The 43,561-nt window shown below is 71.9% G+C and carries 36 protein-coding genes and 1 pseudogene; 16 read left to right on the top strand and 21 right to left on the bottom strand.

What is annotated here, in order from left to right; genetic code table 11:
• Positions 1-120: 120 nt before the first annotated feature.
• The 4 genes from ACFV1W_RS10800 to bioB form a co-directional block, all read right to left on the bottom strand.
• Positions 121-567: a hypothetical protein gene (locus tag ACFV1W_RS10800; protein ID WP_380415103.1), complete on the bottom strand. Its 447-nt coding sequence runs from the start codon at positions 565-567 to the stop codon at positions 121-123.
• A 53-nt stretch (positions 568-620) separates the two neighbouring features.
• The gene (bioD, locus tag ACFV1W_RS10795) at positions 621-1,379 is read right to left on the bottom strand and encodes a dethiobiotin synthase (RefSeq protein WP_380415102.1); all 759 of its coding nucleotides are present in this window, start codon (positions 1,377-1,379) and stop codon (positions 621-623) included.
• Complete coding sequence (locus tag ACFV1W_RS10790) at positions 1,376-2,680, bottom strand: adenosylmethionine--8-amino-7-oxononanoate transaminase (protein ID WP_380415100.1); 1,305 nt, start codon at positions 2,678-2,680, stop codon at positions 1,376-1,378. Before ACFV1W_RS10790 ends, bioD begins: the two co-directional genes overlap by 4 nt.
• 63 nt (positions 2,681-2,743) lie before the next feature.
• A complete protein-coding gene (gene bioB, locus ACFV1W_RS10785) occupies positions 2,744-3,949 on the bottom strand; it encodes a biotin synthase BioB (protein WP_380415098.1) in 1,206 nt (401 codons plus the stop codon).
• A gap of 248 nt (positions 3,950-4,197) precedes the next feature.
• Here bioB and ACFV1W_RS10780 point away from each other — a divergent pair, with 248 nt between their 5' ends.
• Positions 4,198-5,061, top strand: coding sequence for a hypothetical protein (locus ACFV1W_RS10780; protein ID WP_380415096.1), 864 nt, complete (start codon positions 4,198-4,200; stop codon positions 5,059-5,061).
• A gap of 74 nt (positions 5,062-5,135) precedes the next feature.
• On the opposite strand, the gene ACFV1W_RS10775 is transcribed toward ACFV1W_RS10780, so the two are convergent.
• The 4 genes from ACFV1W_RS10775 to ACFV1W_RS10760 form a co-directional block, all read right to left on the bottom strand.
• Positions 5,136-7,628 (bottom strand): DEAD/DEAH box helicase, encoded by a 2,493-nt coding sequence (locus ACFV1W_RS10775; RefSeq protein WP_380415124.1) that lies wholly within the window; start codon positions 7,626-7,628, stop codon positions 5,136-5,138.
• 111 nt (positions 7,629-7,739) lie between these two features.
• Complete coding sequence (locus tag ACFV1W_RS10770; protein ID WP_380415094.1) at positions 7,740-8,465, bottom strand: hypothetical protein; 726 nt, start codon at positions 8,463-8,465, stop codon at positions 7,740-7,742.
• 6 nt (positions 8,466-8,471) lie between these two features.
• Positions 8,472-10,748: a hypothetical protein gene (locus tag ACFV1W_RS10765; RefSeq protein ID WP_380415092.1), complete on the bottom strand. Its 2,277-nt coding sequence runs from the start codon at positions 10,746-10,748 to the stop codon at positions 8,472-8,474.
• A 32-nt stretch (positions 10,749-10,780) separates the two neighbouring features.
• Positions 10,781-11,203 carry a hypothetical protein gene (locus ACFV1W_RS10760; RefSeq protein ID WP_380415090.1) on the bottom strand — a complete coding sequence of 141 codons (423 nt, stop codon included), beginning with the start codon at positions 11,201-11,203 and terminating at the stop codon, positions 10,781-10,783.
• Positions 11,204-11,465: 262 nt separating this feature from the next.
• Here ACFV1W_RS10760 and ACFV1W_RS10755 point away from each other — a divergent pair, with 262 nt between their 5' ends.
• The 3 genes from ACFV1W_RS10755 to ACFV1W_RS10745 all read left to right on the top strand — a co-directional run bounded on the left by ACFV1W_RS10755 (position 11,466) and on the right by ACFV1W_RS10745 (position 13,756).
• On the top strand, positions 11,466-12,665 hold the full coding sequence (locus ACFV1W_RS10755; RefSeq protein WP_380415089.1) for an 8-amino-7-oxononanoate synthase: 1,200 nt from the start codon (positions 11,466-11,468) through the stop codon (positions 12,663-12,665).
• 127 nt (positions 12,666-12,792) lie between these two features.
• Complete coding sequence (locus ACFV1W_RS10750) at positions 12,793-13,296, top strand: hypothetical protein (RefSeq protein WP_380415087.1); 504 nt, start codon at positions 12,793-12,795, stop codon at positions 13,294-13,296.
• A complete protein-coding gene (locus ACFV1W_RS10745; protein ID WP_380415086.1) occupies positions 13,289-13,756 on the top strand; it encodes a hypothetical protein in 468 nt (155 codons plus the stop codon). The genes ACFV1W_RS10750 and ACFV1W_RS10745 overlap by 8 nt, the downstream gene beginning before the upstream one ends.
• Positions 13,757-13,760: 4 nt before the next feature.
• Here ACFV1W_RS10745 and ACFV1W_RS10740 read toward each other — a convergent pair whose 3' ends face one another.
• The gene (locus ACFV1W_RS10740) at positions 13,761-14,411 is read right to left on the bottom strand and encodes a GNAT family N-acetyltransferase (protein ID WP_033347980.1); all 651 of its coding nucleotides are present in this window, start codon (positions 14,409-14,411) and stop codon (positions 13,761-13,763) included.
• A 902-nt stretch (positions 14,412-15,313) separates the two neighbouring features.
• Between ACFV1W_RS10740 and ACFV1W_RS10735 the strand changes: the two genes are divergently transcribed.
• Both ACFV1W_RS10735 and ACFV1W_RS10730 read left to right on the top strand, forming a co-directional pair.
• Positions 15,314-16,246 (top strand): aminoglycoside phosphotransferase family protein, encoded by a 933-nt coding sequence (locus ACFV1W_RS10735; protein ID WP_380415084.1) that lies wholly within the window; start codon positions 15,314-15,316, stop codon positions 16,244-16,246.
• A gap of 93 nt (positions 16,247-16,339) precedes the next feature.
• Positions 16,340-16,573, top strand: coding sequence for a group II intron maturase-specific domain-containing protein (locus ACFV1W_RS10730; protein WP_078656370.1), 234 nt, complete (start codon positions 16,340-16,342; stop codon positions 16,571-16,573).
• 304 nt (positions 16,574-16,877) lie between these two features.
• Here ACFV1W_RS10730 and ligD read toward each other — a convergent pair whose 3' ends face one another.
• Positions 16,878-17,891, bottom strand: coding sequence for a non-homologous end-joining DNA ligase (gene ligD, locus ACFV1W_RS10725; RefSeq protein ID WP_380415082.1), 1,014 nt, complete (start codon positions 17,889-17,891; stop codon positions 16,878-16,880).
• Positions 17,892-17,956: 65 nt separating this feature from the next.
• On the opposite strand from ligD, the gene ACFV1W_RS10720 reads away from it, so the two are divergent.
• Complete coding sequence (locus ACFV1W_RS10720; protein ID WP_380415080.1) at positions 17,957-19,018, top strand: ATP-dependent DNA ligase; 1,062 nt, start codon at positions 17,957-17,959, stop codon at positions 19,016-19,018.
• 67 nt (positions 19,019-19,085) lie between these two features.
• On the opposite strand, the gene ACFV1W_RS10715 is transcribed toward ACFV1W_RS10720, so the two are convergent.
• Complete coding sequence (locus tag ACFV1W_RS10715) at positions 19,086-20,483, bottom strand: serine hydrolase domain-containing protein (RefSeq protein ID WP_380415078.1); 1,398 nt, start codon at positions 20,481-20,483, stop codon at positions 19,086-19,088.
• Between the two features lie 450 nt (positions 20,484-20,933).
• Here ACFV1W_RS10715 and tdh point away from each other — a divergent pair, with 450 nt between their 5' ends.
• From tdh to ACFV1W_RS10695, 4 genes are all read left to right on the top strand, one after another.
• Complete coding sequence (gene tdh / locus ACFV1W_RS10710; protein ID WP_380415076.1) at positions 20,934-21,962, top strand: L-threonine 3-dehydrogenase; 1,029 nt, start codon at positions 20,934-20,936, stop codon at positions 21,960-21,962.
• A gap of 29 nt (positions 21,963-21,991) precedes the next feature.
• Positions 21,992-23,185 (top strand): glycine C-acetyltransferase, encoded by a 1,194-nt coding sequence (locus tag ACFV1W_RS10705; RefSeq protein WP_380415074.1) that lies wholly within the window; start codon positions 21,992-21,994, stop codon positions 23,183-23,185.
• 319 nt (positions 23,186-23,504) lie between these two features.
• A complete protein-coding gene (locus tag ACFV1W_RS10700) occupies positions 23,505-25,079 on the top strand; it encodes a CocE/NonD family hydrolase (RefSeq protein ID WP_380415072.1) in 1,575 nt (524 codons plus the stop codon).
• 197 nt (positions 25,080-25,276) lie between these two features.
• Positions 25,277-26,188 carry a LysR family transcriptional regulator gene (locus ACFV1W_RS10695; RefSeq protein ID WP_380415070.1) on the top strand — a complete coding sequence of 304 codons (912 nt, stop codon included), beginning with the start codon at positions 25,277-25,279 and terminating at the stop codon, positions 26,186-26,188.
• A gap of 59 nt (positions 26,189-26,247) precedes the next feature.
• On the opposite strand, the gene ACFV1W_RS10690 is transcribed toward ACFV1W_RS10695, so the two are convergent.
• The 3 genes from ACFV1W_RS10690 to ACFV1W_RS10680 are packed head-to-tail and all read right to left on the bottom strand — an operon-like array spanning position 26,248 to position 29,097.
• Positions 26,248-27,468, bottom strand: a complete 1,221-nt coding sequence (locus ACFV1W_RS10690) for a cytochrome P450 (protein WP_380415068.1) — start codon at positions 27,466-27,468, stop codon at positions 26,248-26,250.
• Positions 27,469-27,481: 13 nt separating this feature from the next.
• Positions 27,482-28,873, bottom strand: a complete 1,392-nt coding sequence (locus ACFV1W_RS10685) for an NAD(P)/FAD-dependent oxidoreductase (RefSeq protein ID WP_380415066.1) — start codon at positions 28,871-28,873, stop codon at positions 27,482-27,484.
• Positions 28,870-29,097 carry a ferredoxin gene (locus ACFV1W_RS10680; RefSeq protein WP_380415064.1) on the bottom strand — a complete coding sequence of 76 codons (228 nt, stop codon included), beginning with the start codon at positions 29,095-29,097 and terminating at the stop codon, positions 28,870-28,872. Before ACFV1W_RS10680 ends, ACFV1W_RS10685 begins: the two co-directional genes overlap by 4 nt.
• Before the next feature lie 435 nt (positions 29,098-29,532).
• Here ACFV1W_RS10680 and ACFV1W_RS10675 point away from each other — a divergent pair, with 435 nt between their 5' ends.
• Positions 29,533-30,372 (top strand): SDR family oxidoreductase, encoded by an 840-nt coding sequence (locus ACFV1W_RS10675; protein ID WP_380415062.1) that lies wholly within the window; start codon positions 29,533-29,535, stop codon positions 30,370-30,372.
• 43 nt (positions 30,373-30,415) lie between these two features.
• Here the strand turns inward: ACFV1W_RS10675 and ACFV1W_RS10670 are convergent, their stop codons facing one another.
• From ACFV1W_RS10670 to ACFV1W_RS10660, 3 genes are all read right to left on the bottom strand, one after another.
• Positions 30,416-32,233: a glycoside hydrolase family 15 protein gene (locus ACFV1W_RS10670; protein ID WP_380415123.1), complete on the bottom strand. Its 1,818-nt coding sequence runs from the start codon at positions 32,231-32,233 to the stop codon at positions 30,416-30,418.
• Positions 32,234-32,357: 124 nt separating this feature from the next.
• Positions 32,358-33,359 (bottom strand): hypothetical protein, encoded by a 1,002-nt coding sequence (locus ACFV1W_RS10665; RefSeq protein WP_380415061.1) that lies wholly within the window; start codon positions 33,357-33,359, stop codon positions 32,358-32,360.
• Positions 33,356-33,541 (bottom strand): DUF1775 domain-containing protein, encoded by a 186-nt coding sequence (locus ACFV1W_RS10660; RefSeq protein ID WP_380415059.1) that lies wholly within the window; start codon positions 33,539-33,541, stop codon positions 33,356-33,358. Before ACFV1W_RS10660 ends, ACFV1W_RS10665 begins: the two co-directional genes overlap by 4 nt.
• Positions 33,542-33,684: 143 nt before the next feature.
• Here ACFV1W_RS10660 and ACFV1W_RS10655 point away from each other — a divergent pair, with 143 nt between their 5' ends.
• The 4 genes from ACFV1W_RS10655 (at position 33,685) to ACFV1W_RS10640 (ending at position 39,212) form a co-directional block, all read left to right on the top strand.
• Positions 33,685-34,617 (top strand): Gfo/Idh/MocA family protein, encoded by a 933-nt coding sequence (locus ACFV1W_RS10655; RefSeq protein ID WP_380415057.1) that lies wholly within the window; start codon positions 33,685-33,687, stop codon positions 34,615-34,617.
• Positions 34,618-34,743: 126 nt separating this feature from the next.
• Positions 34,744-35,418, top strand: a complete 675-nt coding sequence (locus ACFV1W_RS10650) for a cutinase family protein (protein WP_380415055.1) — start codon at positions 34,744-34,746, stop codon at positions 35,416-35,418.
• A gap of 242 nt (positions 35,419-35,660) precedes the next feature.
• Complete coding sequence (locus ACFV1W_RS10645; protein ID WP_380415054.1) at positions 35,661-38,087, top strand: penicillin acylase family protein; 2,427 nt, start codon at positions 35,661-35,663, stop codon at positions 38,085-38,087.
• 39 nt (positions 38,088-38,126) lie between these two features.
• Positions 38,127-39,212 carry an alpha/beta hydrolase gene (locus ACFV1W_RS10640; RefSeq protein ID WP_380415052.1) on the top strand — a complete coding sequence of 362 codons (1,086 nt, stop codon included), beginning with the start codon at positions 38,127-38,129 and terminating at the stop codon, positions 39,210-39,212.
• A 91-nt stretch (positions 39,213-39,303) separates the two neighbouring features.
• Here the strand turns inward: ACFV1W_RS10640 and ACFV1W_RS10635 are convergent, their stop codons facing one another.
• The 4 genes and pseudogenes from ACFV1W_RS10635 to ACFV1W_RS10620 all read right to left on the bottom strand — a co-directional run.
• Positions 39,304-40,410: a BTAD domain-containing putative transcriptional regulator gene (locus ACFV1W_RS10635; protein WP_380415050.1), complete on the bottom strand. Its 1,107-nt coding sequence runs from the start codon at positions 40,408-40,410 to the stop codon at positions 39,304-39,306.
• A 167-nt stretch (positions 40,411-40,577) separates the two neighbouring features.
• Positions 40,578-41,939, bottom strand: a complete 1,362-nt coding sequence (locus tag ACFV1W_RS10630; protein ID WP_380415048.1) for a serine/threonine-protein kinase — start codon at positions 41,937-41,939, stop codon at positions 40,578-40,580.
• 12 nt (positions 41,940-41,951) lie between these two features.
• Positions 41,952-42,716 carry a serine/threonine protein kinase gene (locus ACFV1W_RS10625; protein ID WP_380415046.1) on the bottom strand — a complete coding sequence of 255 codons (765 nt, stop codon included), beginning with the start codon at positions 42,714-42,716 and terminating at the stop codon, positions 41,952-41,954.
• A 231-nt stretch (positions 42,717-42,947) separates the two neighbouring features.
• Positions 42,948-43,561, bottom strand: a pseudogene (locus tag ACFV1W_RS10620) (M23 family peptidase); the annotation flags it as partial.

Below are 43,561 nucleotides of genomic sequence, written 5' to 3'. Positions count from 1 at the left end.
CTCTTATACTTTCGTCGGCTGCGTATGTTGTGTATTTTATACCCCAGATGGGGGGTGGGGGCGCACACTGCGGGGGGGTGTTCGAGAGGTCTCGAAGCCCGCGCCGGAACCGCAGGTGTCTCAGACGCCGTTGAGGGCGTAGTTGCGGAAGGTGGCGAGCAGGGGCAGGACTTCGGTCTTGCTGGGGTCCTCCGTGACGGCGCGCATGGCGTCGATGACCGTGTGGGCGATGATCTTGGTGACGGAGAGGTCGTCCGGGGCGGAGACCGTGCCCCAGGCCTTGAGGGTCTGGGTGAGCAGGGCGCTCATCCGGGCGCCGATGTTGGCGCTGACGGCGTCCGAGAGTTCGGCGATCTCCTCGTCGCTCATGCTGGACCGCAGGCCGAAGGCCAGCGCCATCAGGGTGTCCATCGCGTGCTCGCCGTACGCGGCGACCAGCGCCGGCAGCGGCCGCTCGTCGGCCCCGCCCGCCGCAAGGGCGGACAGGGCCTCGTCGTCGTCCTTCCACGCCGCCTCAAGGGCGGCCAAGGCCCGCAGGGCCTCGTCCACGGTCAGCCCGTCTGTCATACCTGGAACGGTATTGAGCCGGTACCGCACCCCGCACGGTTCGGGCGCCGGGATCACACCTTCGGGGGACGCGGGCCCGGTTCCGGCCGGTGGACGTGTGCGAAGTGCTCCGCGTCCCAGGTGCCGCCCAGTTCGGGAGCCAGGGAAGCGCGGGCCAGGCCGGCGAAGCCCTCTGCCGCGCCCGCCCGTTCCGGCAGGACGCCGAGCAGCGGGGCACCGGCCGAGCGCGGCAGGTCGGCGAGGTTGCAGCGTTCGGCGAGGCCGGGGTCGGCCGGCCAGGAGCCGACCAGGACGCCGGCGAGCGGGAGGTCCCGGGCCGCGAGGGCCTCCGCCGTGAGCGCGACGATGTTCAGGGTGCCGAGCCCGGCGGAGGCGACCAGCAGCACCTCGGCCGGGAGGCCGGCGTCCAGGACGGCCCGGGCCTGGTCGGCGAGCGTACGGCCCCGGTCGTCGTAGCGGACCAGCAGTCCGCCCGCGCCCTCGACCAGGACCAGGTCGTGGCCGGCGGCGAGGTCGGCGACGGCCGTGACCACCTCGGCGGGGGAGAGGCAGGGCAGGCCCGACCGCCGCGCGGCGGTGTCGGGGGCCAGCGGCTCGGGGTAGCGGGCGAGCTCACGTACCGTCAGCTCACCGGCCAACCGGGAGACTTCGGCCGCATCGCCCGGCTCGCCGGGGGCCACGCCGGTCTGCCCGGGCTTGAGCACGGCGACCTTCCGCCCGGCCCGGAGCGCCGCCGAGGCGACGGCCGCGGTGGCGACGGTCTTGCCGACGTCCGTGTTGGTGCCCGTCACGAACAGGATGCGCGCGCTCATCCCGCCACCGCCGCGGCGGTCACGGCGGCAGCGATCCGTGCCACGTCCTCGTCCTCCGTCACGTAGGGGGGCATGGTGTAGACGAGGTCCCGGAACGGGCGCAGCCAGACGCCCTCGCGGGCCGCCGCCTCGGTCGCCGCCGGGACGTCCACCGGGTGGTCCAACTGCACCACGCCGATGGCGCCCTGGACCCGCACGTCACGAACGCCCGGCACGTCCGCGGCCGCGGCCAGGCCCTCGGCCAGCCCGGTTCCGATGCGCTTGACCTGCACCGCCCAGTCCTGTCCGAGCAGCAGGTCCAGCGAGGCGTTGGCGGCCGCGCAGGCCAGCGGGTTGCCCATGAAGGTCGGCCCGTGGGCCAGTACCGGCACCTCGCCGCGGCTGATCCCGTCGGCGATCTCGCCGGTGCACAGGGCGGCCGCGAGCGTCAGGTACCCGCCGGTGAGGGCCTTGCCCAGGCACATCACGTCGGGGGAGACGCCCGCGTGGCCGGCGGCGAACAGCGCGCCGCTGCGGCCGAAGCCGGTGGCGATCTCGTCGAAGACCAGCAACACGCCGTAGCGGTCGCAGAGTTCGCGCAGCATCCGCAGGTAGGCGGGGGAGTGGAACTGCATCCCGCCCGCGCCCTGGACCACCGGTTCGACGATGACGGCCGCCAGCCCGTCGGCGTGACGTGCCATCAACTCTTCGAAGCGTGCGGCGTATTCGGGGTCGAGCGGGGCGTCGAAGCCGGCCGGCGGCTGGGGCGCGAAGAGCTGCCCGGGCAGCACCCCGCCCCACAGGTGGTGCATCCCGCCGTCGGGGTCGCAGACCGACATCGGGTGGAAGGTGTCGCCGTGGTAGCCGCCGCGCCAGGTGAGCAGTCGGCGCTTCTCCGGCCGTCCGGTCGACTGCCAGTACTGCAGGCACATCTTCATGGCGACCTCGACCGCCACCGAGCCGGAGTCGGCGAGGAAGACGTGCTGCAGCGGCTCCGGGGTGATCTCGACCAGCCGGGCGGCCAGCCGGACGGCGGGCTCGTGGGTGAGCCCGCCGAACATCACGTGGCTCATCCGTCCCAGCTGCTCGCGCACGGCCTCGTCCAGCACCGGGTGCCGGTAGCCGTGGATCGCGGCCCACCAGGACGACATCCCGTCGACGAGCTCGCGCCGCCCGTCCGCGACGGGCTCCGCGAGGCGCAGCCGGACGCCCGAGGCGGATTCGACCACGTACGGGGTGACGGTCCCGGGCATCGGCCCGTACGGGTGCCAGACGTGCGCCCGGTCGAGGGCGAGCAGCGTGTCCGCGGACAGCTGGGGCATGGTGAGGTCTCTCCGAAGTGTTCCGACGGCGGCTGCCTGAGGGCGCCGAACGGTGCCGAACGGTCAGGCGTTGGGGGCGAGTTCGGTGCCGGCGCCGCGACGGCGGACCTTGACCAGGTCGCTGCGCAGCTCCTCGTCCGTGCCCTCCTCGACCGGCGCGGGCTCCGGGTGGGAGTGCCCGCCGCACGGGCCGCAGCCGCCGCCGCTGCCGCAGGCCGAAGCGGCCGTCCCGCAGGAGCCGGCCGCGGCCGCCTCGGCGACGTCGGCGCGGTGGCGCGGCAGGGTGGCCTCGCCGGCGCCCTCGACCTCGAAGCCGGCGTCCTTGATCATGTCGAGGTCGGTCTGACCGGCCTGGCCCTCGCTGGTCAGGTAGTCGCCGAGGAAGATCGAGTTGGCGATGTGCAGGCCGAGCGGCTGCATCGAGCGCAGGTGCACCTCGCGGCCGCCGGCGATCCGCACCTCGGTGTCGGGGTTGACGAAGCGGACCATCGCCAGGATGCGCAGGCAGCGCTGCGGGGTGAGGTTCCACTCCTTGGCGAGCGGGGTGCCCTCGAACGGGATCAGGAAGTTGACCGGGACGGAGTCCGAGCCGAGCTCGCGCAGCGCGAACACCACGTCGACCAGGTCCTCGTCACTCTCGCCCATGCCGGCGATCAGACCGGAGCAGGCGGACAGGCCGGCGCCGTGGGCCTTCTGCACGGTGTCGACCCGGTCCGCGTAGGTGTGGGTCTTGGTGATGGTCCCGTAGGTGTTCTCGGAGGTGTTGAGGTTGTGGTTGTACGCGTCGGCGCCGGCCGCCTTGAGCCGCTCCGCCTGGTTGTCGGACAGCAGGCCGAGGCAGACGCAGATCTCGACCTCGGGGTCGGCGTCCTTGATGGCGGCCATGGTGTCGGTGACCCGGTCGATGTCACGGTCCGTCGGGCCGCGGCCGCTGGCGACCAGGCAGACCCGCTTGGCGCCGCCGGCCACCCCGGCGCGGGCGGCGTCGGCGGCCTGCTCCGGCTTGAGCCAGGTGTACTTGAGGATCTCGGCCTTGGAGCCCAGCCGCTGCGAGCAGTAGGAGCAGTCCTCGGGGCAGAGCCCGCTCTTCAGGTTCACCAGGTAGTTGAGCTTGACCCGGCGGCCGAACCAGCGGCGGCGCACCTTGCCGGCCGCGGCGACCACGTCGAGCAGCTCGTCGTCGGTGGTGGCGAGGACGGCGAGGGCTTCCTCGCGGGTCGGGACTTCGCCGCGCAGGCCCTTGGCGGTGAGGGTATCGAGCAGATCCATGGGGCGATCCTGCCTGCTGGCGTCGGAACGGCGCCAGAGCAAACCCACCAGAAGATCCCCGGAAGGATGTGCCGATTGCCACAGTGTCGAAGCTCACGGCGTCGGCGCTGGTCACGCGCTTGACGGGGGGCCGGAAGCCTGGTTACTGGCGGGTAGCAGAGGGGTGTGCGGAGTGGCGTGCGGGGCGGAGATCCACAACCCCCGACCCCGTGACCCAGGCCACCCGGAGGGTGCTTAGAATCTGCGCCATGACCACGCAGGGGGAGCGCACCTCGACTCCGGGAGAGGGCCAGGACGGCCAGGCAGGACAGTGGACCGGCGGGGGCGCCGAGGGGATCTCAGCCGCGGGAACTTCGGCCGACGGTACTGAGCGCAGCAGGCGCGGCCGACGGCTGACCGGCCGCCGGGCGGTCGGCTGGGTCGTCATGGTGGGCGTGGTCGCGGCCGGTGGATGGATCATCACCCGCCCGATGCCCGGCGACTACATACCCGGCCTCGGCCCCTCCACCAAGGACTCCGCCCGCACGCCCCCGGTGGTGGGCAACCCGCCGCCGACCACCGACCCCGAGGCTCTCAACGCCGGCAACCTGTTCCCCGCCCAGCGCCCGGTCGAGGTCGCCGGCTACAAGGCCCGGCGCGGCGGCATCCGGCAGGGCGAGAAGTGCGACGAGGTGCTCCAGGACCGTACCCAGGAGCTGCTCAAGGACAGCGGCTGCCAGGCCTACCTGATCGTCAGCTTCACCGGCGTCGACCACCCGGTGCGCAGCAGCGTCACCCTGCTGCGCTTCGCCGATCAGGCCGCTGCCGCCAGGGCCGCCGACACCCTGCGCGGCAAGCCCGGCGCGGTCGCCTTCATCCTCGCCGACACCAACTTCGCGGCCGCCCCGTCCGCCGGCAGCGCCAAGCCGGGCAGCGAGGCCCGGGTCGAGGCGGTCGGCCACTACGTGACCGTCACCAGCTCCCGCCCCGGCGACGCCCGCCCGGCCGACACCGCCTCCTCGAACCCGGCGCCGTCCACCCCGACGCCGACCGCCTCCGGCGGCGAGCCGAACCTGGACGAGGCCACCCGGGCGCTGTCTTACGCGGCGGGTCAGCCGTTTGTCTGGATGTGACAAACGCCAAGGGGTCCGGCGCGCTAGCGCCGGGCCTCTTTTGACGGTCACTCAACCGCGTTCCCGACGGGAGGTCAGCCGCCGAGCCGGTCCACCGCCGTCACCCGCAGCACCGCCCGGCCCTCCTCGTCCGAGCCGTACAGGTCGACCTCGGCGCTGATGCCCCAGTCGTGGTCGCCCTCCGGGTCGTCGAAGATCTGCCGGACCTTCCAGGCGGAGTCCTCCTCCTCGATGATCAGCATCTTGGGGCCGCGCGCGTCCGGGCCGGTGCCCAGGTCGTCGTACTCGTCCCAGTAGCCGTCCATGGCGTCCGCCCAGCGGTCCGCGTCCCAGCCGTACTCGCCGTCCAGCTCGCCGAGTTCGTCCCAGTGCTCCAGCGCGCACAGCTCGACCCGGCGGAACATCTCGTTGCGCACCAGCACCCGGAAGGCGCGGGCGTTGGCGGTGACCGGGGCCGGCTTGTCGTCCAGGGTGACCTCGGCGGTGGCCGCCTCGGTCGGGTTGGCCAGCTGCTCCCACTCGTCCAGCAGGCTGGAGTCGACCTGGCGGACCAGCTCGCCGAGCCAGGCGATGACGTCCTTCAGGTCGTCGGTCTTCACGTCTTCGGGGACGGTCTGCTCCAGCGCCTTGTACGCACCGGCCAGGTAGCGCAGCACGATGCCCTCGGTGCGCGCCAGCTCGTAGAAGCCGACGTAGTCCGAGAAGGTCATCGCGCGCTCGTACAGGTCGCGGACCACGGACTTCGGCTGGAGCTGGTGGTCGCCGATCCACGGGTGCGCCCGGCGGTACACGTCGTACGCGTGGGTGAGCAGCTCCTCCAGCGGCTTCGGGTAGGTGATCTCCTGCAGCCGCTCCATCCGCTCCTCGTACTCGATGCCGTCCCGCTTCATCTCGCCGACGGCCTCGCCGCGCGCCTTGTTCTGCTGGGCGGCGAGGATCTGGCGCGGGTCGTCGAGGGTCGCCTCGACCACCGAGATCACGTCCATCGCGTACGAGGGCGAGGTCGGGTCGAGCAGCTCGAAGGAGGCCAGCGCGAAGGTGGACAGCGGCTGGTTGAGCGCGAAGTTCTCCTGGAGGTCCAGGGTCAGCCGGACGATCCGGCCCTCGGCGTCCGGCTCCGGCAGCCGCTCCACCACGCCGCCCTCCAACAGCGAGCGGTAGATCGCGATCGCGGTGCGGATGTGGCGGCGCTGGGCCGCCCTGTCCTCGTGGTTGTCGGTCAGCAGCTTGCGCATCGCCTCGAAGGCGTTGCCCGGGCGGCCGATCACCGACAGCAGCATCGCGTGGCTCACCTTGAAGCGGGAGACCAGCGGCTCGGGGTCGGCGGCGATCAGCTTGTCGAAGGTCTCCTCGGTCCAGCCGACGAAGCCCTCCGGCGCCTTCTTCCGCACCACCTTGCGCTTCTTCTTGGGGTCGTCCCCGGCCTTGGCGATCGCCTTGTCGTTCTCGATCACGTGCTCCGGCGCCTGGGCGACCACCTGGCCGACGGTGTCGAAGCCGGCCCGGCCCGCGCGCCCGGCGATCTGGTGGAACTCCCGGGCGCGCAGGATCCGCACCCGCTGGCCGTCGTACTTCGACAGGGCGGTGAACAGCACCGTGCGGATCGGCACGTTGACGCCGACACCGAGCGTGTCGGTGCCGCAGATCACCTTCAACAGGCCCGCCTGGGCGAGGCGTTCGACCAGCCGGCGGTACTTCGGCAGCATGCCCGCGTGGTGCACGCCGATGCCGTGGCGGACGTAACGGGACAGGTTGCGGCCGAACTTGGTGGTGAAGCGGAAGTTGCCGATCAGGTCGGCGATGGCGTCCTTCTCCGCCTTCGAGCACATGTTGATGCTCATCAGCGACTGCGCCCGCTCCACCGCCTCCTTCTGCGTGAAGTGCACGACGTAGACCGGCGCCTGGCCGGTCTGCAGCAACTCCTCCAGGGTGTCGTGCATGGTGGTGCGGCGGTACTCGTAGAACAGCGGCACCGGGCGGGTCGCGTTGCGCACCACGGTGGTCGGGCGGCCGGTGCGGCGGGTCAGGTCCTCCTCGAAGCGGCGGACGTCGCCCAGCGTCGCCGACATCAGCAGGAACTGCGCCTGCGGCAGCTCCAGCAGCGGGATCTGCCAGGCCCAGCCGCGGTCCGGCTCGGCGTAGAAGTGGAACTCGTCCATCACCACCTGGCCGATGTCGGCCCTGGCGCCGTCCCGCAGCGCGATCTGGGCCAGCACCTCGGCGGTGCAGCAGATGATCGGCGCGGTCGGGTTGACGCTCGCGTCGCCGGTCATCATGCCGACCTGCTCGGTGCCGAACATCTTCACCAGGTCGAAGAACTTCTCCGACACCAGCGCCTTGATCGGCGCGGTGTAGAAGGTCCGCTGCCCCTCCGCCAGCGCCGCGAAGTGTGCGCCGGCCGCCACCAGGGACTTCCCCGACCCGGTCGGCGTCGCCAGGATCACGTTGTTCCCGGAGACCAGCTCGATCAACGCCTCCTCCTGCGCCGGGTACAGCGTGATCCCGCGCTCCTCCGCCCAGGCTGCGAACGTCTCGTACAGCGCGTCGGGGGTGGCGGGCTTCGGCATCAGATCAAGGAGGGTCACCCGGCTATCTTGCCTGCTCGCCGCCACCCCGGGCAAAGCCCGGAGGCCCGGACAGGGCTCGGGGCGGCGATCGGCCGCGCGGAAGAGCGCGGCTCAGCTCTTGGAGAGCTCCGGGACGGCGGGCGCGGTGGCGGGCAGCTGCACCTGGTTGCCGCACTTGTACTCCGTGGCGGCGACCCGCGCGATCTTCAGCGCGATGTCGGCGTACGCCTGGCGGGCCTTCGCCGGCGAGGCGCCGTCCATCAGGTTGCCGCCGACGTCGATCCGGACGTACGGCGTGGCCTTGAGGCCCTGGGGCGCCTGGAAGTCGCAGCGCACGTACAGCTGAACGCGCTGGCTCGTCTCGGTGGTGGCCAGTCCCGCCGCGCCGGATCCGAAGTCCAACGTGGCGACGGGGCGGCCCCCCGCGGAGGCCTTGGCGCGATCGGCGTCGATCCCGTCCAGGGCGGGGTCGACCTGTACGGAGAGGAAGGTGCGGCTGCCGTCGCCCCCGTCCGGGTACCAGTCGAGGAAGCAGGTGTCGCTGCGGTTCGCCGGATCATCCGGTACGGCGGGCGTCTGGAGCCGCGCCGCGCCTTGCTGGGTCGCCTTTCCGTACTTCCCGGCAAGCGGCTTCAGGTCGTCCTTGGAGAGCGCCGACCAGCAGGCGCTCTGCGGGAGTTCCTGCGACCGCCACGGCTTCCAGACCCACAGCCCGCCGCCCACGACGACGGTCAGGGCGAGGACGCCCCCCAGCCAGGGCAGGGCCCGCCGCCACCGCGAGGGTGACGGCGGCGGGTCATCGGGCGAGCGCGGAATGAGATGGGCGGTGTCGACCATGGTTCATCACACCTTCGAGGCCATCGTCGGGTCGTAGAGGTCGTGGCCGGCGGACCAGCCCTGGGTGATGGTCTGCTTGGCGCGCGTGGCCAGGTCGTCCACTCGGTTCTGGTCGAGTCCGGCGTCACGGCCCGCGTTCTCGACGGCGTTGACGACCGCCTGCTGCGAGCCCTGGACCGTCGCGCCGGTGGTCTTGTGCGCCTCGTCCCGCCCCTGGTTGGTGGTGTCAACGTGGTAGCTGTCGGCGACCTGGGTCATGATGTTGCCGACCTCGTCGTTGATCATGCTGCCGACCTTGGGGACCTTGTCCACCAGGATGCCGCCGCTGTTGTCCCAGACCGTCTTGGCGATGTCCTTCTTGGAGTCGATCGCGTCGTTGATCGCCTTGTCGGATATCGCGTGGTTCTGCTGGATCTCGTCCGACATGGCGTGGGTGATCAGGCCGGCGACCTGTCCGCCCGGCATGGTCACGTTCTCGATCGCCGTGGCCATGTCCGGGTGGAGCTCCGGGTGGAGCATGACCTGCTGGATCTGGGCCGACTGGTACGCCTGCTGCGCGGTGGCGATCGTGGCGTACGCGTCCGTGTTCCGGCCGACCGTGGAGAGCAGCACGGCGGTGTTGTCGTGGTTGAGGAAGGCGGGGACGCCGTTCACGGACAGCCGCGCGTTCGGGCCGCCGCTGTTCGGGCCGGGCCCGTCGAGGGAGTTCTCGACGTCCCCGATGTGGTTGGCGACCATGTTGCCGATGCTGCTGTTGAGGTTGGCGAGCGGCCCGCCGCGCAGCATGTTCGGCCCGTCGCCGGTACCGAAGCGATCGACGACCTTCCCCATCACGTCGTTCATCTCCGCCGTGTGCGGCGGGTACTTGCCGGTGGTGTCGTCCCAGGCCCGGCCGGTGGTGGCGGCCTCCAGGGCGTGCCCGAGCGATGTGACCTGGCCCGGGTCGGGCTTGGTCTCCAGCGGGCGCAGTGGGTAACTGATGTCGTTGAGAAGGGAGTTCTCCCCACCGGTGGTGAACAGCTTGACGTAGTTGTTGTCGCCGCCGGTGCTCTTGACCGTGCCGTCCGGGTTGTACATGGTCACCGGGTCGTGGAAGAACTTGGTGGCCGCGTCGGGGCTGTGGCCGAGGGCGTCCAGGACGCCGGACATCGGGTTGAGGTTGGTGACGTTGCCGTCCTTGTCGACCTGCCCGATGAACTTCAGCTCGGTGAACGGGTAGCTGTTGTTGTAGGCCACGGCCTGCCAGCGGCCCGGGTTCTCCTCGGTGAGCTGGGTGACGTGCGCGGCGATCGGGTCGAGGAAGTGCGGATCGTACTTCCCGCTGCGCAGCAGGTTGGACATGATCTGGTAGCCGTACGGACTGTGCGCCGGGTCGGCACCCGGCGGGACGGGGATCTGCTTGGCGCCCGCGGCGCGGAACCTCGTCTCCCACGCGTCCGAGACGTGGAACGGCTGCTTGGTGTCGGTCGCGGTGGCCAGGGTGAGGCCGAGGTCCTTCTGGATGCCCTTGACGGCGGCGCTGCGGGCCGGGCTGTTGGCGTAGTCCCCGCTCTGCGCCATGGCGCCGTACTTCGCCAGGAAGGTCGCCGGGTCCTGGCCGCCGTAGAAGCTGCTGGCGAAGCGGGGGTCCTGGTTGTAGTGGTCCAGGATGTTCTGGAGGTTCTTGAGCTGCGCGTCGGTGGCCTTGTCGCCGAGGCTGAGGATGTAGGTGGCCATCCTGGCTTCCTCCTCCGGGATGCCGCCGGCCGGATTGGCGTTGAAGGCGGTGCCGTCACCGCCGGTGTCGTCGCCCAGGGCCCTGGCGGCGTCGAGGTCGGCCTCGGTGGCGAGGTCGATCGCGTCGCCGATGGCCTTGGCCGCGGAGTCGGCCTTGGCCTTCCAGCTCCTGCCGTACTCCGGGTCGCGCTTGTCCTCCTCGGTCGTGGGCGCGGGCCAGCTCACCGCGCCCTCGCCGTTGACGGTGAGGCCGGCCGCGGTGGCGTCGTGCAGGGCATTGGCGAGGTCCTGCTTGGCGGCCGTGATCTCGGTGTGGGCGTCCCGAAGGGTCTTGGCCAGCGCCGAGGCCTCCTCGAAGGCGGCGTGGATCTGGTCGCGGGCCCAGGTGAGCTTGGCGTTGGCGAGGCCGGCGGCGTCACCGTGCCAGCCGGACTGCGTGATGGTGCCGATGACCTCGTTCTGCATCCGCTGGGTGAGGTCCCACTTGCGGACCAGGGCCTCGAAGTCGCCCGCCGCCGAGTCGAGGCTGCTGAGGTCGACCTGCTGGAGCTGGCTGAATGTCACCATGATCGTGCTGCTTCCCCCCGCTTGTGCTGCGGCTAGCTCTTCGCGCCCTGTGCCTTGTCGAAGCCGGCGTGGATGTCGCGCTCGGTCTTGTCGTACGTCTGGGCGGTGGTCTGCAGGTTCGTGCCCATGTCGCCCACGGTGCCCTTCAGGGAGTCGACCTGACTCGACCACGTGCCCCAGGAGCCGGTGAGTGCGCCGCCGAGGGACCACCCCTTCAGTGCGCCGGCCGCGGCGGCGACGTGGTCGCCGGGCTGGCTGCACTCGGACTTGACGGAGTCCCGCAGCGCGAAGGCGTTCTGGGCGGCCTGCTGGAGCACCCCGGTGTTGACCGTCACGGCTGCGCCGCCGCCCGCCGGGTTCAGCGAGACCGGGGCGGCGTTGCTGCCGGCCAGGTCCGGGAACTGCTTCTTGGCCGCTTCGGTCAGATTGCCCTTGTCGTCGAGTCGAAGAGCCAAGGATTCATTCGACGCTCGAATTCGAGGTCTGTCACGTGCCCCACCCCCAGGTGTAGATCGGCATGGAGCGTACCCGAAATCGTTGCCGATGCGATGGGACCTATCGCCAGAATGATCGAAGAAATAGCGAGCGGGGAAATATTCAATGTTTCTTCGATTGACATTGGGTAAACAAAAAGTGAACGACGACAAGAAGGCCCCGCCCACGCTGTGCGGAGTCGCACATTGCCCGAGTCTCGCGGGGCGTGCCAGAGTGCCGGGCATGACCCTCCCGCTCACCTCCGCACCGCACACCGCCGCCGGGCCCGCTCCGGCGCACGTCTTCGACTGGCTCGACGAGGCCGCCGAGCTGCGCGCCGACGCCGGGCTGACCCGCAGGCTGCGCAGCCGTCGGGCGGATGACCAGGTGCTGGACCTGGCCGGGAACGACTACCTGGGGCTCACCCGGCACCCGGTGGTGACCCGCGCGGCGGGGGAGGCCGCGCTGCGGTGGGGCGGCGGGGCGACGGGCTCGCGGCTGGTCACCGGGACGACCGCGCTGCACACCGAACTGGAGCAGGAGCTCGCCGAGTTCTGCGGGGCGGAGGCCGCGCTGGTGTTCTCCTCCGGGTACACCGCCAACCTCGCCGCGCTCACCGCGCTGACCGACCCGGACACCCTGATCGTGTCCGACGCCTACAACCACGCCTCGCTGATCGACGGCTGCCGGCTCGCCCGGGCCGACGTCCACCGGGCCCCGCACAGCGACCCGGCGGCCGTCGCCGAGGTCCTCGCCGGGCGGGCGCGGCGACGGGCGCTGGTGGTCACCGACTCGGTGTTCTCGGTGGACGGCGACGCGGCACCGCTGCCCGGGCTGTCCGAGGCCGCCCGGGCGCACGGCGCCGCGCTGCTGGTGGACGACGCCCACGGGCTGGGCGTGCTAGGCCCCGGCGGGCGCGGCGCGCTGGCGGCGGCCGGGCTCGCCGGGCAGCCGGACGCCGTCGCCACCGTCACGCTCTCCAAGTCCCTCGGCTCCCAGGGCGGGGCCGTCCTCGGCCCGCGCCGGGTGATCCGCCACCTCACCGAGACCGCCCGCACCTTCATCTTCGACACCGGCCTCGCCCCGGCCGCCGCCGGAGCCGCCCTCGCCGCCCTGCGCCTGCTGTGCGCCGAACCCCAGCGCGCCGACCGGGCCCGCGAGGTGGCCCGCACCCTCGCCGCCCGCCTCACCGCCGCCGGCCTGCGGGCCTGCGAACCGGACGCGGCCGTGGTCTCGGTCCGGGCCCCCGGCCCCGAGGTCGCCGTCACCTGGGCTGCCGACTGCCTCCGCGCCGGCCTCGCCGTCGGGTGCTTCCGCCCCCCGTCCGTTCCGGACGGCATCTCCCGGCTGCGCCTGACGGCCCGCGGCGACCTCACCGACGCCCAGATCGCGGACGCGGTCCGCACCATCGCCGACCTCGCCCCGGCGGGCGCGCGGGGGTAGGAGTGGTCCGGGCGATCGCGCCCGAAGCCGGCTGACGATGGTCGCGGTGCCCCCGCAGGTCAGCGGCCCGGAGGTCGCCGCCGGAAAACCGCTCGGCGGGAGGCGTCCTGGACGGCAGGATGGCGGCATGCCCGACCTGCTCTGGGACGACCACGTGGCGTGGCTGCTGGATCCGTCCGACGGGAGCTGCCTCCCGGATGTGTACGTCGCCGACACGACGGTGGCGGACTGGCAGGCGGTGCTCGACCTGGTGGTGGAGCAGCGCTGGGCCTTCGAGTACTCCGAGGGCGAGGCGGTGCTGCCGCTGCCCCGGGCCGCGACCGTGCTGTCCCGCCCGGCCGGCGCCGAGTGCCCGAACCTGCGCGTGTGGCCGGACCCGGAGGTCTGCGCGATCTTCCGGTTCCTCGGTGAGGAGCAGGTCGACTTCGACGTCGACCTGCGGGAACTGCGGGGCCAGGAGCGGCTGGACGTCCTCTGCGGCTTCCTCGCCGCGATCGGGCGCCGGCTCGGCAAGTCGGTGCCGATGTACTTCGAAGGCGACACCCGGGAGCCGTTCCTCGGGTACGACATCGCGGCCGACCGGGTCCGGCTGTTGTGGACCGCGCCGGGGGCAGGAGAGCGGGATGGCTGAGCTGCGCTGGGGCGACCACGCCGCATGGCTGCTCGATCCGTGCCGGGACGGCTGGTTGCCGGACGGGTGGGTCGCGGACACCACCGTGGCGGACTGGCAGGCCGTGCTCGACCTGGTGGTGGAGCGGGGCTGGGCCCGCAGTTTCGTCGTGGGCTGCTTCGAGACGGCGCTGCCGCGGGCCGAGGAGGTGCTGTTCCGGCCGCGCGGCCCCGCGCAGCCGGTGCTGAGCGTGCGGCCGGGGCCGGGGGTCGGGGTGGTGTTCCGGTTCCGCAGTGCGCGGCGGATCGACTTCGACGTCGATGTCGCCGAACTCGACGGCCAGGAAGGGCTGGACGCACTGTGCGGCTTCCTGGCCGCGATCGGGCGGCGGCTCGGCAGGTCGGTGCCCACGTGGGTCGAGGGCGGCGATGCGCCGTTCCTGGGGTACGACCTCGGAGCCGACCGGGTGCTGGTGCGGTGAGGGCCTACGGCCGTCCGGCCACCAGCAGGACCTCCGCGCCGATCGGCCGGTAGCCGGCGGCCTGGAAGGCGCGGACGCTGGGGGCGTTGCCGGGGGCCTGCTGGGCCCAGACGGTTCCGCCGGAGGGCAGCAGGTGGCGGCCGGCGACGGCCAGCGCGCGGCCCAGGCCGCGGCCCTGGGCGTGCGGGTCCACCTCGACGGCGGTTTCCCAGCGGCCCGCCACGCCGCGGCCGAGGATCAGCACGCCGCCGTCGGTCTCGTACACCCGGACGTCCTCGCGGTAGCGCAACGCCCGTACCACCCGCGGGTGTTTGCGGTCCCCGACCGGGGTGAGCGGCAGCGGCGGGGCGCCGGGGAGGCGGTCGGCGACGGTGAGCAGGTCGATGTTGTTGACCGTCCGCCCGGTGCGCTCGGCGAAGGCGGTGAGGAAGGGCGGGCAGAGCGGCGCGGACAGCGGGTCGCCGGGGGCAGCGGCGAGCGTCTCGCGCACCCAGTCCGGGTCCTCGTCGGTGAACACCACGGCGTGCGCCGCGAAGGCCGCCACCCCGGCCTCGCGCGGCGACGGCTGCGGCACCACCGTGACCGACCCGTCCGGCGGCGGGAACACCCCGCCCGCCGCGTCCGCCAGGATCTCCGCCAGACCCCGTATGCCCATATCCGTTCTCTCCCAGGTGAGTTGTCCGCCCCAGTTGATCACCGTGCGCGCCGATGTGCCAGCAGGTAGCGCCGGAACGGCAGCCGCTGGTCCGGTCCGGCCCGGCCGATACTCCAGTGTGACGTCGTGATCTATCTGGTGGAGGGCTCGGCGAGGCGTCGTGGGTCGTGGCTGCGGCGTGTGGCAACTGTCATGGTTTCAATGCAAGTTTATGAACTTTGCCCTGGTTTGAAGTTGGCAATTGGTTCATATGTGCGCATGTCGACGGCCTTTATCCCGATTGACGTTTGTAGGCCCTGGAGGAGAGGATCTGTTTATTGTCATGACAGATTGAAATCGGACTGCCGCACAGCGCCGATTTCGCGTCGATGGGAGACTTGATGCGCAAGGTGCGCGCCCTGACTGCGGTGGCAGTTGCCTCGGCCTCGCTTATGCTCGGAGGATTCGCCGCCACTCCGGCGAGTGCAAGCTCTGGCGCCTGCGTCAATTGGCAGGATTCCAATACGTTCGGGACCAACTGCGGAACCGCAGTCGGAGGTATAGCCTTCCGAGCCGTAGCCATATGCAACAACGGCACGATTGTGTACGGGCCGTGGCTTGCGACTGGCAGTGACTCCTGGAGCTACGCATACTGCACCAGCGTGAACTCCTCGCTTTCCTGGGGCTACCCGGCGGTCCACACGTAGTCTCAAGCGGGAATCTGGGCGGCTGAGATTCGTACCTGGAATCTCAGCCGCCCCGATAAAGCCGCAAACGGGCCTGTATGGGGCCGGACTGGAGATGTCGCGCAGGAGCGGGCGACAGCGGCGGGGTTACCCGCTCCCAAGGGTTATCCGAAAAAGATCAGAACATACCTGTCTCGGACTTGGTCATTGAGGTGGGCCGGCGCATAGGGTGCCGAGATGATCGCCATGCCAGAGGAGTTCGCACGGAGCACCATCGAGCGCGAGGGGGAGGCCGGGGCTGAATGGCTCGCCGAGCTGCCCGGGATCGTGGAGGAGTTACTGGGGCGCTGGGAGTGCGTGCCGGATGGCAAGGTCCTGCACGGAGGCGTTGGTGTCATCGTCCCGGCACGACGGCGGGCTGAGGAGACCGCTGTGCTGAAAGTGTCGTTTCCGCATCCCGGCAACGCCCATGAGCCGGACGCGTTCGTGGCGTGGGCCGGGCGCGGCGCCGTCCTGCTGCATGAGCGCGACGACGAGCGGTTCGCGATGCTGCTGGAGCGGGTTCAGGCTGCGACCCTGGCGGAGGTTGCGGACGGCGACGAGGTGGTGGCGGTTGCCGGGTGGCTCAATCGCCGCCTGGCCATCCCCGCACCGTCCGGCCTGCCCCGGCTGCGCGAGCAGGCCGATGCCTGGGAGGAACAGCTGCGCAGGGACGCAGAGGAGCTGACACATCCGTTGCCGCGCCAGGTGGTGGATGCCGCTGTGGCGACCGTCCGGGAACTGGGCCGGGTCCAGCCGGACACCCTCATACATGGCGACCTCCACGCCCGGAACATCCTGCGCGCCGGCCGCGAGCCATGGCTGGCCGTAGACCCCAAGGGGTACGCGGGAGATCCCGCCTACGACGGCGGCACACTGTTGAAGTCACGCGCGCTGACGCTCCTCGAAGCGGACGACCCGAGCAAGGCCGTCCACCGCATCTTGGACGTGTTCGCCGAAGCAGCGGAACTCGACCGTGAACGCGTCCAGCGATGGGCCCAGTTCCATGCCGTACAGGCTGCGTTCTGGGGGCGCCGCCACGGCTTCCGTATCGCCCGCAGCGGACCACAACTGGACTGGCTCACCGAATTCGCAGACCGCCTGGCGAAGTTGCTCACCAAAGGCTCGTAGAGCGTCACGCGAAATCACGAAGTCGCACCGGAGTACTGAGCTTGACTCTGTCGGGGATCTTGGCGGGGTTGGTGCGCCTACTTCCGGCCGGGAGTGTCCAGCGCCACCTTCCAGTACCTGACCTCGTATGTCTGGGGGCGGGTCATCTGGTGGCTGCGAAGGAAGCACCCCCGGATGAACTGGAAGGACCTTCGCCGGCGCTTCTGCGGCGGGGGTTGGTGGCCGGCCAGTGAGGAACGGGAACTGTTCAGCCCGGCGAAGGTGGGCACCACGCGCTACCGCCACCGGGGATCAGTCATCCCCTCCCCATGGCCGACCACGGGATGAGAGAACGATTCACGGATCGACAAGCGGGACTTGTGGAGCGCCGGTTGCGTTGAGAGGCGCACGGCGGGTGCGGGAAGCGGTCCGGAGAAACGGGTCGGTCGAAAGGCCGGAACCGCGCGCCGGGCCGACTTCACGCCATGGAACTGGACGATCCCGGCTTCCACCACAGCGGAGTGCTAATTCAGCGGTTCCACGGCGTCGCCGACATCACTGCGCGTAGTCGGATCCTCCAGGCCTGGACCGTCCAGCGTTCGGACGGACGCTCCACCGCCGGCCATGACCAGCCGCCCTGTCCGCGCAGCTTCTAAGCGGGCTTCTTGCGGGCCCGGCTGGGCTGGACCCGGGTCGGTTCGCCCGCGGCCTTCGGGTGGTCGGGCGGGTACGGGAGTTCGCCGAGGCCTTCGTCGTGCAGCTGCTTCCCGTACACCTCCAGCAGGCCGTCCAGCCGGTACGCGTGGGTGTCCATCTCCGCGTTGAGATCGCCGAGTTCGGCGAAGCGGACGGGCACCGTCCGCAGGTCGAAGTCCTCCGGTGCGGCGTCGTCCAGCTCCTCCCAGCGCAGCGGGGTGGAGGCGGTGGCGCGGGGGCGGGCGCGCAGGGAGTAAGCGGAGGCGATGGTGCGGTCGCGGGCCATCTGGTTGTAGTCGACGAAGATCCGTTCGCCGCGCTCCTCCTTCCACCAGGCGGTGGTGACCCTCCCGGGCATCCGCTGCTCCAGCAGCCGGCCGAGGGCGATCACGGCGTGCCGGCCGTCGGTGAAGGTCCACTCGGGCACCAGCGGGACGTAGACGTGCAGGCCGCGCCCGCCGGAGGACTTGGGCCAGCCGCGCAGCCCGAACTCCTCCAGCAGGGCGCGCAGTTCGTGGGCTGCGCGGACCGCGTCGTGGAAGCCGGTGCCGGGCTGGGGATCGAGGTCGATGCGCAGCTCGTCGACGTGGTCGGTGTCGGTGCGCCGGACCGGCCAGGGGTGGAAGGTGAGGCAGCCCAGGTTGGCGGCCCACAGTACGGCGGCCGGCTCGGTGGGGCAGATCTCGTCGGCGGAGCGGCCGCTGGGGAAGTTGATCCGGGCGGTGGGCAGCCAGTCCGGCAGGCCCTTCGGCGCCCGCTTCTGGTAGAAGAACTCGCCGTCGACCCCGTCCGGGAAGCGCTGGAGGGTGGTGGGCCGGTCCCGCAGTCCGCGCAGCACGCCGTCGGCGACGGCCAGGTAGTACTGCGCGACATCCAGCTTGGTGAAGCCGCGTTCGGGGTAGTAGACCTTGTCCGGGTTCGACAGCCGGACGGTGCGCCCGGCGACTTCCAGTTCGACGGCTGAGCCCATGCCCCTCACGGTAAGGGCGCGGCGTCCGGCGCGCGCCCCGAGCCCGTTGGCGCGAGGCTGGGCTCATGGACCTGCCCGTGATGCCGCCGGTGGCGCCGATGCTCGCCAAGCCGGTGGCCGAGATCCCGCCGGGGATGCAGTACGAGGCCAAGTGGGACGGCTTCCGCACGATCGTCTTCCGCGACGGCGACGAGGTGGAACTCGGCAGCCGCACCGGTAGGCCGCTGACCAGGTACTTCCCCGAGCTGGTGGAGGCCTTCCGGCGGGAGCTGCCGCCGCGCTGCGTGCTGGACGGCGAGGTGGTGATCGCCCGGGACGGGCGGCTGCGCTTCGAGGAGCTGCTGGAGCGGATCCACCCGGCCGCGAGCCGGGTCAGGCTGCTCGCCGAGCAGACGCCCGCCTCCTTCGTCGCCTTCGACCTGCTCGCCCTCGGTGACGACCCGCTCGTCGACGAGCCGCTCTCGGTGCGCCGACCGGCCCTGGAGGCGGCGCTGGCCGGGGCGGAGGACCCGGTGTTCACCGCCCCGGCCTCCACCGACCGCGAGCTCGCGCAGAACTGGTTCGCCGAGTTCGAGGGCGCCGGGCTGGACGGGGTGGTGGCCAAGCCGCTGGACCAGCCGTACCGGCCGGGGGAGCGGACCATGTACAAGATCAAGCACGAGCGCACCGCCGACTGCGTGGTGGCCGGCTACCGCGAGCACAAGAGCGGGCCGGTGGTCGGCTCGCTGCTGCTGGGCATCCACGACGAACAGGGCAGGCTCCAGCACGTCGGGGTCTGCGCGGCCTTCCCGATGGCCCGCCGCCGCGAGCTGGTCGAGGAACTGGCCCCGTTCCGGATGGAGGACCTCTCCCAGCACCCCTGGGGCGCCTGGGCGGAGGAGTCCGCGCACGCGGAGGGCCGGCTGCCGGGGGCGGTCAGCCGCTGGACCGGCGGCAAGGACCTCTCCTGGATCGCGCTGCGCCCGGAGCGGGTGGTCGAGGTGGCCTACGACCACATGGAGGGCAGCCGCTTCCGGCACACCGCGCAGTTCCGCCGCTGGCGGCCGGACCGCACGCCGGAGAGCTGCACCTACGAGCAGTTGGAGGAGCCGGTCTCGTACGACCTGCGCGAGGTGCTGGGAATCTGACGGACCGCCCAGCGGAAGCGGCCCGACCCGGTTGAGCCGGGCCGCCCCTGTCGCGGGAGCCCGGGGATCAGGTCCGGACGGTCGAGGCCGTGTTGGTCGGCAGTGCGGTCGGCGAGCCGCTGGAGCCGCCGCGGGTCGGGGAGCCGGAGGGCGAACCGGAGGCCGGGCCCGGGGCCGACGGCGAGGCGGTCTCCGCGGGCAGTGCGTAGACGTGCTTCGGCGAGATGATCTTGGTGATCTCGTGCGCGAACAGCGTCGACGGCTCCTGCCCCTGGGAGCTCACGTCGGTGTTGAGCAGCATCACCAGGGTGGCCCGGGCGTCCGGCATGTAGACCGCCACGCTCTCGTAGCCCGGCATCGAGCCGTTGTGGCCGATCCATCCGTTGTTGTCGAACAGGCCGAAGCCGTAGCTGACGTTCGGGTCACCGGTCGGCAGCATCTTCATGCGCTCGGTCTGGCTGGCCGGGCTGATGACGGAGCCGGTGGCCACGGTCCTGGCCCAGCTCTCCAGGTCGCCCAGGGTGCTGATGACGGCGCCGGCCGTCCACGCCCAGGACGGGTTCCAGCCGGTGGCGTCCTGGACGGAGCCGTCGGGCGTCTGGTTGGTGTAGCCGTGGGCGTGCGGGTCGGGCAGTTTCGCGTCGCCGGGGAAGCTCGTCTTGCCCACCGAGGCAGGGCTGAACACCTGGGCCCGGAGGAAGTCGCCGGCCGACTGCCCGCTGACCTTCTCGATCAGCTTGCCCAGCAGGATGTAGTTGCTGTTGCTGTACTGGAACCTGGACCCGGGCGGGAACACCGCGGGGTGCTTGTACCCGTAGGCGAGCAGCTGGTCCGGGGTGAACACGTGGTTGGGGTCGTTGACGAACGTGTTCACGAAGCCCGGGTCGGAGGTGTACGGGAACAGGCCGCTGCGCATCTCGCCGAGTTGGCGGACGGTGATCCCGTCGCCGCCGGGGACGCCGTCCACGTACCTGGAGATCGGGTCGTCCAGGCCGACCTTGCCCTGGTCCACCAGGCGCAGCACGGCGGTCGCGGTGAAGGTCTTGGTCTCGCTGCCGATGCGGCTGGACATCCCCGGGTCCATCGGCGTGCCGGCGGCCTTGTCGGCGACGCCGAAGGACTTCTGGTACGTGCCGCCCGGCGTGATGATGCCGACCGAGATGCCGGGGACGCCCGCCTGCTTCCGCACCCGCTGGATCGCGTCGTCCAGCTGGCCGGTGACGGCGGGGGTCAGCGCCACCACCGCGTTGGAGGCGCTGCCCGAGGAGGAGCCCGAGCCGCCGGCGCCCGGGGACTGGCTGAGCGCGGCCGGTTCGGCGGTGACCGCCTGGCCGCCGCCCCGCTGGGCGGGCTCGCCGCCGCCGGAGCAGCCGGCAGCGGCGAGCAGGCCGGTCAGGGCGAGGGCGGCGGCCGCGCGGCCGGCGGTGCGGGGAGCGGCCGGGCGTGGCCGTCGGGTCCTGGTCATGTGTCGGGCGCCTCTCTGGGGCGAAGGGCCCGGAGCGCCTGGTCCACGGGCCGCAGGGGAGCGTCGCCACCGTAAGCTCCGCCGGCGGGGGCCCGCGCGCCGGTGGCGGACCGGCTGGCCCGAACGGACCCAACCCCCACCCGCATGGCCCGTCCCGGCGGCGCCGCATTGTCATGTGCCGGGGAACGACGGGCGGTCGGTGTCGCCGAGGGCGCCCCGCGCTCGGCCGGACGGGTGAGCACCGGCAAGCCGCGGCCGCCCACGCCCCCAGCTCGGGCACGATCGTTTAGCCCAGCTGTGGCCGCCCTTAAGAATTCCTCGATGGACCGCACCCCCTCCCACCAGGCAGATTTCTGCCTGCCGGAACGCGCCCGTCAGGAGTGGCCGAACCGCGCCCTTCGGCCCGCACCCCGGGGCCGTCCCCGATCAGCACGTCAGGAGCCGTCGCCCGTGAAGGCACTCGTCAAGCACAACGCCGAGCCCGGGCTCTGGCTGATGGACGTCCCCACGCCCGAGATCGGCCCCGGCGAGGTTCTGATCAAGGTACTGCGGACCGGCATCTGCGGCACCGACCTGCACATCCGCAAGTGGGACGGCTGGGCGCAGCAGACCATCAAGACCCCGCTGGTCCTCGGCCACGAGTTCGTCGGCGAGGTCGCCGAGATCGGCGCCGGCGTCGCGGACATCGCGATCGGCGACCTGGTCAGCGGAGAGGGCCACCTGGTCTGCGGCAAGTGCCGCAACTGCCTGGCCGGCCGCCGCCACCTGTGCCGTAACACCGTCGGCCTGGGCGTCAACCGCGACGGCGCCTTCGCCGAGTACGTGGCGCTGCCCGCCTCCAACGTCTGGGTGCACCGGGTGCCGGTCGACCTCGACGTGGCCGCGATCTTCGACCCCTTCGGCAACGCCGTGCACACCGCGCTGTCCTTCCCGCTGGTCGGCGAGGACGTGCTGGTCACCGGCGCGGGCCCGATCGGCATCATGGCCGCCGCCGTCGCCAAGCACGCCGGCGCCCGCAGCGTGATGATCACCGACGTGTCCCCGTACCGCCTCGACCTGGCCCGCCGGGTCGGCGTGACGCTGGCGCTCAACGTCGCCGAGCACACCATCGAGGAGGGCCAGCAGAAGCTGGGCCTGCGCGAGGGCTTCGACGTCGGCCTGGAGATGTCCGGCCGCCCCGAGGCGATGCAGTCGATGATCGCCAACATGACCCACGGCGGGAAGATCGCCATGCTGGGCCTGCCGGCCGAGCAGTTCCCCGTCGACTGGGCCTCGATCGTCACCTCGATGATCACGATCAAGGGCATCTACGGCCGCGAGATGTTCGAGACCTGGTACGCGATGTCCGTGCTGCTGGAGGGCGGCCTGGACCTCAGCCCGGTGATCACCGGCCGCTACGCCGCCACCGACTTCGAGGCCGCCTTCGACGACGCCGCGAGCGGCAACTGCGGCAAGATCATCCTCGACTGGACCGCCTGAGCACTCCGCTGACGCCAAAGGAGCCTGTTGTGTTCGACAACGTGCGCGCCGACATCGCCGCCACCCTCGACGAGATCCGCGAGGCCGGCCTGTTCAAGCCGGAGCGGGTCATCGGCACCCCGCAGAGCGCCGCGGTCACCGTCACCGGCGGCGGCCGCCCGGGCGAGGTGCTGAACTTCTGCGCCAACAACTACCTCGGCCTGGCCGACCACCCCGAGGTCCTCGCCGCGGCCAAGGACGCGCTGGACCGCTGGGGTTACGGGATGGCCTCGGTGCGTTTCATCTGCGGCACCCAGGACGTGCACAAGGAGCTGGAGGACCGCCTCTCGGCCTTCCTCGGCCAGGAGGACACCATCCTCTACTCCTCGTGCTTCGACGCCAACGGCGGGGTCTTCGAGACCCTGCTCGGTGCCGAGGACGCCGTCATCTCCGACGCGCTCAACCACGCCAGCATCATCGACGGCATCCGGCTCAGCAAGGCCCGCCGCCACCGCTACGCCAACCGCGACATGGCCGACCTGGAGCAGCAGCTCAAGGAGACCCAGGACGCCCGCCGCCGCCTGATCGTCACCGACGGCGTCTTCTCGATGGACGGCTACGTCGCCCCGCTTCGCGAGATCTGCGACCTGGCCGACCGCTACGACGCCATGGTCATGGTCGACGACTCGCACGCCGTCGGCTTCGTCGGCGCCGGCGGCCGCGGCACCCCCGAACTGCACGGCGTGATGGACCGGGTGGACATCATCACCGGCACCCTGGGCAAGGCGCTCGGCGGCGCCTCCGGCGGCTACGTCGCCGCCCGCCGCGAGATCGTCGCCCTGCTGCGCCAGCGCTCCCGCCCGTACCTGTTCTCCAACTCGCTGGCCCCGGTGATCGCGGCCGCCTCGCTGAAGGTGCTCGACCTGGTCGAGCGGTCCAACGAGCTGCGCGAGAAGCTGGCGGCCAACACCGCGCTGTTCCGCAGCCGGATGACCGAGGCCGGGTTCGAGATCCTGCCGGGCGACCACCCGATCGCCCCGGTGATGATCGGCGACGCGGCGAAGGCGGGCCGGCTGGCCGAACTCCTGCTGGAGCGCGGCGTGTACGTGATCGGTTTCTCCTACCCGGTCGTCCCACACGGCCAGGCCCGGATCCGGGTGCAGCTCTCCGCCGCGCACTCCACCGAGGACGTCGACCGCGCCGTCGCCGCCTTCGTGGACGCCCGCGCCGCGCTGGGGGAGTGACCCCCCCGCCACAGACCGCCCGCGGGCCGGACCGCTCGGAACCGGACCGGCCCGCGGGCCATCAACTCCTGTGTGGCGGTGGCGAATCGTGACCCCGCCGCCGCACGGCCACCAGACCACCTGCCCCACCCTCCCGCTTCGGGGGTGGGCCGCCGGCCCGCCCCCGCGGCCCCCCCCCCGTCGCGGTGAGTGGCGCGGGTCACCGCCGCCATCCGAGGTTACCGGCCAGTAATTTGGCTGATCATCACCTCCCCTGAGCCACCGTCGGCTGGCTAGGCTCGCCGCGATCACATCGGGTGAACCAAGGGAGCAGAGCGTGATGGCAGGACCCCGCCGGGCCGGCGGACACAGGGCAGTGAGCGCGGTTCTCGTCGCGGCGCTCGGCCTCGGCGCGGGAGCGGTGGCGGCCGGCCCCGCCGTCGCGGCGCCCGCGTTCGGTGCCGCCACGCCGACCCTCGACGGCTTCCGGCTGGCCGACATCACCGCGGCGGACGGAGTCGTCCTCAAGGCCGACGTGTTCACCCCGCCCGCCGGAACGCCGGGCGCGGACGCCCAGGGGCGGTACCCGGTGGTGGTGCAGCCGGCGAGCTGGGGGCAGAACGACCTGGAGTACGTCGCCCAGGGCCACCGCTTCGCCGCCGCCGGGTACGTCGTCGTGACGTACACCGTGCGCGGGTTCTGGGGATCGGGCGGAGAGGTGGACGTGGCCGGGCCCAAGGACGTCGCCGACATCTCGACGGTGATCGACTGGGCCCTCGCCCACACCCCGGCGGACCCCGACCGGGTCGGCATGGTCGGGCTGTCGCTCGGCGGCGGCCTCACCCTCCTCGGCGCGGCGTTCGACGCGCGGATCAAGGCCGTCGCCTCGCTGAGCGGCTGGGCCGACCTGACCGACGCGCTGTACAGCGGGCAGACCCGGCACACCCAGGCCGCCACCAGGCTGGCCGCGATCGAGGGCCTGACCGGCCGCAAGAGCCCGGAGTTCGCCACCGCCCTGGACGACCTGTTCGCCGACCGCGACCTGCCCGAGGTGGTCAAGTGGGCGGACGTCCGCTCACCGGCCACCTACCTGGACCGGATCAACGCCCACGGCACCGCGGTCTACCTCGCCAACGGCTGGAGCGACAGCTTCTTCAACCCCGGCCAGATGACGGACTTCTACCGGAAGCTCACCGTCCCCAAGCGCCTGGAACTGCGCCCGGGCGACCACGCGAGCCAGGAGTTCACCGGCCTGCTCGGCTTCTCCAACGACACCTGGGACGGCGCCCGCGCGTGGCTCGACCACTACCTCAAGGGCACCGGGGGGAGCCGGACCGGCGTCGACCTGGAGGTCCGCCCGACCGGCGCGCACGAGGCCTACCCGGACTGGGACCCGGTCAGCTCCCGCACGGAGCAGCTGACCTTCGGCGGGACGTCCACCGTGCGCGGGGACCGGCCCTCCGGCGCGAGCGGCGGCGTCGTCCTGGTCTCCGGCCTGGTCGACCAGTGGCTGCACCAGCCGCCGACGGCCCTGGTGCCGCTGCTGGACCGCGACGCCGCCGCCGTCCGGCAGTCCCAGCCGTACCGGCCGGGCCTCCCCGTGCGCGGAGCCGTGCAGGTGCACACCACCGTCACCGCCTCCGCGCCGCAGGGCACGGCCGTCGCCTACCTCTACGACACGGACGCCCTGGGCGTCGGCCGGCTGATCGCGCACGCCCCGCAGAGCTGGAGCGGACGGCCCGCCGGGCAGCCCTTCCCGCTGGACGTCACGCTGTTCCCCACCGCGTACGACCTCCCGGCCGGGCACCGGCTCACGCTGGTCCTCGGCACCCACGACGACCTGTACGGCGGCGAGACGCCGAAGGGGAGCACGGTGGCCTTCGGGCCGGCGGACGTCTCGCTGCCGGTCCGCTGAGGTCGCGGCCGGGGCGTCGGGGGATCCCCGCCCGGCTCGATGCCGAGCCAAGCGCCGTTCGAGCGCGACGGTCAACAGGCCGAAGCGATCTCCGCCGGAAATACGCCACCGGTGGTACTGCCGCCCTCGGGCCCGGTCGAACGGGCCCGAGGGCTCACCCGGACGGGTCAGCGGCGGCGCGCTGGCAGAATTGGGCTGTGATCGACGCACGACGGCTGCGGACCCTCCGGGCCGTGGCGGACCACCGCACCGTGACCGCCGCGGCGGCCGCCCTCTACCTGACCCCCTCCGCGGTCTCCCAGCAGCTGGCCGCCCTGGAGCAGGAGACCGGCCACCACCTGCTCGCCCGGGAGGGCCGGGGCGTGCGGCTGACCGCCGCCGGGGAGATCCTGCTCGGCCACGCCGACGCGGTTCTCGCCCAGCTGGAGCGGGCCGAGGCAGACCTGGCCGCGTACAGCGCGGGCGTCGCGGGCGAGGTCACCGTCGCCTCCTTCGCCACCGGCATCTCGCACGTGCTGGCCCCCGCGATCGGCCTGCTCGCCGAGCGGGCGCCGGGGGTACGGCTCAAGGTGCTGGACGCCGAGGGCGACGCCAGCCTGCCGATGGTGCTGGACGGGCGGGCCGACCTCGCGGTGGCCGTCGAGTACCGGGGCGCCCCGCGCGCCGACGACGCCCGGCTCACCCGGGTCCCGCTGTACGCCGAGCCCTTCGAGGCCGTCCTGCCGCTGGCCCACCCGCTGGCCGCCGAGTCGGGGCCGCTCGCGGTGGCCGCGCTGGCCGAGGAGCCGTGGATCGGCCCGTACCCGGGCAACCCCTGCCACGACGTGGTCCTGCTGGCCTGCGAGCACGCCGGCTTCCAGCCGCGCCTGCTGCACTCCTCGGACGACTTCCGCGCCGTCGTCGCCCTGGCCTCGGCCGGTTCGGGTGTCGCCCTCGTGCCGCGTTCGGCGCTGCGCGGGGTGGACCTGGCCCGGGTCGCGGTGCGGCCGGTGGACAGCGACCTGGCCACCCGCCGGGTCTTCGCCGCCGTCCGGTCCGGTGCCGACGGGCACCCGCTGATCCGTCCGGTCCTGGACTCCCTCGCCGAGGCGGGCGCCGCGGGGGCCTGACCCTCCCTACCCGCCGCGGCCGCTGCCCGGCCCGGCGCGGCGCGGGGCCGGCTGCGGTGCTAACTGCCGTTCTGCTCGATGGGCAGATGGATCGGGCCGCGAAGAACGGGGCTGCGCCGGTACTGCGGCGGGTCGGCGACGAGCCTGGGGCAGTCGATGCGGCGCACCAGCTCGGTCAGCGCGATCTGGGTCTCCCGCCGGGCCAGTGGGCCGCCGAAGCACAGGTGGATGCCGCTGCCGAATCCCAAGTGCTGGTTGTCGCGCCGATCGGGGTCGAAGCGGTCCGGATCGTGGAAGCGGTTCGGATCTCGGCTGCCCGAGGCCAGCATCAGGATGATCCGGGATCCCTTGGGGATCACGGTGTCGGCGACGGTGACGTCGCTGTACGCCGCCCGCCAGGGAACGATGTGGACGGGCGGCTCGTACCGCAGCAGTTCCTCCGTCAGCGCCACGACCAGGTCCGGTTGGTCGCGCAGCCGCTGCAGCACCTGCGGGTGGCGCAGCAGCGTCAGCATGCCGTTGGTGATGAGGTTGACGGTGGTCTCGTGGCCGGCGATGAGCAGCAGGTTGGCGGTGGAGACGATTTCCTCGTCGGTCATCCGCCCGTCGGGCCCGTCGTCGTTGGCCAGCCGTGACAGCAGGTCGTCACCCGGCCTGCCGTGTCGCTGCTCGACCAGGCCGCCGAGGTACTGGCGCAGGGCTTTGCGGGCCTGTATGCCGTTGTCGAGCTTTTCCTTCGGGTCGGTCTTGGGGTTGTAGTCGATCGATTCGATGATGCCGTTGACCCACAGGTGGAACCGGGGTTCGTCCTCGCGCGGTACGCCGAGCAGGTGGCAGATCATGGTGACGGGGAACGGGTAGGCGAAGTCGTCGACGAGGTCGATCTGGTCCTTGCCCGCGAAGTCGTCGATCAGGCCACCGACGATGCTGGTCAGGGCGGGATCCATGCCGGCCACCAGGCCAGGGGTGTGCGGGGGGCCGAAGTGGCGCATCGCCATGCGCCGCAGGCGGTCGTGCTCGGGCGGGTCGAGGTTGATGAACGCCGGGGCGGTCTGCTCCTCGGCTCCGGCCATCGATTGGGAGAGATTGCGGGTGTCCGAGCTCAGGTGCGGGTCGTGCAGGATGTCGGTGATCTCGCGGTAAGTACTGATGACGTAGCTGCCGTCCTCCTGCCGGGCCACGGGTGTCCTGCGCAGCTCGGCGTACAGCGGGTACGGGTCGGCCCGGGAGGAGTAGTCGAGGATCCGGCCCAGCGTGTCGGGCGTCCCGGTCGTGGTCATCTCGCTTTCCCTCCTAGCGGTGCTGGTGCACGGCCGTGACGCGGCGCTCGCTCGGGTCGTGGCCGGTGACGACCACGGTGGCGCCCTGGGCGAGCAGAGTGGGGCCGGGGAAGTCGACGGGCACCGGTTTCATGTCGACGGGCTGGTCGGGGGTGGGGCAGGGCGGGGGGAAGGGCGCGGCCGTCTCGATCAGTTGCCGGTAGTGGTCCAGCCACTTCGCGTTGTTGAAGCTCACCGCCGCGGTGACACGGCCCCGATAGCCGTACGCGGCGACGAAGCGGCGGTCGGGCACCGATCCCTGGGTGACGACCACCTCGTCGGCGAAGGTCGGCACGCCGACGGACTTGATGTTGACCCCGAACTGGATCGACCAGAACAGCGGAACGGACAGGTGGGGCCAGCGGTCCGCCTGGCCGCTGACCATGTTGTGCGCCGCGACCTCGGCCTGCTCCACCGCGTTGGCCCAGTGCTCCAGCGAGATGAGCCGGTACTCGTAGATCGGGTTCGGGCAGCGTGCCACGTCCCCGGCGGCGAAGACGTCGTCCGTGACCAGGCCGTTGAGGTCGAGGGCGCGGCAACCCGTGTCGCAGGCGATGCCCCAGACCCCCGCGGCCAGCCCCGAGCCCCGCAGCCACTCGGTGTTGCGAATGCCCCCGAGTGCCACGACCGCCACGTCGGTGTCGATCGTGCTGCCGTCGTCGAAGTGCGCGCGTCGCAGCCGCCCCTGCGCGTCGCCCTCCAGCCGGGTGACCTTGACACCGCAGCGCAGGTCCACGCCGTGAGCGCGCTGCATGTCCGCGGCGACCTCACCGATCACGGCGCCGAGCGCCCCGACCAGCGGCGCCGGCGCGAGTTCGGCGACGGTGACCGGGATGTCCCGTTCGCGGCAGACGGAGGCGATCTCGGAGCCGGTGAATCCCGCACCGATGACCAGTACGCGTGAGGGCCCGGCGGCGAGTGCCCGCCGGAGACCCTCGGCGTGTTCGCGCGTACGCACGACGAAGACCCCGTCCAGAGCCGCCTCGCTCTCGACGAACCACGGCCGGGCCCGGACCCCGGTGGAGATCAGCACCCGGTCGAAGGGGACCTCGCGCCCGTCGGCGAGGTGCACGTGGTTGCCGGCCAGGTCCAGTCCGCTGGCGGGTACGCCCAGCAGCCACTCCGCATCGATCTCGCGACGGCGCGGCAGCTTGGTGTTCTCGGCCGGCACCCACCCGGTCAGTACCTGTTTGGAGAGGGGAGGCCGGTCGTAGGGCTCGCCCGCCTCGTCGCCGATCATGGTCAGCGATCCGGTGAAACCCTCGCCGCGCAGGGCCTCCGCTGCCCGCAGTCCCGCCAGGGACGCCCCGACGACCACGATGCGGCCCTCGCGCTTGAAGGCTTGCAGGTTGTCGGCGCTGGTCATGACGGCGCCGCCTCCGCCAGTGCGTCCCGTCCCTCCGTCCGGTCGACCAGGATCGCCTGGACGGGGCAGGCCGCCGCGGCACGCAGCACCTGGTCGCGTCGCGCGTCGTCGGGGTTCGGGTCGTACATCAGTGCTTCCTCGCCGTGCATCCGGAACGCGTCCGGAGCCAGGAAGGCGCACTGCGCATACCCTTCGCATCGGGAAAGATCAACGACAACTCGCATCCCGACCTCCACAGGGGGCTGCAAGCTGCGGGCCCGGAAGCCGGCGCCGTTTCGGCGCGCGAGGCGCGGCAAGGCTGAGGAGAAAGGGACTCGGCCGTCGCCCGCCTCCGCGGACCGCGGAGGGGCGCCGCGCCCGTCGGGTCGCCGCAGAAAGAATCCGGTTGTCGCCTACGAGGCGACCGGCGGGTAGAACCGCTCAGAGATCACGACCTCCTGTCGGTCAGCCTATCCCGTGCGCATATCGCCCGCACACCGGGAACGGGCCGCCTTGCCGGTCGGCGCCGACGTCCGTGCCGGGGGTCGGCCGTGTTCGGCCGATCGGCGCAATCGGCCCGCACCCGAGGTGTGGCCCGGACTTCCGGATGGTTCGGTTCCGGCAGGGGGCACAGGACGCACACCGGCCCCGCGGTCAGCCCGAGGAGGAGGAGAACCGGCGTGAGCGTGACTCAGGGAGCCCTGCAGGGCGTCGTTCCCGCGCAGCTGCTCAAAGGCCAGAAGGCACTGGTCACCGGCGCGAACTCGGGCATCGGCAGGGCGACGGCCATCGGCCTGGGGCGCGCCGGAGCCGACGTGGTCGTGAACTACGTCGCGGGGCGTGAGGAGGCCGAGCAGGTGGTCGAGGAGATCGCCGGGTTCGGAGTGCGGGCGGCGGCGTACGAGGCCGATGTGTCCCGGGAGGACCAGGTCGCCGAGATGATCGCACGAATGGTGCAGGAGTTCGGGACCATCGACATCCTCGTGGCCAACGCCGGGCTGCAGCGCGACGCTCCGTTCACCGAGATGACGACGGCCCAGTGGCAGAAGGTGCTGGACGTCAACCTCACCGGCCAGTTCCTGTGCGCCCGGGAGGCGACCAGGGAATTCCTCCGACGGGGGGTCGTCCCCGAGGTGTCGCGAGCCGCCGGGAAGATCATCTGCATGAGCTCGGTGCACCAGCTCATCCCCTGGGCCGGCCACGTCAACTACGCGGCCTCCAAGGGCGGCGTGCAGATGATGATGGCGACACTCGCCCAGGAGCTCGCGCCCCACCGGATCAGGGTCAACGCGATTGCTCCGGGAGCCATCAGGACACCCATCAACCGCGACGCCTGGGCCACTCCCGACGCGGAGAAGGACCTGTTGCAGCTGATTCCTTACGGGCGTGTCGGCGATCCCGAGGACATCGCCCACGCGGTTGTCGGCCTAGCCTCGGACCTCATGGACTACGTGGTGGGCACCACCCTCTACGTGGACGGCGGCATGACCCTCTTCCCCGGCTTCGCCACCGGCGGCTGAACCGCTGTGCGACCGGGTCGGCGGGCGGGGCCCCGGCTGACTCTCAGTCGCGCTGCTGATCGAGGGCATCGTCCAGGGTGGTGGCGGCCATGATCAGCGACAGGTGTGTGAAAGCCTGCGGGAAGTTGCCCAACTGCTCGCCACTGGGACCGATCTCCTCGGCGAACAGGCCGACGTGGTTGGCGTAGGTCTGCATCTTCTCGAAGGCATAGCGCGCCGGACGAATCCGCCCGGCGCGGGCGAGGGCGTCGACATAGAGGAAGGTGCAGAGACTGAACGTGCCCTCGGAACCCCGCAGCCCGTCCGGGGAGGCCGCAGGGTCGTAGCGGTAGACGAGACTGTCCGACACCAGCCTGCGCTCCATCGCGTCCAGGGTCGACAGCCAGCTCACCGTCCTGGGCGCCAGGAACCCGACGCGCGGAATGAGCAGCAGTGAGGCGTCGAGGACATCGCTTCCGTAGTGCTGGACGAGCGACTGCTCCTTCTCGTTCCAGCCCCGCTCCATCACCTGTTCCAGGATCGCGTCGCGCGCCGCGGTCCACCGAGGGGCGTCGGCAGGACGGCTGTACTCCCTCGCCAGGCGCAACCCCCGGTCGAAGGCCACCCACGACATCACCCGGCTGAAGGTGAAGTCCTGGCGTCCGCCACGGGTCTCCCAGATGCCCTCGTCGGGGCGGTCCCAGGAATCGGCGAGCCAGTCCAGCGTCCGCGCGGTGTTCTTCCAGCCGTGGTAGCTGCCTCCCATGGTGACGTCACGCCCCTCCGACAGGGCATAGAGCGCCTCCCCGTAGATGTCGAGCTGCAGCTGATCGGCCGCCGCGTTCCCCAGCCGCACCGGATACGAACCCCGGTAGCCCTCGAAGTGCGGGAGGACCTCTTCCGGCAGCTCGGGGTCCCCGTCGACGCGGTACATGATCTGCAGCGGCTCGCCGCCGACGCCCTCGTGGGCCTGGAGTCGATCTCCCACCCAGCACGTGAACTGCGCCGCCTCCTCGTCGAACCCCAGGTCGAGCAGGGCACGCACGGACAGGGAGCCGTCGCGGACCCAGGTGTAGCGGTAGTCCCAGTTGCGTTCACCCCCGATCTGTTCGGGCAGCCCCATGGTGGCCGCGGCGACGGGAGCGCCTGTGGGGGCGTAGGTGAGCAGCTTGAGCGTGATGGCCGAGCGGTGCACCATGCCCGGCCACCGGCCGCGGTAGCTGGAGCGGCGCACCCAGCGCTGCCAGAAGTCCACCACGTCCCAGAACTGCTCCATCGCCCGGTCCGGGGTGACCGGCGGTGGAGGGCCACCAACGGGACCGCCGACGGTGAACGCCGCCGCGGCCACCTCACCTGGGCTCAGGGTCACCGACCCCCGCACGTCGTCGCCGTCCCGCTGCAGGGGGAAGGTGCTCCGCAGATAGGCGGTGACGTTCGGTGCCCGGAACGTGGCCGTACTGTCCTGCAGGTCGAGACGGTGGGTGGCACGGCCGTAGTCGAAGCGCGGACGGCACTCCAGCGCGAAGCGCACCGTGCCACGTACCGCCCGCACGCCGCGGAGCAGCACGTGCCTGTCAGTGGGGGTGCCGGTGCGATCCGGTGGCATGCAGTCGAAGACCTCACCGACTCCGTCCGGCGACATGAACCGCGTGACCAGGACTGCGGTTTCCGGGTAGTAGAGCTGCTTGCAGGTGACGTTCCGGCTCTCGGGCGCGAACAGGAAATAGCCACCGCGGTCATGGTCGAGCAGAGCGGCGAAGACACTCGGGGAGTCGAACCGGGGAGCCGTGAACCAGTCGACGACCCCCTGGGACGACACCAGGGCAGTGGTCTGCAGGTCTCCGACGAGTCCGTGGTCGGCGATGGGCGGATAGCGGTCCATGATCATCTCGCTTCCCTGGTGCCCCTGATTCCACTGTCCGCCCCGGGCAACGGGGTTGCCACGGGATCCGAAACGAGAGGCGGGACGTGGTGCGGCAACGCTCACCGGCGTGGCGGCCGGCGCGTCAGGCGACGTGGAGTGTGAGTGCCGCGGTGTGGAGCCGGCCGGCGGTCTGGAACTGGAGGTAGGCCCGCCAGTTGCCGGGTTCGCCGAGCAGGGCGTAGAAGGTCAGCGTGGGCCCGCCGTGGTCCGCCTTGACGGGGGCGGGGTGGAGGTGGGCCAGCGCCTGGTCGCCTTCGTGGACGATGCTGAGGTGGGCGTAGCTGTCGAGGTACGGCTGGAGGTCGGTGACCGGCCGGCCGTCCTTGCTGATGGTGACGGTGAGTGGGGCGGGCGTCCCCGCGGTCAGCGGGCCCTGGACGGCGACGGTGTAGCCGTCGGTCGTGGTGCTGTCGGTTGCTGCGGGCAGTGGCACGGGGGTGCTCTGGCCGGGCACTGTCACGGTGCGGCTGAGGACGAACTCATTGCCCTTGCGGGGGCCGGTGCTCGGTGTGAACGAGGTGTACAGGCGCCAGTTGCCCGGTTCGAGGGCGGCGAGGTCGGCGGTCCATGTGCCGTCGGGGGCCATGGCGGGGTGGAGGTGCTGGTAGCCGGTGAGGTCCGAGCGGATCGCGTAGAAGTGCAGCTGCTTGGTCTGGACTTCGGCGAAGTCGGTGACCGGGCGGCCGTCCGGGCCGGTGATGGTGAACGGGTAGGTCACTGCTCGGCCGGTGGGGAGGCTCGTGGTCGCGGAGTCGAGGCGGTAGCCGTCGTGTTCGGTGGCGAGCCCCTCTCCGGTCGCCGTGGCCGGCATCCCCGCCATGCCCGGCATCCCCGCCATGCCCGGCATCCCCGCCATGCCCGGCATTCCGGGCGGCGCGATCGTGCCGCCGTCCATGCCTGGCATGCCGGCGTGTTCCGGGTGTGCTGACGACCCGCCCGCGGGCAGTGTGAACAGGACGATGGCAGCGACCGCCAGGGCGAGGGAGCAGGCATGGAGGATGCGGTGCCCTGCCCAGCGGTTGGCCACGGGGGAATCCCCCTCCTCGGCGGACGCCGACTTCTCGTGCTCGGTGTCGGTGTTCATCCGTGTCCGTTCTCCTCTCGTCCGGCCGGTCGGGCCGTGTCACTCAGGAGATCCGAACGACCGGTTCCGATAACGGAAAGTCGCGGGCGCCGGGTTCTTCGGCTCGGGTCGGCCTGGGGCTCCTCGATCCAGCGCACGATGGTGCCGTCGCCGTAGGTCTGCAGGGCCTTGAAGACGACCATCCGCGACCTCCGCGACCAGGCCAAGGCCGGTTCCCTCGACCGCGTGACGGCCAGGACGGGCTGACGGGCCGGTCCGGAGCGGACTGCGGTGGCGTCGGTGAATAAGGTGGGGGTGGTGTCGGCGCGTACGTGTGGAGAAACCGATGAGTTCGATCCCTGTCTCTGGCGGTGACCTCCTTCCGGTCGGGGTCATCGGGCTCGGTGACATCGCGCAGAAGGCGTATCTGCCGGTGCTGGGCGGTTTGCCGGGGCTGGATGTGCGGTTGATGACCCGGGACGGGGCGAAGCTGCACCGGATCGGGGACGGGTACCGGATCGCGGCCCGGAACCGGTTCACCGATCTCGGGGAGTTGATCGGGAGCGGGATCCGGGCGGCGTTCGTTCATGCCGCGACCAGCCAGCATGTGCCGATCGTGGAGCAGTTGCTGACAGCGGGCGTGGACGTGTACGTGGACAAGCCGCTGGACTACACCCTGGACGGCTCGCGCAAGCTGGTCGACCTGGCCGACCGCACGGGCCGCTCGCTCATGGTCGGCTTCAACCGGCGCCATGCGCCCGGCTATGTGCAGACCAGGGAGCGCCCGCGGGACCTGATCGTGCTGCAGAAGAACCGCGAAGGGCTTCCCGAGGCGCCGCGGACGATGATTTTCGACGATTTCATTCACGTGGTGGATGTGCTCCGGTTCCTGGCCCCGGAGGAGATCGAGCACGTCGACGTCCGTTCGCGGGTGCGCGACGGCCTGGTGGAGCACGTGGTGCTCACGCTGGCCGGCGAGGGCTTCACCGCGCTGGGGATCATGAACCGGCTCTCCGGTTCCACCGAGGAGGTGCTGGAGGTCTCCGGCGGGGACTCCAAGCGCGAGGTGCGCAACCTGGCGGAGGTGATCGACCACCGCGGCCAGCCCACCGTGCGCAGGCGCGGCGACTGGGTGTCGGTGGCCCGCCAGCGCGGGATCGAGCAGTGCGTCCTGGCCTTCCTGGACGCCGTGCGCGCGGGCAGGACCCTGGACGCCCACGACGCGCTGCGCACCCACGAGCTGTGCGAGCTGATCGTGGAGCGCATCGAGGCGGTCTGACCGGCCGGGCGGGTGCGGCGCTTCATCGGTATGTCATCGGCCGCTGCGACGGTTGGTCCGTTGACCTGGGCCGACCGCGTGCCGCGACCGAGCGGGCGGGTCGGTCGACCTCGTGGGGAGGATCGAATGAAAGCTCGAAGGATCGCCGCCGCCGCGGCCGGACTCCTGCTGACGGTCGGGCTGACGGTGGCCCAAGGGGCCACCGCGCAGGCGGCCACCACGCGCGTGACCGCCCCGTGCGAGGGCACCTACACGATCGTCGTCGGAGGCACCGGCAGTTCGTGGAACAACGACGGCTTCCGCGGCAACATCCAGCAGCACGTCGGGTACCCCACCCAGATCCCCAACGGCGCCAGCACGCGGGCGGGCGTCAACGAGCTGAACCGGCTGGTCCGCGACCAGCGCGCCGCGTGTCCGGGGCAGCACGTCAAGATGGCCGGGTACTCCCTGGGCGCCGGGGTGGTGCACGTCTGGGTCACCGAGAACTGGCAGACCTTCGACAACGTCAACGCCATCCTCATCGCCGACCCGAAGCGCCAGGGCCCTCCCGGTGCCAACGGCGGCGCGGTGCCCTTCGGCGGCATCATCGGCGCGCCGCTCGCCGGCGCCGACCGGTTCTTCGGCAACGTGCCGGTCAAGACGATCTGCCACTGGGACTACGTCTGCGACGAGTCCGCCGGCATCTGGACCTACCCGGCCAACCACGTCAACAACTACCCCGCGGACTTCGACATGGACCACCACAACGACAGCGCCAACGAGCAGTGGTACAACGGCGCCTGGTACCCGGCGAGTTGGTAGTCGCCGGCCGCCCGTCGGACCGCTCCTGAGCCGCGCTCCCCCGCCACCCGCCAGGGGCGGGGGAGCGCGTCATCGGGATGTCATCGCCCCTCCCTAGTGTGGCCGCGTACAGACAAAATCCGGACCGGCAGGGAGAGGACGGACCGATGGCGCTGAGCGCACTCGAACGGGAGGGCCCCGAGCGGAGGGGGCCCAGGGGGAGGGTGAGGGCATCCGGGAGGGGGCTCAAGGCGAGGCTGGCAGTGGCGGTCGTCGCCGTCGTGCCGCTGCTGGGCACGACGGCGGCCGCCGGATCACCGGCCGCCGCACCCGCGCCGGACAAGCCGACGATCCGCTACACCGAGTACGGCATCCCGCACATCGTCGCCGCCGACCTGGAGGGGCTGGGGGAGGGATACGGGTACGCGGCGGCCAAGGACAACATCTGCACCCTGGCCGACACCTACCTGATGGTCAACGCCCAGCGGTCCCGCTACCTGGGCCCGGACGGCAAGGCGAGCCCCGGCCAGAACCAGAACAGCACCACCAACCTGAACAGTGACCTGTACTTCCAGCGGATCAACGACAACCGCGTGGTGGAGGGGCTGATCGACCAGCCCGCGCCCAGGGGCCCGGAGCCGGAGGTGAAGGAGGCCATCCGCGGCTACGTCCAGGGGTACAACCGGTACCTGGCCGAGACCGGGGTGAACAACATCTCCGACCCGGCCTGTCGGGGCGCGGCCTGGGTACGGCCGATCACCGAGCTGGACGTCTACCGGCACGCGCACGCCGAGATCATCATGGGCAGCGCCGATCCGCTGCTGGACGGCGAGGTGAACGCCGCACCCCCGGGGGCGTCGGTCGCGGCCCAGCCGGCCGCCGCCCAGCCCGCGCCCTCCCCGGAGGAGACCGGCAACCGGATCCGCGAGGCGATGGCCGCCGCCCGCCAGCAGGGCGCCATGGGCAGCAACGCCCTCGCCGTGGGCTCCCGGGGGGTCTCCGGCGGCACAAGCATGCTGCTGGCCAACCCGCACTTCCCCTGGCAGGGCAAGAACCGGATGTGGCAGGCGCAGTTGACCATCCCGGGGCGGTTCAACGTCTCCGGCGCCAGCCTGCTCGGCCTGCCCGCCGTGAACATCGGCCACAACGACGACGTCGCCTGGACCCACACCGTCGCCACGGTGGCCCCGTTCGGGCTGTTCGACGTCCAGGTGGACCCGCTGCACCCGACCAACTACCTGGTGGACGGCGCCTGGCAGCCGATGACCGCGCAGCAGGTCGGCGTCGACGTGCTGAACCCGGACGGCTCCGTCGGCAGGGTCACCAGGACCCTCTGGTCCACCCGGTACGGCCCGATCACCACCTCGGTCCTCGGCACCCCGCTGCCCTGGGTGGTGAGCGCGCACGCGGTGCGCGACGCGAACATGGACAACCTGCGGGCGCTGAACACCTGGTTCCACCTCGACCAGGCCAAGGACGTCAACGACGTGGTGAACTCCCTGGAGACCACGGAGGGCGTCCCCTTCTTCAACACCGTCGCCTCGGACCGCAAGGGCAACGCGCTCTACGCGGACATCCAGGCCGCCCCGAACATCACCGACGCCCACGCGCAGTCCTGCCTCACCCTGACGGGTCAGGTGCTGTTCAACCAGCAGCTGCGGCTGCCCAACGTGCCGCCGGTCTCCATCTTCGACGGCAAGCGCAGCGAGTGCGACTGGCCGAACGACCCGAACGCCGTCGCGCCCGGACTGCTGGACCCGCACGCGCAACCGCGCCTGATCCGCTCCGACTTCGTGGGCAACGCCAACGACAGTGCCTGGCTGGCCAATCCCGAGCAGCCGCTGTCCTTCCCCCGGGTGATGGGCGACACCGCGCAGCCGCGCTCGCTGCGCACCCAGGAGCTCATCCTGACCGCGCAGAACCGGATCAACGGCAACGACGGCCTGCCGGGCCGGGGCTTCACACCGGAGAACATGCGGCAGCTGCTGTTCGCCGACAACAGCAGGGCGGCCGACCTGGCCCTCAACGCCACGGTGAGCGCCTGCCAGGGCGCGCCGTTCGGCCTCGTCCTGGTGGACGGCAACCTGGTCAACATCAGTGAGGCGTGCCCGATCCTGGCCGCGTGGAACCACAAGTACACGGCGGACAGCCGGGGTTCCTGGCTGTTCGAGAACTTCTGGTTCTACCTGACCAGCGGGCAGGCGATCGAGAAGCTGCCGTGGCGGGTCCCCTTCGACCCCAAGGACCCGGTGCACACGCCCAATTCACTGGACGCCGGGAACGACGCCGTCCGCAACTCGCTCGCCCGGGCCGTCCTCGCGCTGCGCAACGCGGGCATCGCGTTGAACGCGCCGCTGTCGGACGTCCAGAAGGTCACCCGCAACGGCGAGCAGATCCCGATCCACGGCTCGATCCACGAGCTGGGCGTGCTGAACGTGGTCACGCCCGGCACGGTCGACGGCAAGCTCGACATCACCTTCGGCTCCAGCTTCGTCCAGGAGACCCGGTTCACCGCCGACGGCCCGCCCGAGTCCTCGTCCGTACTGGCCTACTCCCAGTCGGCCAACCCGAACTCGCCCCACTACGCCGACCAGACCAAGCTGTTCTCGGCCGGCCAGTGGGTGACCGAGCGGTACACCGAGGACCAGATCGCGGCCTCACCGGTGCTGGAGGTCAAGGTCCTCGGCTGAGGCCGCTCCGCGCACCACGACGACCACGAGGGGAACACCATGACGAGGAAACCTCACCGCTGGCGAAGGGTGGTGGCCCTGCTGGCCGCCGTCGTCGGCTTCGTCGGGACGGCCACCGCGGCCGCTCCGGCCCGGGCCGCCGGCACGGGCGCGCCGCCGCGGATGGCGGACGGGTTCGGCCTGACGCAGGTCGACCCGGCCGTGGGCGGCCCCACCGACTTCTACCTCACCGTGACCACGCCCGAGGTCACCGGCAAGCACCACATCAAGATCATCCTCCCGAGCGGCTACTACGACGACCCGGCCCGGCGCTACCCCGTGCTGTACTTCCTGCACGGATCGCCCGACGACCCGGTCCGGCAGAACTACCCGGCGTTGACCACCTCCAACGCGATGATCACCGTCATCCCGGACGGCGGCGCCCGCGGCTGGTACGCGAACTGGCTGAACCAGAACACCCAGCTCGGGGCCCAGAACTGGGAGAACTTCCACCTCAACCAGGTGATCCCGTTCATCGACGCGAACCTGCGGACCGTCCCCACCAAGAAGGGCAGGGCCGTCGCCGGGGTCTCGATGGGCGGGTTCGGCGCCCTCCACTACGCCCAGGACCACCCCGAGCTGTTCAGCCAGACCGCGTCCCTGTCGGGGGACATCGACCTGTCGGCCGACTCCATGGATCTGCGGCTGGCCGTCGTCGCCTCCCTCATCGACGGGCAGGGCGCGATCTGCGGTTCGTCGTCCGGGTCCTGCGACCCCGACAACGACCCGTACAAGCCGGGCGTGGACAGCGACGCCCTGTTCGGCTCGCCCTACCCGGTGTTCAACGCCGACTGGCGGTGGAACGCGGCCGACCCGTCCCAGCACATGGACAAGCTCGCCGGCGTCGGCGTCTCCATCTACGTGGGCAACGGCCACGGCTCGCCCACCGACCTGGAGTTCTGGCTCGAAGGCGCGTCCAAGCACGTCAAGGACCACATGGACGCCCTGGGCATGCCCTACTACTACGTCGACTACGGCGACGGCTCCGCCTGGGGCAGCCAGTGCAACGGCGGCCACAACGGCGGCTGCTGGGAACAGGATCTCCGGGACCTGATCCCCCGGCTGGAGCGGGCCTTCGCCTCCTGACCGCGTCACGGCGCCCCGGACACCAGCGGGCCCCATGACTCCACCGGGCTCCACCGGGCGACCGTCCCGGTGGAGCCCGTCGTCCGACCGGTCAGCGCGCGGTCCCGGTGCGGACCGGGCCCGCCTGGGCGCCGCACAGGATCAGCTGGTGCGTGCGCCGCAGCACCGGGCTCGGCGTCACCCCCAGGTCGTCGACGAGCCGGCGGCGCGTGCGGTCGAACACGGCCAGCGCGTCGGCCTGACGGCCGCTGCGGTGCAGTGCGTCCATCAGCAGCGCCGCCACCGGCTCGTTCAGCGGGTGCTCGGCGGACAGCGCGACCAGCTCGGAGACCGCCCCGGCGAACTGGCCCAGCGTCAGCCGCCACCGCGACCGCCGCTGGGCGACGGAGATCCGGCGCTCGGTCAGCCGCACCCGCTCCAGTTCGGCGAGCGGGCCGGGCAGCCCGGCCAACGGCTCCCCGCGGAACAGGTCCAGCGCCCGGGAACAGAGTCGGACGGCCTCGGGCAGATCCCCCGCCCGGTGAGCCGCACCGGCGGCGCCCACCAGGGACTCCAGGTCGGCCAGGTCCACCTCGGTGGCGTCGGCGGCCAGGCGGTAGCCGTACCGGTCGTGCTCGATCACCGAGCCCGGGCAGTCCCCGGTCCGCAGGGTCTTGCGCAGCCGGTAGACGTGGACCGGCACCACGTTGGTGACCGGCGGCTCCGAACCCCACACGCCGTCGAGCAGCTCCTGCCGGCTGACGGTCCGTCCCCGGTGCAGGGCCAGCGCCGCCAGTACGGCCTGCTGGCGCAGGTGGCCGAGATCCAGGGACCGCCCGTCGTGCCAGGCCCGCAGCGGCCCCAGGACGGAGATCCGCACCTTCGGACCGGCCGTCCGGCCGCCGGCGCCGTGCGGCAGCGCTCCCCCGCCCCCGGTGCGGGGGCCGCGGCCGGGGGCGACGAGTCCGCAGTCGAAGGCGTGGACGATGGCGGCGGCCCGGTCGCGCAGCCCGAGCCTCCCCAGGATCCGTGCCAGGTGCCCGGCCACGACCTCCTCGGAGACGCCGAGGGCGGCCGCGATCTCGTCGTCCCGCAGGCCGCAGCCGACCGCGTGGAGCACCTCGCGCTCCTGCTGCCCGAGGACGGCGGCGCCCGGCCCGGTGGCGACGCCCGGCCGGTTCGTGGCGCCCGGCCGGCTGGTGGTGGCGGTCGACGGCATCGCTGCTCCCTGCGCTCCGGGCCCGCCGGTCCGGCGGACGCCGTCGACAAGCTAGCCGGGGGCGCGGCGGGCCCGGAATCCGGAACGATCCGGAGGAGTGCGCGGAGCGGCCCGCGCCGGTTCCCGGCGGTCCCGCGCCGGTCGCCCGCAGGGGTCCGCCGTGCGGATCAGGGGCAGTCGGCGAGGGCGGGGCGGTCCTTGGTCCGGACGGCGGGGAGCCAGGCGGTGGTGGCGGGGCCGGGGAGGCGGACGCGGTACCAGAGGGTGGAGGTGCGGTCCTCCTCGTCGATGATGGGCAGACCGGTGGCGAGTTGGCAGTCGGCGTCGAGGGTGTCGCCGTGCCAGACGCGGGTGGGGACGACGTTCTCGGCGGTGTAGGGGCGCCGCGGGTCGACGGCGAGGCCCAGGCTGCACCCCCGGTCGCGGTCGGTGCGGTCCTGGCAGCTGCGTTCGGCGTTGAAGACCCGGATCCGGCCGGGGTCTCCGGTCCGGTCGGCATGCGGCCAGAGGGCGGAGACGGCGGCGGTGGCCGCGGCGCAGACGGCGAGGGCGAGCAGGCCGGCGCGCACGCGCGGGCGGCTCCGGCGGCGCGGGCGGCGGCCGGACCGGTGGGCGCGGATGCGGGCGAGCAGGCTCTCGGCGGTGTGCGGGGCGCGGGCGGCGTGGGTGGGGGCGAGGCAGTCGGCGGCGAGGGCGCGCCAGAACGGGGGGACATCGGGAGCCAGCCGCAGGGCGGCGCGGCCCTCGGCGTACTGCTGGGCGGCGGCGCTGCGGGCGGTGGGAGTGGCGCCGGGGAAGGGCGGGACGCCGCCGGCGAACACCTCGTGGATCATGATGCCGAGCGCCCAGATGTCCGCGGTGGCGCGGATCTTGATCCCCTGTTCGCCGAGCGGCTCCTTCCAGCGTTCCGGCGGGAGGTAGTCGGGGGTGCCCATGGGGGCGCAGTGGCCGTGGGTGCCGGTGAGTTCGATGGCGAGGCCGAAGTCGGACAGGCGCACCTCGCCGTCGCGGCCTATGAGGACGTTCTCCGGCTTGAGATCGGTGTGGACCCAGCCGGAGCGGTGGAGGTGGGCCAGGCCCTCGCAGACGCCGGCGATGATCCGGCCGCCCAGGGCCTCGTCGACGCCGGTGGCCAGCAGGTCGCGCAGGGTGCACCGGGCGCGTTCCATGACCAGGACGATCGCGCCGTCGAGCGCGGGGTGGTCGGGGGCGGTCAGGGTGAGGGTGTCGAGCAGCGGCACCAGCCGGGGGTGCGGGGCGGTGCGGGCCAGCTCGATCTCGCGGCGGGCGGTCTCGACGACGTTGCGGGCCTGACGGGGGGCCAGTCCGGCGGTCGGCAGCACCTTGAGCGCGACCGTGCCGTCCGCCTCCGGCGCGTCCTCCGGTTCGGAGCTCGTGGCCCGGCGGGCGGCGTAGACCGTCGCCCAGCCGCCTTCGCCGATGGGTTCGACGACGGTCCACTCGCCGACCCGGTGGCCGGGCGGCAGCAGTTCCTCGCCGTCCCCGTGGGGGGCCGGGTCGTGCGGCATCGCGGTCCCTCCCTACCGTCCGGGCCCGGCGGCTTCGGGGCGCGGCAGCAGTGCGAGGTGCTCCTCGCGGACGATGCCGAACTTCAGGGCGAGCCCGACCACCGCCTCGCGCTTGCCGTTGCGGCGCTCCGTGCGGTCCGTGCCGTCGGGCAGGTCGATGCGGAGCTTCTCGTCGGCGAGGTAGTCGATGTGCGAGCTGACCGCGCGGGCGGTGAGCCGGGCGCAGGCCGGGTGGCTGCGCAGCCGCGCGACCACCTGGGGGGTGGTGGGCACGGCGACGGGGGAGCGGTCGCGAAGCCAGGGTTCGCAGAGCGCGACCAGGACCAGGAAGTAGGTGGCGGTCTCGTCCAGGGAGTACGCCGTCATGGTGCGGCTCTCCCAGGAGCCGACGCGGGCGTGCGGGTCCAGGTACACGTGGTCGGGCGCGAACACCTGGAAGGACAGCGGCGTCTCGCGCCGGGAGGGCAGCACGACCCGGGAGAACTCGAACGGGATCGGCGCGCCGATCCGCCGGGGCGGCACCCGCAGGTACTCGCCGGCGCCCTCCGGGTTCTCCACCAGGTAGGCGTGGGTGTTGCTGAGGTTGCTCAACTGCCAGTGGTCGTCGGTCGCGTGGATCTCGCCGGCGAGCCGGGAGACCGTCTCGTCGCCGAGCCGGAGCTCCACGGGAGTGGTGGCGGAGCCGCGGCCGAAGCGGGCCCGCTCTCCCGGACCGAGCCGCAGCGTGACCGCTTCGTCGCCGTTCCCCTCCGGCAGGTGGACGAGAATCCCGCTCACCGTTCCTCCGTCCCGCGCACCGCTTCCCCGTACCGCGCCCCGACCGTTGCCAGACGGACCAACGTTACCGCTTTGCGCATGACAATAAACCGCACGGTGGCGCAGGCCACTTGACGGCGAGGGCGCGGGGGCGGGAGCGGAACGGGCGCGTGAGGCCGTCAGCGTCCCGGGGACGGCACGGCCCGAGGGCGGAAGCACTCGTGCTCCCGCCCTCGGGTGACGGCGCGGCGGTCAGTTGACGGCCGGTCCGGCGGTGGTGTTGAGCCAGGCCCAGTCGGACCAGGTGGAGAAGCCGGTCTGCCACTTGTGGTAGACGCCGGCGGTGCTGGCGCCGAAGACCTCGATCCGTCCGTCGGCGTTGGCGGTGGCGAAGATCTCGGTTCCCCCGCCGCCGAAGGTGTCCCACTGGCCGTAGGGCGCGTTCACTCCGGTCTGCCAGGTGTGCTGCGCGGTCGCGCCGTTGATGGCGAACGCCTCCACCCGGCCGTCCGGCGAACGCTCACTGCTGATCCTGGAGTCGGCCGGTCCGCCGGCTGCTTCCCAGTCGGACCAGGTGGTGGGGTTGGTCTGGTACTTGTGGAAGATTCCGGCGGGGCCGGAGGCGAGGACTTCGAGTCGGCCGTCCTGGTTGTGGTCGACGGTGAGGGCGTGTCCGCCGCCGCCGAAGGTCTCCCAGGTGGACCAGCCGCCGTTGACGGCGGTCTGCCACTGGTGCTGGAAGGTGGTGTTGTTGAGGGCGAAGACTTCCAGGCGGCCGTCGGGGGCTTTGCCGAGGCGGACTTCGCTGTCGGCGGGGCCGCCGCCGGCCGGCTGCCAGTCGGACCAGCCGGCGTTGGGTGCGGTCT

The organism is Kitasatospora sp. NPDC059648, assembly GCF_042734825.1.
Taxonomy (GTDB): domain Bacteria; phylum Actinomycetota; class Actinomycetes; order Streptomycetales; family Streptomycetaceae; genus Kitasatospora.
This window is presented reverse-complemented; position numbering and strand designations above follow the sequence as displayed.

What these genes read in the sequence shown, in the direction of transcription:
- ACFV1W_RS10800 (WP_380415103.1), bottom strand. Translation starts at nt 567, where the DNA reads ATGACAGACGGGCTGACCGTGGACGAGGCCCTGCGGGCCTTGGCCGCC.
- bioD (WP_380415102.1), bottom strand. Translation starts at nt 1,379, where the DNA reads ATGAGCGCGCGCATCCTGTTCGTGACGGGCACCAACACGGACGTCGGC.
- ACFV1W_RS10790 (WP_380415100.1), bottom strand. Translation starts at nt 2,680, where the DNA reads ATGCCCCAGCTGTCCGCGGACACGCTGCTCGCCCTCGACCGGGCGCAC.
- bioB (WP_380415098.1), bottom strand. Translation starts at nt 3,949, where the DNA reads ATGGATCTGCTCGATACCCTCACCGCCAAGGGCCTGCGCGGCGAAGTC.
- ACFV1W_RS10780 (WP_380415096.1), top strand. Translation starts at nt 4,198, where the DNA reads ATGACCACGCAGGGGGAGCGCACCTCGACTCCGGGAGAGGGCCAGGAC.
- ACFV1W_RS10775 (WP_380415124.1), bottom strand. Translation starts at nt 7,628, where the DNA reads ATGCCGAAGCCCGCCACCCCCGACGCGCTGTACGAGACGTTCGCAGCC.
- ACFV1W_RS10770 (WP_380415094.1), bottom strand. Translation starts at nt 8,465, where the DNA reads ATGGTCGACACCGCCCATCTCATTCCGCGCTCGCCCGATGACCCGCCG.
- ACFV1W_RS10765 (WP_380415092.1), bottom strand. Translation starts at nt 10,748, where the DNA reads ATGGTGACATTCAGCCAGCTCCAGCAGGTCGACCTCAGCAGCCTCGAC.
- ACFV1W_RS10755 (WP_380415089.1), top strand. Translation starts at nt 11,466, where the DNA reads ATGACCCTCCCGCTCACCTCCGCACCGCACACCGCCGCCGGGCCCGCT.
- ACFV1W_RS10750 (WP_380415087.1), top strand. Translation starts at nt 12,793, where the DNA reads ATGCCCGACCTGCTCTGGGACGACCACGTGGCGTGGCTGCTGGATCCG.
- ACFV1W_RS10745 (WP_380415086.1), top strand. Translation starts at nt 13,289, where the DNA reads ATGGCTGAGCTGCGCTGGGGCGACCACGCCGCATGGCTGCTCGATCCG.
- ACFV1W_RS10740 (WP_033347980.1), bottom strand. Translation starts at nt 14,411, where the DNA reads ATGGGCATACGGGGTCTGGCGGAGATCCTGGCGGACGCGGCGGGCGGG.
- ACFV1W_RS10735 (WP_380415084.1), top strand. Translation starts at nt 15,314, where the DNA reads ATGATCGCCATGCCAGAGGAGTTCGCACGGAGCACCATCGAGCGCGAG.
- ligD (WP_380415082.1), bottom strand. Translation starts at nt 17,891, where the DNA reads ATGGGCTCAGCCGTCGAACTGGAAGTCGCCGGGCGCACCGTCCGGCTG.
- ACFV1W_RS10720 (WP_380415080.1), top strand. Translation starts at nt 17,957, where the DNA reads ATGGACCTGCCCGTGATGCCGCCGGTGGCGCCGATGCTCGCCAAGCCG.
- ACFV1W_RS10715 (WP_380415078.1), bottom strand. Translation starts at nt 20,483, where the DNA reads ATGACCAGGACCCGACGGCCACGCCCGGCCGCTCCCCGCACCGCCGGC.
- ACFV1W_RS10700 (WP_380415072.1), top strand. Translation starts at nt 23,505, where the DNA reads ATGGCAGGACCCCGCCGGGCCGGCGGACACAGGGCAGTGAGCGCGGTT.
- ACFV1W_RS10690 (WP_380415068.1), bottom strand. Translation starts at nt 27,468, where the DNA reads ATGACCACGACCGGGACGCCCGACACGCTGGGCCGGATCCTCGACTAC.
- ACFV1W_RS10685 (WP_380415066.1), bottom strand. Translation starts at nt 28,873, where the DNA reads ATGACCAGCGCCGACAACCTGCAAGCCTTCAAGCGCGAGGGCCGCATC.
- ACFV1W_RS10680 (WP_380415064.1), bottom strand. Translation starts at nt 29,097, where the DNA reads ATGCGAGTTGTCGTTGATCTTTCCCGATGCGAAGGGTATGCGCAGTGC.
- ACFV1W_RS10670 (WP_380415123.1), bottom strand. Translation starts at nt 32,233, where the DNA reads ATGGACCGCTATCCGCCCATCGCCGACCACGGACTCGTCGGAGACCTG.
- ACFV1W_RS10665 (WP_380415061.1), bottom strand. Translation starts at nt 33,359, where the DNA reads ATGAACACCGACACCGAGCACGAGAAGTCGGCGTCCGCCGAGGAGGGG.
- ACFV1W_RS10660 (WP_380415059.1), bottom strand. Translation starts at nt 33,541, where the DNA reads ATGGTCGTCTTCAAGGCCCTGCAGACCTACGGCGACGGCACCATCGTG.
- ACFV1W_RS10655 (WP_380415057.1), top strand. Translation starts at nt 33,685, where the DNA reads ATGAGTTCGATCCCTGTCTCTGGCGGTGACCTCCTTCCGGTCGGGGTC.
- ACFV1W_RS10650 (WP_380415055.1), top strand. Translation starts at nt 34,744, where the DNA reads ATGAAAGCTCGAAGGATCGCCGCCGCCGCGGCCGGACTCCTGCTGACG.
- ACFV1W_RS10640 (WP_380415052.1), top strand. Translation starts at nt 38,127, where the DNA reads ATGACGAGGAAACCTCACCGCTGGCGAAGGGTGGTGGCCCTGCTGGCC.
- ACFV1W_RS10635 (WP_380415050.1), bottom strand. Translation starts at nt 40,410, where the DNA reads ATGCCGTCGACCGCCACCACCAGCCGGCCGGGCGCCACGAACCGGCCG.
- ACFV1W_RS10630 (WP_380415048.1), bottom strand. Translation starts at nt 41,939, where the DNA reads ATGCCGCACGACCCGGCCCCCCACGGGGACGGCGAGGAACTGCTGCCG.